Here is a 57406-nt window from a genome sequence, read left to right on the forward strand (position 1 = left end):
GCAAGCACGGCAACCTCGAATGGCTGCCGGGCAAGGGCGTCGGGCTGTCGGAAAACTGCTGGCCGGACGTGCTGCTGGGGCCGCTGCCGAATATCTATCCGTTCATCGTCAACGACCCGGGTGAGGGCGCCCAGGCCAAGCGTCGTACCCAGGCGGTAATCATCGACCACTTGATGCCGCCGCTGACCCGGGCCGAAACCTATGGGCCACTGCGTAACCTCGAGCTGCTGGCTGACGAGTACTACGAGGCGCAATTGCTCGATCCGCGCCGTGCCCGGGAGCTGCAACGGGACATCCTCAATCTGGTGCGCGAGACCCACATCGACCGCGAACTGCAACTCGATGCCGGGCTCGACAGCGATGCCGACGCGGCGATCTGGCTGCCACGCCTGGACACTTACCTGTGCGACTTGAAGGAGTCGCAGATCCGCGATGGCTTGCACATTTTTGGTGAGTCGCCCAGCGGACGGCTGCGCATCGACACCTTGCTGGCGTTGCTGCGCATTCCCCGGGGCGACGGCAAAGGCGCGCAGTCGAGCCTGTTGCGGGCGCTGGCCAAGGCGTTCGGGCTGGGTTTCGATCCACTGGATTGTGCCTTGGCCGAGCCCTGGACTGGCGAGTGTCCCGAGGCGTTGCGTCAGGTCAGCGCCGAGCCCTGGCGCACCACCGGCGATACCCGCGAGCGCCTGGAGCTGTTCGCTGTGCAGTTGATCGAGCAGGCGCTGGACGGTGCGGTGGAGCAGCTCGACGCGCCGGGTTGGGAGGTGGCGGGCAGCATCATTGAAAACCTGCGATCCGTCGTGGCCCCGCGCCTGGACGCTTGCGGCCCGGCGGAAATGCGCGGCCTGCTCGATGCCTTGAACGGGCGCTTCGTGCCGGCCGGCCCCAGCGGCGCGCCGAGCCGCGGGCGCCTCGATGTGTTGCCCACCGGGCGCAACTTCTTCTCGGTGGACGTGCGCAACCTGCCCACCACCACGGCGTGGCGCATCGGTTTCCAATCGGCGAACCTGATCCTTGAACGGCACTTGCAGGACCACGGCGATCACCTGCGTCAGCTCGGCCTGTCGGTGTGGGGCACCGCCACCATGCGTACCGGCGGCGATGACATCGCCCAGGCCATGGCGCTGATGGGCGTGCGTCCGGTGTGGGCCACGGGCAGCCAGCGGGTCGATGACTTCGAGATCCTGCCGCTGAGCCTGCTGGACCGGCCTCGGGTCGATGTCACGCTGCGCGTGTCCGGCTTCTTTCGTGACGCCTTTGCCAACCTGATCCGCTTGTTCGATGCCGCCGTGCAGGCCGTCGCCGCCCTCGATGAGCCGGACGACATGAACCCGTTGGCGGCCAAGGTGCGCGGCGAACGCGAAGCCTTGCTGGCATCGGGTCTTGAGCCGGAAGCCGCGGCGCGCCAGGCCGGCTGGCGGATCTTCGGCGCCAAGCCCGGTGCCTATGGCGCGGGCGTGCAGGGGGCGATTGACGGTCGCTTGTGGCAGAGCCGCGAGGATCTGGCCGAGGTGTACCTGAACTGGGGTGGTTACGCCTACGGCGCCAGCGATGAAGGCACTGCTGCCCGGGAGCAGTTCTCCCGGCGTTTGAGCCAGGTGCAGGCGGTGTTGCAGAACCAGGACAACCGCGAGCATGACCTGCTCGATTCCAACGATTACTACCAGTTCCAGGGCGGCATGCTGGCGGCTGTCGAGACCCTCAGTGGTGATGCGGCGGCCAGTTACCATGGCGATCACAGCCAGCCAGACTTGCCCAGGATCCGCACCCTGAAAGAAGAGCTCAACCGCGTCATCCGTTCCCGCGCAGCGAATCCGAAGTGGATCGACGGCGTGAAGCGTCACGGCTATAAAGGCGCGTTCGAACTGGCGGCGACGGTGGACAACCTGTTTGCCTTCGACGCCACCACTCGGTTGATCGACGATCACCAGTACGCCTTGCTGGCCGATGCCTACCTGCTCGACCCGGACACCCGGGATTTCGTCCGCCAGCACAACCCCGACGCTCTGCGGGACATGACCGAGCGCATGCTCGAAGCGCAGCAGCGGGGGATGTGGCAGGCGCCGGGCGAGTACCGCGAGGCGCTGGAGAATTTGTTGTTGGATATAGAAGAAGATGGCTGACGTGCCTACTCAGCAGGCGAGACACAACCCCTGTGATGGGTTGACCTGTGGCAAAGGGATTTATCTCCACCCTGTGGGAGCAAGGCTTGCCCGCGATGGTCGCGCCGCGGTTTAGCAGCTAAACCGCGTTTTCGTTCATCGCGGGCAAGCCTTGCTCCCACAAGTCCCCTTTTGACATTGACGTTACCGACCACCCTTGAGAATTAGATATGACCCACACCCCCCATTTCCCGCTCTGCGCCGTGGTCGGCGCCGATGATCTGAAACTGGCCCTGTGCCTGGCCGCGATCGATCCGAAAATCGGCGGTGTGCTGATCGAAGGGCCGCGGGGCATGGCCAAGTCCACACTGGCCCGGGGCCTGGCGGACCTGCTGGCCAGCGGTCAGTTCGTCACCTTGCCCCTCGGTGCTACCGAAGAACGGCTGGTGGGCACCCTGGACCTGGACGCGGCGCTGGGGGAAGGGCGCGCGCAGTTTTCTCCCGGCGTGTTGGCCAAGGCCGATGGTGGCGTGCTGTACGTCGATGAAGTGAACCTGCTGCCCGATCACCTGGTGGACTTGCTGCTCGATGTGGCCGCCAGCGGCACCAACCTCATCGAGCGCGACGGCATTTCCCATCGGCATCCGGCGCGCTTTGTGCTGATCGGCACCATGAATCCGGAAGAGGGCGAACTGCGCCCGCAGTTGCTCGACCGTTTTGGCCTGAACGTCGCCCTCGACGGTCACACCGCACCGACTGAGCGCGGCCAGATCATCCGACGGCGGCTGGATTTCGACAGCGATCCGCAGGCGTTCTGCGCGGCGTGGGAGACGACCCAGGCGCAGTTGCGCGAACGTTGCCAACAGGCACGCGACCGCTTGGCCGGGATCGCCCTGGATGACGCGGCGCTGGCGCAGATCACCGAGCGCTGCTTTGCCGCCGGGGTCGATGGCTTGCGCGCCGACCTGGTCTGGCTGCGGGCGGCCCGGGCCCATGCGGCTTGGCGCGGGGCTGCTGCAATTGCCGATGAAGACATCGATGCGGTCGCCGAGTTTGCCTTGCGGCACCGGCGGCGCGGGCATTCGGCACCGACACCGTCCCAGGCGCCGACCGGCGCGGAAAAAACCACTGAACCCAGCGAGGGCCAGGGCCAGTGGGGTGACCTGCCGGCCCGGGCATTGCCGACCGGTGCTCGGCGTGACGTGCCGAGCTGGCCAAAAAAGCCCTAGGCATTCGCCCCCGTTCGCCAGCGGGGGCGAATGCCAGACCCCGTGCCGGACGACTCGACCAGGGCCGCCAGGGCCGCAGCAAAGCGGCGGCCAGCGGTGCGGTGAACTGGCCGGGGACGTTGCTCAATGGCCGGCCACGTCTGCGTGAGGACCTGTGCTGGCACGCTCGCCAGCGCTCGCCCCATGAGCTGTGGCTGGTGATCGTCGATGCGTCGGCCTCGACCCGTCGTCATCGCGCCTTGAGTGACGGCAAGGGCCTGCTGGCGCAACTGTTCGACGACGCCTATCGCCAACGGGCCCGCCTGGGGCTGTTGACGGCCAGCGGTACGCAGCCGGACTGGCAGGTGCAAGGGCTCAAGGCCTCGGCCGGTCTGCGCGACTGGCTCGATGGGCTGGGCGCCGGTGGCGGAACGCCGTTGCTGGCGGCGCTGAACGAGGCCGGGCGCTGGCTGGAGGCCCGACGCAAGCGCTACCCGGCGGAGCAGCAACGGGTCTTGGTGATGACCGATGGGCGAGTCAAGGAGGGGCTTTCACTGCCGTTGCTCGATTGCCCGTGCCTGTTGATCGACATCGAAAGAGGCCCGATTCGCCTGGGCCGGGCCCGGCAGTTGGCGGGGCGGTTGGGGGCGGAGTATCGGCATATCGATGAAACCACTTGAAATGTTCTTTGACTGTGAAGGCCTCATCGCGAGCAAGCTCGCTCCCACATTTGGTTTCGCTGTGCACACATAACTGATGAACACCACTGCCCCCTGTGGGAGCGAGCTTGCTCGCGATCAGCATCACCTCGGTCCCTGATCTGACCATCTAACCTGTATCACTGCACTATGCTCAGGCAGCCCCCTCACAGGAGTGAACCATGCGCGTACTCGTCACCAACGCCCAGGACGATTTTCGGGTCAAGGCCTATGCCGGCACCAACGGCGTGCTGCTCGCCATGGACCTGGCGGAATCCCGACGCCAGGGGCTGCTGGGTTTTTCCATCGAGAAGCAGCAGGGGGACAAACCCTGGCTGTTCCTGTTCAACAGCCTGACCTTCCCCGACAAGGCCCACACCTTTCCTCAGTTCCACGCCACCCCCAGCGACAAGGCACCCTTGCAGAAATTTCGCTGGGCCGACTACGCGGTCAACCCCGGCGTGACCATGCACTACCGCGTGCACCTGGCCTACGGCAGCCCCGATGCACCGCAGTTGGGCGAATCCCTGGAGGTCACGGTCACCAGCGACGACGGGCAGCCGGCCAACCAGCGGGTCATCTTCAACCGTGCCGTGGCCGCCAGCCAGGCGTTCCAGCGCAAGTTTCCTGAAGTGGACGCGCTGATCGACGCCAACAAGCACCTGTCCATCGATGACTGGCCCGACGCCCCGCGTCGCTGGCTGGAGAATGGCCTGTTGGGACGCCTGATCGGTTTTATCGACCGGGCGCTGGATGCCAACTGGGCCCTGGATGTCGCCATTTATGAATACGAACTGCCGGTGATCGTCGACGCGGTGAATGCCGCCCATGCTCGCGGTGCGAAGGTGCGGGTGCTGTATCACGCCGAGCCGGGGGACGACACCACGGCGCGCAACGAAGCCAGCCTCGAGAAAATGCCAGCAGCCAACAAGCGCGGACGAGTTACCCATAACATTTTCCACGACAAGTTCATTGTGCTGAGCAAGGTGGACGGCAACGGCTCATTGCAACCGGAGGCGGTGCTGTGCGGCAGCACCAACTTCACCGCCAACGGTGTCTACCGCCAGGCCAACGTCGTTCATGTGCTGGACGACCCTCGGGTGAGCGGCAGCTACTTCCAGGTGTTCGAGCAAATCTGGGCCGAACCCCAGGACGTCGGTGCCACTCGCCAGTGGCTGACCGACAACAATGCCATGGCTCCACAAGAGGCGTTGTTCGCCGGGTTCTCGCCGCGCACCGGGGAGGGCGACCTGGATCGCTTCGTCGACATCATCAAGGGCGCGCGAAAGGACCTGCTGTTCGTCACCGCCTTTGTGTTGCCCGAGCGCATCCTCGACGCCGTGCTCGGCGCACCCAATGACGACGTGCTGCGCTACGGTCTGCAAAACTCCAAGAGCCGCATCACCGGCTTTCACGCCGACCGCACCGCCGAATTCGCCGCCACCGCGCTGCTCAACACCGGCCTGGAAGGCTGGCTGCGGGAAAACATGAAAGGCCAGAAGGGCAACCTGCTGGTGCACACCAAAGCCATCGTCACCGACTTCACCAGCGATACGCCGACCATCATCAGCGGCAGCCACAACCTGAGCGCCGCGGCGAGCAGCGGCAACGACGAGAATTACCTGATCATCCAGGGCAACACCGACCTGGCCGACCGCTACGGGCTGGAGTTGCTGCGTTTCTATGAACATTACCGCTTTCGCTACTTCGCAAAAAAACTCGCCCTCAAGCAGGTCAAGCCACTGGCGGTGGATGACAGTTGGAGTGATGACTATTACCGCGAGGGGGATTTGCGGATGTTGTCCAGGGTGAGGTTTTGCGGGCGCTGACAGTTTTAAGAGTTGTATTAGAACGCTATTGTTTAGCGCCATTCAGTACTCAAGGTCTCATTCCATGACTCGTATCGTGCTTTCTCGAGTTGTAGCCAGCATTTCTGAACTCAAGAAAAATCCGATGGGTACCGTTGCAGCGGGTGAGGGATTATCCGTAGCGATCCTGAATCGTAACGAGCCGGCTTTTTACTGCGTCCCAGCCAGAGAATACGAAGCCATGATGAATCGGCTTGAGGACATGGAGCTTGTCGCTCTGTGTCACGAGCGGGAGAACGATCCATCAATCAAGGTTGCGCTTGATGATTTATGAGCAGAAGTTCCTGTAGAAAACAGGGTTGTTCGAGTTGAGATCTTGCGGGCGTTAGCCGCAGTAGATGATCCAGTGCTAGCATAGGGCCATATATCAGCCTGGAAGCTGCCATGAGTCTCTGTCACGGAACGTCCGCTTTACTTCGCGCCTGTGTCGCGATTCTGTTGTTGACCCTGGGCACTTCGGCCCTTGCCGCCAATCAACCGTGTTCCGGGCGCAAGGGCGGTATTGCCGGGTGTGACGGCGATACCTTCCTGTGCAACGACGGCTCCATCAGTGCTTCGAAGAAGTCCTGTTCCGCTGTGCTGGGGCTTCGGAACGAGGCCCGGCCGCAGTCGTTGCTCAAGTCCGCCGACGGTTGCCAATGCGGCAGTGGCAATTACTGCGTCGGCCCCCGGGGCGGGGTCTATTGCCTTACGCCTGGCGGCAGCAAGAGCTACAAGCGCAAATAGCCCAGGCACACCGCCGAACCATTGTGGGAGCGAGCTTGCTCGCGATAGCGTCAGGTCAGTCGCCATCAATATTGACTGATACACCGCCATCGCGAGCAAGCTCGCTCCCACAGGGTATCCATTTACAAATTCCAGAGTGGCTCCGTTTCGGTGCACCGGGGGCGCCGAATACCCGGCTTGGGGCCTTGTTACCCGTGCGTCGTGGCCCACGGTAGCAACAGTGTTCGCACGCAGATGCCACTGTGCGGGCGCCTGTTTTTCCCATCCCCCTGATTTCCTTAACTTTCCATTTTCCTCACCCACGCGTCGCCAGCCTGTGGCACACTTTCTGCTGTCTATTCCGTTGTTACATACCACGTTCCGGTATAGCGGAATAAACTCATTCTGGAGTGCTTGCCATGCAACGCCGACCTTCCTTGTTCAAAGCGTGTGTTTTTCTCTTCGCGGCCACGACGGCTGCCATGGGGGTCGCTCAGGCGGCCGACAGCAAGCTGGACAGCGTGCTGCAGCGGGGGAAATTGATCGTGGGCACGGGCAGTACCAATGCGCCGTGGCACTTCCAGGGAGCGGATGGCAAGTTGCAGGGCTTTGATATCGATATTGCGCGGATGGTCGCCAAGGGGTTGTTCAACGACCCGGAGAAAGTCGAGTTCGTGGTGCAGTCTTCCGATGCGCGCATACCCAACCTGTTGACCGACAAGGTCGACATGAGCTGCCAGTTCATCACCGTCACCGCCAGCCGCGCCCAGCAAGTGGCGTTCACCCTGCCGTACTACCGCGAAGGCGTGGGCCTGCTGCTGCCGGCCAACAGCAAGTACAAGGAAATCGAAGACCTCAAGGCCGCCGGCGACGGCGTCACCGTGGCGGTGCTGCAGAATGTCTACGCCGAGGAGCTGGTGCACCAGGCGCTGCCCAAGGCCAAGGTCGACCAGTACGACAGCGTCGACCTGATGTACCAGGCAGTGAACTCCGGTCGCGCCGATGCCGCCGCCACCGACCAGTCCTCGGTCAAGTACCTGATGGTGCAGAACCCTGGCCGCTACCGCAGCCCGGCCTATGCCTGGAGCCCGCAAACCTACGCCTGTGCGGTCAAGCGCGGCGACCAGGACTGGCTGAACTTCGTCAACACCACCTTGCATGAAGCCATGACCGGCGTGGAATTCCCCACCTATGCGGCGTCCTTCAAGCAGTGGTTCGGTGTCGAGCTGCCGTCGCCAGCGATCGGTTTCCCCGTCGAATTCAAATGACCCTGTGAGCCCGGGGCGCCACTTGCGGGCGCTCCGTCGAAGGTACTGCCGACCATGAATTATCAGTTGAACTTTGCCGCCGTCTGGCGCGATTTCGACACCCTGCTGGCGGGGCTTGGCCTGGGGCTTTCCCTGGCACTGGTGTCGATCGCCATCGGTTGCGTGATCGGCCTGGCGATGGCGTTCGCGCTGCTGAGCAAACATCGGATCTTGCGAGTGCTGGCGTCGGTGTATGTGACGGTGATCCGCAATACGCCGATCCTGGTGCTGATCCTGCTGATCTACTTCGCCTTGCCGAGCCTGGGCATCCGCCTGGACAAGCTGCCGTCGTTCGTCATCACCCTCTCGCTGTACGCCGGGGCCTACCTGACCGAAGTGTTTCGCGGCGGACTGTTGAGCATTCACAAGGGACAGCGTGAAGCCGGGCTGGCCATCGGCCTGGGCGAGTGGCAGGTGAAGGCCTACATCACCGTACCGGTGATGCTGCGCAACGTGTTGCCGGCGTTGTCGAACAACTTCATTTCGCTGTTCAAGGACACCTCCCTGGCGGCGGCGATTGCCGTGCCGGAGCTGACCTATTACGCCCGCAAGATCAACGTGGAGAGCTACCGGGTGATCGAAACCTGGCTGGTGACCACGGCCCTGTATGTCGCGGCCTGTTACCTCATTGCCATGGTGCTGCGTTATTTCGAGCAGCGCCTGGCGATCCGCCGTTAGGAGTGTCCCATGTACGAATCACCCAGTTGGTTGCATGAGTTATGGGTTGCCCGGGACACCCTGTGGGCCGGCTTCCTGACCAGTGTGCAGTGTTCGCTGCTGGCGATTGTGTTGGGCACGTTGATCGGCCTGGTCGCCGGGCTGGTGCTGACCTATGGCCGGACCTGGATGCGCGCGCCGTTTCGCTTCTATGTCGACCTGATTCGCGGCACGCCGGTTTTCGTGCTGGTGCTGGCCTGCTTCTACATGGCTCCGGCCCTGGGCTGGCAGATCGGTGCGTTCCAGGCCGGCGTGCTGGGCTTGACGCTGTTCTGCGGCTCCCACGTGGCCGAGATCGTGCGTGGGGCCTTGCAGGCGTTGCCCCGTGGGCAGATGGAGGCGAGCCAGGCCATCGGCCTGACGTTCTACCAGTCGCTGGGCTATGTGCTGTTGCCCCAGGCGTTGCGGCAGATCTTGCCGACCTGGGTCAATTCCTCCACCGAGATCGTCAAGGCCTCGACCCTGCTGTCGGTGATCGGCGTTGCCGAACTGCTGCTCAGCACCCAGCAGATCATCGCCCGGACGTTCATGACCCTGGAGTTTTACCTGTTCGCCGGGTTTCTCTTTTTCATCATCAATTACGCCATTGAATTGCTCGGGCGGCACATTGAAAAGCGGGTGGCCTTGCCATGACTGACGTTTCGAATCTCTCCAACACGGAGCTTTCCAACACAGAGCTCTCCAACACCCAGCCGCTGCTGGACATTCGCGGCTTGCGCAAACAATACGGCCCGTTGGAAGTGCTCAAGGGCGTGGACCTGAGCATGCAGCGCGGCAACGTGGTCACGCTGATCGGTTCCAGCGGTTCGGGCAAGACCACGCTGCTGCGCTGCGTCAACATGCTGGAAGAGTTCCAGGGCGGGCAGATCATGCTCGACGGCGAATCCATCGGTTACGACGACATCGACGGCAAGCGTGTGCGCCACGCCGAAAAAGTCATCGCCCGGCACCGGGCCATGACCGGCATGGCTTTCCAGCAATTCAACCTGTTCCCGCATTTGACCGCGTTGCAGAACGTCACCCTGGGCCTGCTCAAAGTGAAAAAGCTGCCCAAGGACGAGGCCGTAGCCCTGGCCGAGAAATGGCTGGAGCGAGTGGGCCTGTTGGAGCGGCGCGATCACTTTCCCGGCCAGTTGTCCGGCGGCCAGCAGCAGCGCGTGGCAATCGCCCGGGCAATTGCCATGAACCCCAGCCTGATGCTGTTCGACGAAGTGACCTCGGCCCTGGACCCGGAACTGGTCGGCGAGGTGCTGAACGTGATCAAGGGCCTGGCCGAAGACGGCATGACCATGCTGCTGGTGACCCACGAAATGCGCTTTGCCTTCGAGGTCTCCGACAAGATCGTGTTCATGAACCAGGGCCGCATCGAAGAGCAGGGGCCGCCGAAGGAATTGTTCGAACGGCCACAGTCGCCACGGCTGGCAGAATTTCTCAAGAACACGCGTTTTTAATTTTCCATTCAATAAGGAGATAACCCATGAGCATTACGCGCTACGGCACCGGCAGCACCGCAGGTGGCGGTCAGCCTCGGCCATTCGCCCGCGCCGTGGAAGCCGATGGCTGGCTGCACGTGTCCGGCCAGGTGCCGGCGGTGAACGGCGAGATCATTGTCGGTGGGATCGTCGAACAGACCCACCAGACCATGAAGAACCTGGTCGCTATTCTCGAGGAGGCCGGATACGGCCTGGAAGATGTGGTGCGCTGCGGTGTGTGGCTGGAAGACCCGCGGGATTTCTGGAGTTTCAACAAGGTCTTCGGCGAGTACTTCAGCCCGGAACACGCCCCGGCCAGGGCCTGCGTGCAGGCGAGCATGATGGTCGATTGCAAGGTCGAGATCGATTGTGTGGCCTACAAGAAGAAGGCCTGAACCACGGGGGCCTCATCGCGGGCAAGCCTTGCTCCCACAAGGAAACGCATTCTTCCGTGGGAGCATGGCTTGCCCGCGATAGCGATCTATCAGGCGGCGCAGCAGTCTGGTTAAACTCCCGGCCAACTGAATGGGAACCAATGACATGACCGAAGACACCATCAAACGCCGGGCCCGGGGATTGGATCGGGCGTTCGATATCCTCGATTTCCTCAAGGAAATCGGCCAGCCGCTGCGCCCGAACGATATTGCCAGCGGCATCGGCAGCCCCAAGTCCACGGTCTATGAACTGGTGGCGTCGCTGCTGGAGCGGCGCATCCTCGAGACGGTGGGCAAGGACGGCCATGTCTACCTGGGCCGCCAGTTGTATTTTCTCGGGCAGGCACACCTGCGGCATTTCGACCTGAGCCGCGAGGCTGACCAGGCCTTGCAGGAGATCGTGCGCCAGACCCGGGAAACGGCGCAGATGTGCCTGCTCAACGGGCGCAAATACACCGTCGCGCTGATGAAGGAAGGCGAGCGGCATTTTCGCATTTCATCGGACATCGGGGAAAACGCGCCGATCCCGTGGACGGCGTCCGGGCGCCTGCTGCTGGCGCATTTGAGTGACCAGCAGATCGTTGACCTGATCGATCCCGACGACTTCATTTTGCCGGGCGGCGAGCGCCTGCCCCTGGAGCAGTTCCTCAAGGAAATCCGTCAGGCCGGCCTCGATGGGTTTTTCTCCTTCGACAGTGTCGCCGACACCTTCACCCACTGCTTCGCCGCACCGGTCAAAGACCCGAATGGCGTGGCCATCGCCACCCTGTGCATCGTCGCCCCTCGGGCCGACGCCAAGAACAATTACGCCGACTACCGCCGGGTGCTGATCGAAAGCGCCAACCACCTGGCCCGTCGTATCAATGAATAGACAGCAACGGCACTAGCGGCCGTGTGCGAGGAGTTCGAACATGCCTTCCGCCATCCTTAATGCCGGCGTCGAGAAGGGCGCCGCCATCGTCGGCGCCTACCTGCTACGGGACGTCAGCCTGCCGGCGCTGGTGCTGCATCGCGCGGCGCTGGAGCACAACATCCGCTGGATGCAAGATTTCGTCACTAGCAGCGGTGCCGAACTGGCGCCCCACGGCAAGACCAGCATGACCCCCGCGCTGTTTCGCCGGCAACTGGAGGCCGGCGCCTGGGGCCTGACCCTCGCCAGCGCCGTGCAGACCCGTGCCGCTTACGCCCATGGCGTGCGCCGGGTGTTGATGGCCAACCAATTGGTGGGCACGCCGAACATGGCGCTGATTGCCGATTTGCTCGCCGACCCGGCGTTCGAATTCCACTGCCTGGTCGATCATCCGGACAACGTCGCTGACCTGGGCGCTTACTTCGCCTCTCGCGGCGTACGGCTCAATGTGATGATCGAGTACGGCGTGGTCGGCGGCCGGTGTGGCTGCCGGACCGAAGCCGAGGTGTTGGCCCTGGCCGAGGCGATCCAGGCGCAACCGGCGTTGGCGTTGACCGGCATCGAAGGCTACGAAGGGGTGATCCATGGTGACCACGCCATCAGCGGCATTCGTGCGTTCGCGGCGTCCCTGGTGCGGTTGGCGGTGCAGTTGCAGGACAACGGCGCGTTCGCCATCGACAAACCGATCATCACCGCCTCGGGGTCGGCCTGGTACGACCTGATCGCCGAATCCTTCGAAGCCCAGAATGCCCACGGGCGTTTCCTCAGCGTGCTGCGTCCCGGCAGCTACGTGGCCCATGACCATGGCATCTACAAGGAAGCGCAGTGCTGCGTGCTGGAGCGTCGCAGCGATTTGCACGAAGGCCTGCGCCCGGCGCTGGAAGTCTGGGCCCATGTGCAATCGCTGCCGGAGCCGGGTTTCGCGGTGATCGCCCTGGGCAAGCGCGACGTGGCCTACGACGCTGGCTTGCCGGTGCCGCTCAAGCGCTACCAGCCCGGTTCGGACACGGTGGCGGGTGACGATGTGAGTGGCTGCAAGGTGACGGCGGTGATGGACCAGCATGCGTTCATGACCGTGGCGGCGGGGGTTGAGTTGCGTGTGGGCGACATCATTTCGTTTGGTACTTCACACCCGTGCCTGACGTTCGACAAGTGGCGGGTGGGGTGCCTGGTGGATGAGCAGTTGCGGGTGGTCGAGAGCATGGAGACGTGTTTCTAGCCTTTAGACCGAGTCGCGGCTATCGCGGGCAAGCCTTGCTCCCACACTGATCGACTGTGAACACAAAATGGGTGTTTACCCAAGATCCCCTGTGGGAGCAAGGCTTGCCCGCGATAGCGACCTTCCAGACACCGCTGAATTATCAGGATCATCCATGAGCAACCCCAAACCCCGCATCGCCCTGATCGGCGAATGCATGATCGAACTGCAACAACGCGCCGACGGCAGCCTGCTGCAAAGCTTCGGCGGCGACACCCTGAACACGGCGGTGTACCTGGCCCGCGCCTTGGGCGACAGGGGCGCGGTGGATTACGTCACCGCCTTGGGCGACGACAGTTTCAGCGATGCCATGTGTGAAAACTGGGCCGCCGAGAACATCGGGCTGCAACGGGTCCAGCGCTTGCCTGGACGTCTGCCGGGCTTGTATTGCATCCAGACCGATGCGGCAGGTGAGCGGCGATTCCTGTACTGGCGCAACGAGGCGGCGGTGCGCGATTGTTTTACCACCCCGGCCGCCGGGCCGATCCTGGCCGCGTTGCTGGATTACGATGTGCTGTATTTCAGCGGCGTCACCCTGGCGGTGCTCGGCGAGCAGGGGCGTGGCAAACTCATCGAAACCCTGGTCGAAGCGCGTCGGCGCGGGGCGCTGGTGGTGTTCGACAATAACTTCCGGCCCCGGCTCTGGGGCTCGATCGAGGCAGCACGGGCGGCGTATCGCAGCGTCTTGCCCTATGTGGAGTTGGCGCTGCTGACCGTAGAGGACGAGCAGGCATTGTTCGGTCATGCCGACAGCGAAGCGGTGTTCGCCGCCTATGCGCAGCTTGGCACGCCCGAGGTGGTGCTCAAGCGCGGTGCCGAGGCCTGCCTGATTCGTTGCGACGGCCAGTCTTATGAAGTACCTGCCCTGCGGGTCGAGCGCGTCGTCGACACCACGGCGGCGGGGGACTCCTTCAGCGCCGCGTACCTGGCGAATCGTTTGCTGGGCGGCAGCCCGGTGGAAGCGGCCGAGGCAGGCCACCTGTTGGCGAGCCGGGTGATCCAGGTGCCGGGGGCGTTGATGCCCAGATAGAGGAGACACAGAACCTGTGGGAGCGAGCTTGCTCGCGATAGCGTCGGATCAGCCGGCATCCCTGTCGACTGACACACTGCTATCGCGAGCAAGCTCGCTCCCACAGGGGGATTGGGCGATCGTTAGTCCCGGTAGAACACCTGCACCAGGTGATACCCGAACTTGCTCTTGATCGGCCCATGCACCACCCGCAGCGGCTTCTTGAAAATCACCGCATCGATCACGCCGACCATCTGCCCCGGCCTTACTTCACCCAAATCGCCGCCGCGTTTGCCTGAAGGGCAGGTGGAGTATTTCTTGGCCAGCACATCGAAGGCTTCGCCCTTGGCGATGCGTTGCTTGAGCTGTTCGGCTTCTTCGGCGGTTTTCACCAGGATATGGCGGGCTTGGGCTTTCATTGCTGCGGTGACCTGAACGGTGCGACGGGGCGGCGATTATGCCTCAAGTCAGCTGCCATGGTTGATCATCGTCCGAATCTTGTTGGCCAGCAGATCGAGGGAGAAGGGCTTGGCGACCATGTCCATGCCCTGGTCGAGGAACCCCTGGCGTTCGGCGGCTTTCTGCGCGTAACCGGTCATGAACAGCACTTTCAACCCAGGCCGGTGCTGGCGGGCGATTTCCGCCAGTTGCCGGCCATTCATGCCCGGCAGCCCGACATCGGTCACCAGCAGGTCGATGCGCTGGTCCGATTCCAGCACGGGAAGCGCGGTCACGGCGTCCCGGGCTTCTAGGGCGGTGTAGCCCAGGGCCTGCAACAGGTCGAGCACCAGCATACGCACGGCGGGCTCATCCTCCACCAGCAACACGGTTTCCCCGGCAATGGCCGGCGGTACGACGAACGCCTCTGGCGTTTCGGGTGGTTGGGTCGGCGAAACGTGCAAGCGCGGCAGGTACAACTGCACCCGCGTGCCCTGGCCCGGCACACTGTCGAGGTTGAGGTGCCCACCCGACTGCTGGGCAAAACCGTAGATCATCGACAAGCCCAGGCCGGTGCCCTGGCCGATGGGCTTGGTGGTGAAGAATGGATCGAAGGCCTTGGCCAGCACGGCGGGGGTCATGCCGCTGCCGTTGTCGCTGACGGCGATCATCACGTAGTCCCCGGCCTTGACCGGCTCCAGGGTGTTGATGTCAGTAGCGTCGAGATAGACGTTGGCGGTTTCGACGATCAGTTCACCGCCCTCGGGCATGGCATCGCGGGCGTTGATCACCAGGTTGAGCAGGGCGTTTTCCAACTGGCTGGCATCGGTGTTGACCGGCCACAGCTCGCTGGCCAGTTGCAGCCGCAGCACGATGTGATCGCCGGTGGTGCGGCTCAGTAGGTCTTCGAGCGAGTGCACCAGGTCATTGGCGTCCAGCGGTTTGCGGTCCAGGGACTGGCGCCGGGAAAAGGCCAGCAGCCGATGGGTCAAGGCCGCGGCGCGGTTGGCCGAGGACACCGCGGCTTCGGTGAAGCGCCCGATCTCGTCAGTGCGGCCAGCGGCGATGTAGCGTTGCATCAGGTCGAGGCTGCCGAGGATGCCGGTGAGCATGTTGTTGAAGTCATGGGCAATGCCGCCCGTGAGCTGGCCCACGGCTTCCATTTTCTGCGCATGGCGCAGGGCTTCTTCGGCGCGCTCGCGTTCGAACATCTCGCTTTGCAGCCGGTGATTGGCTTCGGCCAGTTGCTGGGTACGGGCGATGACCCGTTCTTCCAGTGTTTCGTTGAGGTTGCGCAGGGCCTCCTCGGTTTTCCGGCTCTCGGTCTCGTCGATCACGAAGATGTAGAAACCGTTCACCGCACCGTCCGCCCCATGGCGAGGCAGGTAGTTGATCAGCGAATGGCGCGGGCGCCCGTCGCGATGGTCCATCTGCACGGTGAAGCTGCACGGCTGGCCGGCCAGGGCGTCGGCGATCTGTTGGGCGCGGGCGGCGTAGGCCTCTTCGCCGAGCACTTCGCGGATGGTCTTGCCGTAGAGCTCCTGCGGGGTCAGGCCGTACCAGTCCAGGTAAGCGCTGTTGTTCAGCCGGAAACGCTCTTCGCGGTCCACGTAGCTGATGAGGATCGGCATGGCATTGATGATCAGCTGCAGCTCGGTCTGGCTCTGACGCAGGGCTTGCTCGGTGCGCTTGCGTTCGGTCAGGTCCAGCGCCGCGCCAAGAAAGCGCTTGGGTCGGCCGTGGCGATCCTTGTAGCAACGGCCGCGTACGTACACCCAGCGCAACTCATCGTCGGGCTGCAGCAGTCGGTACTCCTCGGCGTATTCGGTGCCGTGGGTGATGCAGTGCTTGATGCTGCGGGCAACCATCGCCCGGTCCTCGGGGTGCACGCCTTCAAGGTAGGCACTGATGGGCAACTGGCGTGACAGGCTGGGGTCGACGCCATGCAACAGGGCGAAGTGCGCATCGGCAATAAAGCGGTCTTCGCTGATGTCCCAGTCCCAGGTGCCCAGCGCGTCGGCGGCAGCCAGGGCCAGTTGCAGGCGCTCTTCGCTTTCGTGCTGGGCCTTGAGGCTGGCCTCGGAGCGGCGTTCGAACTCCATGGCCAGGCGGCGTCGTTCGCCGGTTTCGATGGCGGTGACCAGGATGCCGGCGACGTTGCCGCTTTCGTCACGCACCGGGCTGTAGGTCAGGTCCAGCCAGACATCACAGAGACGGCCGGCGAAGGGCACGCGCCATTGCTGGTCGCGGCAGGTGTGCGTCTGGCCTTGCAACACACGGTGATAAATCCCTTCGGTCGCACTCTTGAGTTCGGGCCATGCTGTATGGGTCGGCCGGCCGAATGCCCGGGGTGCTTGTCACCGGCCAGTCGGCCGAAGGCGTCGTTGTAGAGATGGGACAGCTGCGGTCCCCACAGCAAGGCCATCGCCATGGGCGAATGGAGCATGATGTCCACGGCGGTGCGCAGGCTTTGGGGCCAGTTCTGGGCAGTGCCCAGCGGAGTCAGGGCCCAGTCCATCTGGCTGATCAGGCGCTGTGTATCGCTGCCGGCGGGTGTCGCGTTCATCCCGCGATCCCTGGCTGTCGTGTCTGTGCCACGGCGTCGACTATCCTCAGAAGAGGGTACATGCGGGTGGGTCTGAAGGGTTTCATGTTCGGCTCAGCTTGTTTCATTGACGTCTCGCGGAAGTTTCAGTCCATGGAAATCGATCCGTTGTTGCGAATCCTGGCGAGCCAGAATGGTTCCGACCTTTACATGTCCACGGGTGCGCCACCGTGCGCGCGTTTCGAGGGCGTGATCAAGCCCTTGGGGAACGAGGCGTTCAAGGTCGGCGACATTGCCAGGCTCGCCGAGTCTCTCATGGACGCCGAACAGCGTCTTGAGTTCGATCGGGAGTTGGAAATGAACCTGGCGATCTCCCTGGCTGGCGTCGGGCGGTTCCGGGTCAATATCTTCAAGCAGCGCAATGACGTGTCCATGGTGATACGCAACGTCAAGCTGGACATTCCGCGCTTCGAAGACCTGAAACTGCCTCGGGTGCTTTTGGACACCATCATGCAGAAACAGGGGTTGATGCTGTTCGTCGGCGCCACAGGCTCGGGCAAGTCGACCTCCCTGGCGGCGCTGATCGATTACCGCAATCGCAACAGCAGCGGCCACATCATCACCATCGAGGACCCGGTGGAGTATATCCATCGGCACAAGAAATCCATCATCAATCAACGGGAAGTCGGTGTCGACACCCGCAGTTTCCATGCAGCCCTGAAAAACACCCTGCGCCAGGCGCCTGACGTGGTGCTGATCGGCGAAATTCGCGACCGGGAAACCATGGAACATGCCCTGGCGTTTGCCGACACCGGGCATCTGGTGATTTCCACCTTGCATGCCCATAACGCCAACCAGGCCCTGGACCGGGTGATCAATTTCTTTCCGGAAGAGCGTCGGCCGCAGTTGCTCAATGACCTGGGCAACAACCTCAAGGCGTTCGTCTCCCAGCGCCTGGTACGCACCCGCACCGGCCAGCGGCGAGCGGCGGTGGAGGTCATGCTGGGCTCGCCGACGGTGGCCGACCTGATCCGGCGTAACGAGCTCGGCGAGCTCAAGGGCATCATGGAAAAGTCAGAGGAACTGGGGATGCAAACCTTCGATCAGGCGCTGTTCAACCTGGTGGTCGAAGGCGCCATCGATGAGGAGGAAGCGCTGAAAAATGCCGACTCGGCGAACAACCTGCGGTTGCGTTTGAAGTTGCATAGCGAGTCGGGGGCGGCGGCGCCACCGGCCGATCCGGCGGCGGGAGAGTGGGGGCTGGTGGATTGAGTACTTCTGTGGGAACAACACTTGTGGAAGCAAAGCCTGTGATGAGCCTGTGGGAGCAAAGCTTGCTCGCGATGAACGATGACGCGGTAGGTCTGAAAAACCGCGTTGCCTGTATCGCGAGCAAGCTTTGCTCCCACAGACCTGGCTCCCACAAGTGTTTTTGCTCCCCACAGGTCTGAGGCCTGCTCAGTTCAAGTAGCCAGCTCCGGCCGATCCCGAAACTGCTCCAAAGCCCCGGGGTTGGCCAAGGCATCGGTGTTCTTCACCACCTCGCCATGCACCACATTGCGCACCGCCAGCTCCACCACCTTGCCGCTGATGGTTCGCGGAATATCACTGACCGCGAGGATCTTCGCCGGCACATGACGCGGGGTGGTGTTGGCCCGGATGACCTGGCGGATCCGTTGCTCCAGTGCTTCATCCAGTGTCACGCCATCGCGCAGGCGCACGAACAGCACCACCCGGACATCGCCCTGCCATTGCTGGCCGATGGCGACGCAGTCCAGCACTTGCTCGACTTTTTCCACCTGCCGATAGATTTCCGCCGTGCCGATGCGCACACCGCCGGGGTTGAGCACGGCGTCGGAGCGTCCGTGGATCAGGAAACCGCCGTGGGGCAGTTCTTCGGCGTAGTCACCTTGGGCCCACACGCCGGGAAACTGGGCGAAGTAGGAGGCGTGGAGTTTTTCCTGCCGAGGGTCGTTCCACAAGCCAATGGGCATCGCCGGGAAATGGCGGATGCACACCAACTCACCTTTTTCACCAATGACCGGGTTGCCGGTCTCGTTCCAGACCTGCACGGCCATGCCCAGGCTCTTGCCCTGCATCTCGCCCCGGCGCACCGGTGACAGTGGGTTGCCGTTGACGAAGCAGGACACAATGTCGGTGCCGCCGGACATCGAGGCCAGGCAGACATCGGCCTTGATGTCGCGGTACACGTAATCGTAGCTATGGGGCGCCAGTGCCGAACCGGTGGAGAGCAGGGTTTTCAGGCTGTCCAAACGGTGCGTCTGACGGGGCTTGAGGCCCTCGCTTTCCAGGGCGGCGAGGAATTTGGGGCTGGTGCCGAATACGCTGATGCGCTGCTGATCGATCAGGTCCAGCAAACGCTCGGGGCCGGGGTGAAACGGCGAACCATCGTAGAGCACCACCGTGCTGCCCACGGCGAGGGCCGACACCAGCCAGTTCCACATCATCCAACCGCAGGTCGTGTAGTAGAACAGCCGATCATCGGGCCCGAGGTCGACGTGCAGGCCATGTTCCTTGACGTGTTGCAGCAGCACGCCACCGGTGCCATGGACGATGCACTTCGGCACGCCGGTGGTGCCGCTGGAATACAGGATGTACAGCGGGTGATCGAAGGGCACGCTGACGAACGCCGGTTCGCCACCGCTTTGATAAAAGTCGTTCCACAGCGCGACAGCGGCCGTGGTCTTGAAGTCCTCGACGCGGGCGTCAGCCTGGGCATAAGGCAGTACGATCAATTGCTGCAATGACGGCAATCGTTCAAGGATTTCGTTGACCTTGGCTCGCTGGTCGATGATTTTCCCGGCATAGCGATAACCCGCGCAGGTGATCAACACTTTGGGCTCGATCTGGCCGAACCGGTCGATGACGCCCTGGGTGCCGAAGTCCGGTGACGAGCACGACCAGATAGCGCCCAGGCTGGTGGTGGCGAGCATGCCGACCAGGGTCTGCCAAGTGTTGGGCATGCAAGCGGCGACTCGATCGCCCTGGGTGACGCCGGCGGCTTTGAGGCTTGTTTGCAGGCCGGCGACATGGGCGGCGAGTTCGGCCCAGGTCAGTTGTTCCTGGCCGCCGTTTTCGTCGAGCGCCACCACCGCGACGGCGTCATCGCGGCGGCGCAGCAGGTGTTCGGCGAAGTTCAACGTGGCGCCAGGGAACCACTGGGCGCTGGGCATTTGCGAACCTTCCACCAATACCGCGTCGGGCGCTTGATGAAAGCGAATCTCGAAGAAATCGACAATGGCCTGCCAGAAGGCTTCGCGCTGGTCGATGCTCCAGGCGTGCAGGGTCGGGTAGTCGTGCAGTTGCAGGTGATGTCGCGCGTTGACGAACTGGCGAAAGGCGTTCATGCGCGACTGGGCGATGCGTTCGGGGCTGGGTTGCCAGAGGATGTCGGACATGGGGTGCCTCTTGTTCTTTTGTCGGGCCTGACGATCGTTCCTACGCTCTGCGTGGGAATGCCTCTGGGGACGCTCCGCGTTCCGTTCTTGGGACGCAGAGCGTCCCTGTCTGCATTCCCACGCAGAGCGTGGGAACGATCAGTATCCAGTAGAGAGGGTTATTGAGCCAACCACCCACCATCGATATTCCACGCCGCGCCGCGCACCTGGCTGCCGGCTTCGCTGCACAGGAACAGCACCAGCTCCCCCAGTTGCGGCGGGGTGACGAATTCCAGGGAGGGCTGTTTCTCGGCCAACAGATCGTGCTGTGCCTGTTGCGGATCGACGCCGGCGGCAATGCGATCATCGATCTGTTTTTGCACCAGCGGCGTCAGCACCCAGCCCGGGCAGATGGCGTTGCAGGTCACGTTGCTGGTGGCGGTTTCCAGGCCGACCACTTTGGTCAGGCCGATCACCCCATGCTTGGCCGCGACATACGCCGCCTTGCCCACCGAGCCGACCTGGCCATGCACCGAGGCGACGTTGATAATCCGCCCCCAGCCCTTGGCGCGCATGCCTGGCAGGCTCAGGCGGGTGGCGTGGAACACCGAGGACAGGTTGATGGCGATGATCGAGTCCCAGCGCTCCACCGGGAAATCCTCCACGGCGGCCACGTGCTGGATCCCGGCGTTGTTCACCAGGATGTCCGCGCCGCCGAACTCGCGTTCGGCGTAGGCGAGCATATCGGCGATCTGCGCCGGGTCGCTGACGTCGGCCGGATGATGACCGACCTGGCCGCCGAACTGTTTCACCTCGGCGATCACCGCCGAGGCGTCGCCAAAACCGTTGAGGATCAGGTTGGCCCCGGCCTTGGCCAGGCTCAAGGCGATGCCCAGGCCGATGCCGCTGGTAGAACCGGTGACCAGGGCCGTCTTGCCCGAAAGAGTGGTTGTCATGGGAACCTCACACAATGCCAGTGGCGTAGAACACACCGATCACCACGAAGACCGCGAGGGTCTTGATCAGCGTAATGCAGAAAATGTCTTTGTAGGCTTCGCGGTGGGTCAGCCCGGTTACCGCCAGCAGGGTAATCACCGCGCCGTTGTGGGGCAGGGTGTCCATGCCGCCGCTGGCCATGGCGGCTACCCGGTGTAGCACTTCCAGGGGAATGTTGGCGGCGTGTGCGGCGCTGATAAAGGTTTCGGACATCGCCGCCAAAGCGATGCTCATGCCTCCCGAGGCGGAGCCGGTGATGCCCGCCAGCAGCGTGACGGTCACCGCTTCGTTGACCAGTGGGTTGGGAATGCTCTTGAGCCAGTCGGCCAGTACCAGGAAGCCCGGCAAGGATGCGATGACCGCACCGAAGCCGTATTCCGAAGCGGTGTTCATCGCCGCCAATAAGGCGCCGCCCACGGCGCTCTTGCTGCCTTCGGCGAGTTTGCTGCGAATGGCGCGGAAACCGAACAGCAAGACCATGATGATGCCCACCAGCAACGCCGCCTGCACCGCCCAGATCGCGGTGAGCTTGGCGATGTCGCTGGTCACTGGCGTCGCCATGCCCGGCAGCGCCAGGCTGTGGGTCTTGCCATACCACTGGGGAATCCACTGGGTGAACAACAGGTTCATGAGCCCTACCGCCAACAGTGGCGAAACGGCGATCCAGGGGTTCGGCAGCTTGATGTCTTCGGCGGTTTCCGGCTCGTTGCGCAACTCGGTGCCGTAGCCTTCGCCCGTGCGCTGGGCCTTGTTACGCTGGCGTTGCAGGAACAGCATGCCGAGGCTGAACACGAAGAGCGTGCCGATCACGCCCAGCCACGGTGCGGCCCAGGCAGTGGTGTTGAAGAACGTGCTGGGGATGATGTTCTGGATCTGCGGCGTGCCGGGCAGGGCGTCCATGGTGAACGAGAACGCGCCGAGGGCGATGGTGGCCGGGATCAGGCGCTTGGGGATATTACTCTGGCGAAACATCTCGGCGGCGAACGGGTACACCGCGAACACCACGACGAACAGCGACACGCCGCCATAGGTCAGCAAGGCACAGACCAGCACGATTACCAGCATGGCCTGGCGCGTCCCCAGCAAGCGAATCGCCGCGGCGACGATGGAGCGGGAGAACCCCGACAGTTCGATCAGCTTGCCGAACACCGCGCCGAGCAGGAACACCGGGAAATACAGTTTGATGAAGCCGACCATTTTTTCCATGAACACCCCGGTGAAGGCGGGAGCGACGGCGGACGGGTCGGTGAGCAGGACGGCGCCGAGGGCGGCAATGGGGGCAAAGAGGATAACGCTGTAGCCACGGTAGGCGGCGACCATCAGCAGCGTGAGGGCTGCCAAGGCAATGATCACACTCATGGTGTGTCTCCTGGATTGTTATTGTTGTGGTGAAGCTGTGGGGAGGGCTTTAGCGAGTTTTGTGCCAGGTGTGTAACCGACTGAAATATAAGGAAATTGTTTGGGGTTGTAGGGCGGGAATGAGAGGTTTGTCTCTGTTTTGAGATTTGTGTGGGGTGTGCAGGCCTCATCGCGAGCAAGCTCGCTCCCACAGTTGGCCGCGTATTTCAGGAGAACCCAGTCCCCCTGTGGGAGCGAGCTTGCTCGCGATGAGCGCAAAGCGCTCCAAAACCATAGGTCTATATTTTGAGAATAAAGTCTCTTTATTGAGACTCTGCAATCCCCAACGCCACCATCTTCTTGTACAACGTCGACCTCCCCAGCCCCAACCGCTCGGCCGCTTCAACCACTTTGCCCCCGCATTGCGCGAGGGTGGTTTCGATCAACTGCCGGTCGAAGCGTGCCCGGGCCTGGCTGAAAGTTTCTTGCGGCAACGGTTCCAGGCTTGGGCTTGCCGTGTGGGTTACCGGTATGAACGTGCCGATGGCGGCGCGGATGTCCGCCGCCGTGAGCACCAGATCATCGCTGAGCAGCGCGGCCCGTTCCAGCACGTTGCGCAGTTCGCGGATGTTGCCCGGCCAGGCGTGTTGCCGCAGCAGGTCGAGGGCGGCGGGGTTCAGTTCGTGCTGGCTGCGCAGTTCTTCAAGGATCGCTTCGCTCAGGGCCGGCAAATCATCCAGGCGTTCGCGCAACGGCGGGACCTGGATCGGCAGCACGTTGAGGCGGTAGTACAGGTCGGCGCGAAACTCTCCGCGCTTGATCGCCGCTTCCAGGTCCATGGACGTGGCGGCGATGATTCGCACGTCGCTTTGCAGTACCTCATTGGAGCCCACCGGTTCGTATTCCTTTTCCTGGAGCACTCGCAGCAGTTTGCTTTGCAGCGGCAACGGCATGTCGCCGATCTCGTCGAGGAACAGCGTACCGCCTTGGGCGATCTGCAGTTTGCCGGCGCGGCCCTTGCGGTCGGCCCCGGTAAACGCCCCTGGCGCGGTGCCGAAGAATTCGGCTTCCAGCAGCGATTCAGGAATCGCCGCGCTGTTGATGCTGACGAACGCCTTGTGGGCGCGCGGCGAAGCACTGTGGATGGCCTGGGCCAGCAGTTCCTTGCCGGTGCCCGTTTCGCCGAGCAGCAGCACTGGCGAATCGGCGCTGGCGCTGCGCCGGGCACGGCGCTTGACCTCAAGGCCGGCGTTGCTGGTGCCAATGAAATGGGCAAAGTTGTACTTGGTCTGCCGCGCCCGCAGCAGCGAGCGGGTGGAGGCCAGTTCTTCCTGCATGCTCAGGTAGCGCTTGAGCATCGGGGACAGGCTGCGTAACTCATCGAACAAGGCAAAGCCGATGGCGCCGATCACCGCGCCCGCGCTGTCGTGGATCGGCAGGCGCATCACCACCAGGGGCTCCTTGGGCGTGTCCTGCATGTCCAGCAGGATCGGGCGCCCGGTGCGCACCACTTCACGCAACAGGCTGCCGGGAATCACGCTCTCGCACGCCCGGCCAATCGCCTCCTGCGCCGAGTTCAGGCCGAAGCGGCGGGCGTAGCGTTCGTTCATCCAGACGATGTTCGCGTCACGGTCGACAATCACCGTGCCTTCGCTGGACTGCTCGATGATCTCGAACAACGAACGGATCGCCAGCGTGCGCACGCGCTTGTAATCCTTGAGGCTTTCGGTGGGGTTCATGGTCGGGTCCGGATTGTGTGTTGCCTGTCAGGTCCTCATCGCGAGCAAGCTCGCTCCCACAGTTGATCTTCAGTGCGACGCAGACCACTGTGGGAGCGAGCTTGCTCGCGATGAGGGCGACACGAAGCTACGTCATGCGCCGCATTATGCCCACCCCGTATGCGCCGCCGCCAACAACTCCTTGGTATAGGGATGCTGGGGCGAGTCGAACACGTCATGACTGGCGCCTTGCTCGACCACTTTACCGTCCTTGATCACGATCATGTCATGGGCCAAGGCACGGATCACCGCCAGGTCGTGGCTGATGAACAGGTAGGTCAAGTCGTACTTCTCCTGGAGCTGACGGAGCAGGGCGACGACTTGTTTCTGCACGGTGCGGTCCAGTGCCGAGGTGGGTTCGTCCAGCAAAATCAACGCTGGCTTGAGCACCAGGGCCCGGGCAATGGCGATGCGCTGGCGCTGGCCGCCGGAGAACTCGTGGGGGTAGCGATGACGGGTCGAAGGGTCGAGGCCGACCTCCTTGAGGGCCTGGATCACCCGGGCTTCACACTGTTCTGGGCTGGAGGGCTGGTGGACCTCCAGGCCTTCGCTGATGATCTGCTGCACCGACATGCGCGGGCTGAGGCTGCCGAACGGATCCTGGAACACCACCTGCATCTGCTTGCGCCACGGCCGCAATGCTTTTTGCGAGAGCTGATCGAGGGCCTGGCCCTGGAAGTGAATGCTGCCTTCGGATTCGATCAACCTCAGGATCGCCTGGCCGAGCGTGGACTTGCCGGAACCGGATTCGCCGACGATGCCCAGGGTCTTGCCCCGTTGGATGGACAGGCTGATGCCGTCCACGGCGCGCAAGTATTCCTTGCGCCGGAACAGGCCGCCGCCCAGGGGGAAACTGACGTGCAGGTCCTGTACCTGCAGCACCTCTTCGCGCTCGTCCCGGGGCAGGGCTTGGCCTTCCGGTTCGGCGTGCAGCAACTCACAGCTGTAGGGGTGTTTCGGCGCGTTGAAGAGGGTTTCGCAGGGCGCCTGTTCGACGATTTCTCCATCCTTCATCACGCACACCCGTTGGGCGATGCTGCGCACCAGGTTCAGGTCGTGGCTGATCAATAGCATGGACATGCCAAGCCGTTGCTGCAGCGACTTGAGCAGCAGCAGAATCTTGCGCTGCACGGTCACGTCCAATGCAGTGGTCGGTTCGTCGGCAATCAACAGTTCCGGCTCGCAGGCCAGGGCCATGGCGATGATGACCCGCTGCCGCTGGCCGCCGGACAGTTGATGGGGATAGGCCTTGAGTCGCTCGACGGGGTTTTGAATGCCAACCAGGGCCAGCAGCTCCAGAATGCGCTGGCGCGCGGCTTTGCCTCCCAGGCCCTTGTGCAGCATCAGCGTTTCACCGATCTGCTTCTCGACGCTGTGCAGCGGGTTCAGCGAAGTCATCGGCTCCTGGAAGATCATGGCGATCCGGTTGCCGCGCAGCTCCCGCAGGGCCGTGGTATCGGCGCTCACCAGTTCCTGGCCGCGATAGCGAATGCTGCCGGTGGTGCGGGCTTCTGTCTCGGGCAGCAATTGCAGGATCGAGTGGGCCGTCACTGACTTGCCGGAGCCGGACTCGCCAACCAGGGCCAGGCATTCGCCGGGGCGGATGTCCAGGCACAGGTTGCGCACCACCGTCTGCTCGTTGAAGGCCACGCTCAGGTCGCGGATTTCGATCAGGTTGTCGCTCATCTCAAGGTTCCGCTTCATGGCCGTTTCACGATCGAGGGTCGAACGCGTCTCGCAACGCTTCGCCGATAAACACCAGTAGAGAAAGAATCAGCGCGAGGGTGAAAAACGCCGTCAGCCCCAGCCATGGCGCTTGCAGGTTCTGCTTGCCCTGGGCAATCAATTCGCCCAGGGAGGCGCTGCCGGCCGGCATGCCGAAACCGAGGAAGTCCAGGGCGGTGAGGGTGGAGATCGCCCCGGTGAGGATGAAGGGCAGGTAGCTCAGGGTGGCGTTCATCGCGTTGGGCAGGATATGTCGCACGATCACCTTGCGGTCCGACAAACCCAGGGCTCGGGCGGCTTTCACGTATTCCAGGTTGCGCCCGCGCAGGAACTCGGCGCGGACCACGTCCACCAGGGCCAGCCAGGAAAACAGTGCCATGATACCCAGCAGCCACCAGAAGTTCGGCTCCACGAAGCCGGACAGGATGATCAGCAAGTAGAGCACCGGCAGCCCGGACCAGACTTCCAGCAAGCGTTGCCCGAGCAAATCCACCCAGCCACCGTAATAGCCTTGCAACGCACCGGCGGCGATGCCGATCAGCGCGCTGATGGCAGTCAGGGCCAGGGCGAACAGGATCGACACTCGCGCGCCGAAGATCACCCGGGCCAGCACGTCCCGGGACTGGTCATCGGTGCCCAGCCAGTTCACGGTCGAGGGTGGGCTCGGGGCCGGCTGGTTGAGGTCGTAATTGGGGGTGTCGTCGCTGAACGGGATCGGTGGAAACCACAGCCAGCCGCCGTCCTTGTGGATCAGGTTCTGCACGTAGCTGCTGCGGTAGTCGGCCTGGAACGGCAGTTGGCCACCGAATTCCTGTTCGGTATGGCGCTTGAACACCGGGAAATACAGCGAGCCCTGGTAACTGACCACCAGCGGCTTGTCATTGGCGATCAACTCGCCGCCCAGGCTCAGGATGAACAGGCCGATGAACAGCCACAGCGACCACCAGCCCCGACGGTTTTTCTTGAAGCGTTCGAAGCGCCGACGGCCCAAGGGGGAAAACTTGAACATCAGGCGTTCCTCGCGGCGAAGTCGATGCGCGGGTCCACCAGGGTGTAGCAGAGGTCGCCGATGAGTTTGATCAGCAGACCGAACAACGTGAAGATGAACAGCGAACCGAACACCACCGGATAATCCCGGGACACCGCGGCCTCGTAGCTCATGCGTCCCAGGCCGTCGAGGGAAAAAATCACCTCGATCAGCAAGGAACCGGCGAAGAACACGCTGATGAACGCCTGGGGAATACCCGATACCACCAGCAGCATCGCGTTGCGGAACACGTGGCCGTACAGCACCCGGCGTTCGCTCATGCCCTTGGCACGCGCGGTGACCACGTACTGGCGGGTGATTTCATTGAGGAACGAGTTCTTGGTCAGGATCGTCAGGGTGGCGAAGCCGCCGATCACCAGTGACGTGACCGGCAGCACCAGGTGCCAGAAGTAATCGGCGATCTTGCCCAGCGTCGACAACGACTCGAAGTTGTCCGATACCAGCCCGCGCACCGGAAACCAGTTCAGCGAGGTGCCGCCGGCGAACACCACGATCAGGAACATCGCGAAGAGGAACGCCGGCATGGCATAGCCAATGATGATCGCCGTGCTGCTCCACACATCGAACGCGGAACCGTGACGCACGGCCTTGCGAATGCCCAGGGGAATCGACACCAGGTAGGTGAGCAGCGTCGCCCAGAGACCGAGGGAAATGGTCACCGGCATTTTTTCCAGGATCAGGTCGGTGACCGTGGCACCGCGGAAGAAGCTCTTGCCGAAGTCCAGGCGAGCGTAGCTGCTGAGCATCAGCCACAGGCGTTCGTGGGCCGGTTTGTCGAAGCCGTATTGTTTCTCGATGTCCTTGATCAACTGTGGATCGAGCCCCCGGCTGGCGCGGGAACTGCCGGTCATGGTGTTGCCCGAACTGCCAATGCTGGCGCCGCCGATGCCTTGCAGGTGAGCGATGGCCTGTTCCACCGGCCCGCCCGGCGCGGCCTGTACGATGACGAAGTTCACCAGCAGGATGATCACCAGGGTCGGAATGATCAGCAGCAGGCGTCTTGCGATATAAGCCCACATCAATGCCGCCCTCCGGGTGTGCCGCGCCTGATGAGTTCGGCACGCATCTGCTCGTTGGTCAACGGTGTGCTGCTCACTTCCCACCAGCTCTCGATGGCTTCGTCATTGCTGGCCTGTACCTTCGGGATGCCGAAGCGGTTCCACCACACGGTCGAGCTGCCCGGCGGGTAATAGTTGGGGATCCAGTAGTAATTCCATTGCAGCACCCGGTCCAGTGCACGGGCGTGGTGGAGCATGTCGGCTTTGGTCGTGGCCTTGACCAGGCCGTCGATCAGGGCATCCACCGCCGGGTTCTGCAGGGCCATGTAGTTGTTGGCCCCCGGGTCGTTGGCCGCCGCCGAGCCAAAGTAGTTGTAGAGTTCCAGACCCGGCGAGGTGCTGACCGGGTAGCCGGTGATGATCATGTCGTAGTCACGGCTCATCAGGCGATTGACGTATTGGGACGCGTCGATGCGCCGGATGCTCATGTCGATGCCAATCTGCGCCAGGGTGCGCTTGTAGGGCAGCAACAGGCGATCCATACCGTTCTGGCTGTTCAGGAACGTGAAGCTCAGCGGCTCGCCCTCGGCATTCACCAGGCGGTCGCCGTCCGGTTTCCAGCCGGCCTGTTCCAGCAACGCCAGGGCTTGCAGTTGTTTGTCGCGGATCACGCCACTGCCGTCGGTTTTCGGAGCCTGGAAGACTTGAGTGAAGACTTCGTCGGGAATCTGTCCGCGCAACGGCTCGAGGATCGCCCGTTCGCCGGTATCGGGCAGTTCTCGAGCGGCGAGTTCAGTGTTGGAAAAGTAACTCTGCTGACGCACATAGACATTGCGCATCATCTGGCGATTGCTCCATTCGAAATCCCAGAGCATCGCCAGGGCCTGGCGCACACGACGATCCTGGAACTGCGGTTTCTGCAGGTTGAAGACGAAACCCTGGGCGGTCTGGGGAGCCTCGGTGGCCAGGTGGGCCTTTTGCAGGCGACCGTCGTGCAGGGCCGGGCTGTCATAGCCGATGGCATAGCCGGTGGCGGAGAACTCGCGATTGTAGTCATAGGCGCCGCCGCGCAGCACCTGGCGGGCCACATCGGTGTCGCCAAAATACTCGATGCTGAAGTGGTCGAAGTTGTAGAGGCCGCGACTGACTGGCAGGTCCTTGCCCCACCAATCGGCATTGCGCTCGAAGGTAATGCTGCGCCCGGAATCGACCTTGCTCACCCTATATGGACCGCTGCCCAGTGGCGCCTCGTAGCCACCGCCGTTGGCGAAATCGCGGGTCTTCCACCAATGTTCGGGAAGGACCGGCAAGGTGGCGATGTCCAGGGGCAGGGTGCGGCTTTCATTGTTCTTGAAGTTGAAGCGCACGGTGCGCTCGTCCTCGACCACGACGTCCTTGACCGCCGCGAACTGGGTGCGATAGCGCAGGCTGCCCTGGGTCATCAACAGCTCGAAGCTGTAGCGCACGTCCTCGGCGGTGATGGGCTTGCCATCGGCGAAGCGCGCCTTGGGGTTCAGGTAGAAGCGCAGGGACAGGCCATCGTCGGCCCGCTCCATCTTCTGCGCTACCAGGCCATAGACGGTATAGGGTTCATCCAGCGAGCGCTGGGCCAGGGGCGAATACAGCATCCCGTCGATCTGGCTGACGCCGATGCCTTTGTCGATGTAGGGCAGGATGTGGTCGAAGTGGCCGATCTCGACGGCCGAGCGGCGCAGGGTCCCGCCTTTGGGGGCCTGGGGATTGGTGTAGGCGAAGTGGCCGAAGCCTTCGGCATATTTGGCCGGTTCGCCATAGACGGTCAGGGCATGTTGCGGTGCTGCATCGACGCCGACGGCGCCTGTCAGCAGGACCACGGCAGTCAATAGCAGGGAAGGGAACGCCAGTCGCATTGTCAGCCTTAAAGCCGGGTGATCGATGACACGATTTGTACGCGAGCGGCGCGTGGATCGCCAGTCCTTATGGCGAAGGGATTTATCTGTGGGGGCAAGGCCTGTGGGAGCTAGGCTTGCCCGCGATGGCCGCGCCGCGGTCCAACAGCTAAACCGCGTTATCGTTCATCGCGGGCAAGCCTTGCTCCCACAAGGAGCCATCAGTCCTGACGGCTGGTCACTTCCAGCAGGTGGTAACCGAACTGAGTCTTGACCGGACCCTGGACCACATTGATCGGTGCGCTGAACACCACGGTATCGAACTCCTTGACCATCTGGCCCGGGCCGAACGAACCCAGGTCGCCACCCTGACGGCTGGATGGGCAGGAGGAGTTGGCCTTGGCAACTTCGGCAAAATCGGCGCCGGCTTCGATCTGGGCCTTGAGTTCGTTGCACTTGTCTTCGGTGGAAACCAGGATGTGGCGGGCAGTGGCTTTGGCCATGGGGGAAATTCCTTTCGCTGTATTTAAAGGTGTTGAGCCTACCGGATTCATTGACGGGTTGTTGTCAAAATTGCGTCAAAACCTTGGGGCCGGCGATCAAAGGCCGGCTTTGCGCAGGCGCTCGGCGTGGCGCAGGTAAAGCTCTGTGGGGTCTGTACCCTTGCGTAATGTGCCGACTCCTGGATTGATGGCCTCCATGTGGTCCATTGGATAGTCGGAGCGAATGACTTTGCCCAGATGCGAACTGAAGCGTCCGACCAGGCCGTCGTTCTGCTCGGCTTCGGTGATGAAGTAGTCGGAAAAGGCGCGGCAGAAACCCTGCAAAGGCTCCGATGCTTCCCCTGTAGCCTCGGGCAACGTACCGCTCCATGAGTAGTAGCGCACGCCATTGACTCGGTCCGGGCCGTTCCCACCCCAGTGCTTCGGCAGGCCCTGGGGGTATTTGTCGTTGAAGGCGCCCACGCCCTCAGTGGTCAACGTCGCCAGCGCGGCGACGGCGGTGGGCGATAGCTGCGCCTGCCCGTCAAGCAGCGAGATGAAATCGGCGAACAGCGTGGCGACGTCTCGTGCCACATGCCCTGGCAACCGTCCGGGGGTAAGGGCCTTGCGCAGGAAATCGGCCAGTTCGGAACCATGGTTGGGGCCGCTGACCGACGTGACCGAGGCAACTTTGTCGGGTGCCAGCGCGGCAGCATATCGAACGGCCAGCGCACCCTGGCTGTGGCCGATCAGGTTGACCCGGGCCGCACCGGTGCCGGCCAGGACCCGATCGATTTGCGCCAGTAGTTGTTCGCCTCTGGCCTCGTTGCAATGGGTGGCCGACAGGTACGGGATGAACACCCGGGCACCGCCTGCGCGCAGGGCTTGTTTGATGCCATGGAAAAGTTCGAAACCGCCGATCCTGTCAAACCCGAACAACCCATGGACCAACAGGATGGGAAATTGAGTGGTTGCATTCCGTTGCATGTTCGTACCTTTTTCGAAGAGGTTCACGGTGAATTTGCGACCTCACTCTAATCCAGACCCGTAATGGACGGTGTAGGAAAAAACCGCGCTGAACCGGGGAAACCGGAATAGAAAAAGTGGGAAGAATGGGAAATCCCCCGACGGTGGCTACATGTGTAGGAGCTCTCCTATAACCCGAGTCGTTTGCAGCTACAGCTTTGAACGCCAGGGACCACCGCCGTTGTTGTCTTGTCTGGCTGTGGGTTTGCCGCGAGCAGGTTTTAATGGCCCCATCGAGCGCCGTTATGCAAACGGTGCCTTCATCCAAGGACTGGAGCCTGTACATGATCACTTACCCCTCTCTTCAACGATCCCGTTCAACTTCAGGGACAAGGCTGCCGCCACCGATCCTGGCAGCGGCCCGGGACGGGGTGATCGACCCCGCTTGGCGCAAGGCCGTCGTTACCATCAAACCTTATCCACTGATGACGTGCGGGGATGAGGTGCTGCTGCGTTGGCATGGGCTCAACAACGAGGGTGAGTCTTACCGACATGAAGTGGTCGGGTTCGTCACGGAGCGGCAAGTAGGGCGAGACGTCGTGTTCGTCGTGCGCGAACCGCATATTGCCGAGTTGGACGGTGGCTCGCTGGAGCTTTCCTACCAGGTGACGGGCAAACAGTTGCCGGCCACCCTGGTTTCGCAACACCTGCAACTGGATATCGGCGATGTATCACCGCAACTGCTGCCTGCCGTTGCCAACGACGCGGTCGGAGGCAGCCTTGATCCGAGTCGGGTGCCCGACGGAACGTGGCTGACCATTCGGCCCTACGCCAGGATGGCGGTTGGCGATCGGTTGATCTTGACGGCCAGCAAGGGTTCCAACGCGCTTTGGCGCGATGTGCTGGAAATAGAAACCCATGCGGTTGGTCGTGAGGTGTCGCTCTGGATCGATCATTCGCTGATTGCTCCCCATGTGGGACACAACCTGGCCTTGGCCTATGTCGTCAGGCGTGGACATTCGGTGCGCCGCGCCGAGCCCTTGTCATTGCGCATCGGTCCGCTACAGCGTCCTGCGTTGAAGGCGCCCAGGATTCGGGAGATGAACGACGGGTGGCTGAATGTCGACGATTTGCAAGAGGGGGTGACGATTGTCATCGATGATCCCGGGCTTGAGGCGGGCGAGCTGGTCTGGTTGCAATGCAACGGGAACTCGTCTTATGTCCGTGAACGCGAAATCACCGAGGCCACGGCAGGCCAACCGCTCGTTTTTGTGATTCCTGCGGCGTATTGGCAGGATCAAGGTGACAGGTCGGTGGGCGTGTTCTATCAGGTTGAGCGCCTGGATGACGTCAGCCAGCGTTCCGAGTGGGTGACGGTCCAGGTTCGTTCCAGTGCGCCAGGCTAAGCGAAGCCCGGCACAACCTCTGTGGGAGCGAGCTTGCTCGCGATGACAGTGTTTCAGGCAACATTAATGCTGGCTGAACTGACGCTATCGCGAGCAAGCTCGCTCCCACAAAGGGGCCCACGCCGCCCCCTGGTTCCAGGGGAAGGTGGGTTCGGGACCTCAGGCTGGCAATTGCAGCTTGCGATGGGCTTCGCGCAACAACTGCTCGGTAGACTCCCAGCCCAGGCAACCATCGGTGACCGAGACGCCGTAGCGCATCGACGGGCCCAACGGCTGGCAGCCTTCGAACAGGTGGCTTTCGAGCATCATGCCGATCAGGGAGCGGTTTCCTTGCAGCCGTTGCTCCAGCACGTCATTGAACACCTGCGGTTGGCGCAGCGGGTCTTTGCCGCTGTTGGCGTGGCTGCAGTCCACCATGATCCGGGCCGGTATCTTGAGGCGGGTCAGGTCATGGTGTATCTGCGTGACGCTCTGCTGGTCGTAGTTCGGCCCGCGATGACCGCCGCGCAGCACCAGGTGGGTGTCGGGGTTGCCCGGCGTCTGGATGATCGCCGGATGCCCCTGGCTGTCCACGCCGAAATGCCGATGGGGGTGGGCGGCAGAGCGCATGGCGTCGCAGGCAATGCCGACCCCGCCGTCGGTGCCGTTCTTGAACCCCACGGGCATGCCCAGGCCGCTGGCCATTTCCCGGTGGATCTGCGATTCAGTGGTGCGCGCACCAATGGCCACCCAACTGAGCAGGTCGTCGAAGTAGCTGGCGGCCATGGGTTGCAGCAGTTCGGTGGCGACAGGCAAGCCAAGCTGCAATATCTCGCGCATCAGTTCCCGGGACAAGGTCAGGCCGGCGGCCATGTCGTCGCTGCCATCCAGGCCAGGATCGTAGGCCAGGCCTTTCCAGCCTACGGTCGTGCGGGGCTTTTCCACGTAGGCGCGCATGACCAGCAGCATGCTGTCGCGCACTTCATGAGCCACGCGAGCCAGGTTGGCGGCGTATTCGAGGGCGGATTTCGGGTCGTGGATCGAGCAGGGACCGACGATGACCAGCAGGCGGGAGTCCTCACCGTCGAGGATCGCGCGGATGGCCTGGCGATGAGCGCTCACTTGATGGCTCAACGCGGTGCTGAGCGGCAATTGGTGCTTGAGTTGCAACGAGCTCGGCAGACGCAGGGTCAGGGCTTCGTTGGCAGGGTTGAGCGTGGACAGCGGCAAAGCGGAGACGGACGAATTCATGATCTGGCTTCCTGGACGGGCAGCGGGTTCATTCCCGCGCGCCGGTCCTAGTGGGGTGTTCGACAATTGGCCGGATTGGCCCGCAATTGAGGCTTGCCACCGGTAGGTGACCGATCGGAGGCGGCAGGCTGTCCCGAGCGGTGGCTGGTAAATCGCCAGGCGGAAAAACTGTCGTAACGGTAATAAGTGGCGTAGTTCATGGCTCAATCCTCAAGTTGTCTGGTGTTGCAAATGTGTGGGGCCTGAAAAAACAAAACCCCCGGTCGGGAGGCCGACCGGGGGTTTGGAAAACTCTGGAAGGCGACCCGTTTAAAATGGGCGCCGGTTGGGTATCAGGCGCGCCAGTGGCTAAACCAATACCCAAAATAAAAGCTGACCGGAGTTTGCACGCTGTTCGCCCAGGCAGCCGCAACCAAGCGCGGGGCGCTGGCGGTTTGAAGCGGTGAGAGGGCGTTGAACATGGTCTGTCTCCGATGAATGGCCCTGAGCTTACTTGAGGACGGGGCGCCGGTTCAATCAGAAAATTCTATCGAGGGCATGCAATTGTTCGCCCCGGCTTGAGTCCGCTGGGCTTTGTGACAAACTTCAGGTTTGCAGCGCCTCCCAAGGATGACCCATGACCGCTCCAGCCTTCGCCGCCGCCCAGTCGATCTCCATCGCGGGGGACGTTCGTGCCAACCTCGTGCGCCATCAGTATTTCATGCAGGCGGCCGCTGAACAGGGCGTGCAGTTGCTCGTGTTTCCTGAGCTGTCGCTCACCGGCTACGAACGTGGCTTGGCGGCGGACCTGGCCATCCTGCCGGAGGATGGCGTATTGCAACCGCTGCGCGACCTGGCCCGCGAGCTCGGCCTGACGACGGTGGTGGGCCTGCCGATTCGCCTGTCGGCGGCCGCCCCGGTGTTGATCGGCGCGTTGGTCCTCGGCGCTGATGGTTCCCTCGGGGTGTACAGCAAGCAGCATCTGCACCCTGGGGAAGAAGTCGCCTTCGCCCCGGGGCATGGCGGCTCGATACTGGCGATGGGGCAGGATTGCATCGCCCTGGCGATATGCGCCGATTTTTCCCACGCCAGCCATGCTGCCGCGGCAGCCGGGCAGGGCGCTACGCTATATGCGGCGGGGGTGTTGATCACCGAGGGTGGCTACGTGCCCGATACGACATTGCTGCAAGGATATGCCCGGCAGCATGCCATGACCGTGCTGATGGCCAATCATGGTGGCGCCACCGGAGGCTGGGAGTCTGCCGGTCGCAGTGCTATCTGGGGCCCGGACGGTTCGTTGCTCGCGGCAGCGCCCGGCACGGGCGAGCTGTTGGTGATCGCCCGCCGCGACGTCAACGGTTGGGTAGGGCAAGTCGTGCCGGTGGCCGTGCTTGGATGAGGTGTTCATGAGTTTCGAGTGGCGTGCCGCAACGGCTGGGGACATCGACTTCGCCCGGCAGCTGACCTGCGACAACATGCTTGCCTATTACCTCAAGCATGATTTGCTCTGGCAGGACGAAGCGTTCGACTTGGCCTGGATTATTCGCCAGAACTGGATAATCAGTCGTGCCGGCCAGGCACTGGGCTTTGTCAGCCTCAGCCGCGATGCCCGGGCGTTGTACATCCGGGAACTGCAGGTTGATAAAGCGTTTCGTGGGCAGGGCGCCGGTACCTGGGTGATCGGACAGGTTTGGGATCTGGTGGGCCTGGAGCGTCGGCCGGCGCTGCGCCTGACGGTGTTCAAGGATAATCCGGCCAGGGCGTTGTACGAACGCATGGGCCTGCGTGTCGTGGGCGAGGATGAGTGTTTCCTGAGGATGCAGCGAGACGCCGGTGCTTGAAGCCTCGGACGTTATGCCAATAAAGATGCGTTGTAACTTTTATCTGTCCCTTTGCGCTAGGTCTGCCGGACGCTTTTTGCTAAGGTGTTGTGCAACCCAAATAAGACCAAATCGTGAGGTGTCTGCTTGATTAGGGTGTTAGTGGTCGATGACCATGATCTCGTCCGTACGGGCATTACACGAATGCTGGCTGACATCGACGGCCTGCAGGTAGTTGGCCAGGCTGAATCCGGGGAAGAATCCCTGATCAAAGCGCGCGAATTGAAGCCCGACGTGGTGTTGATGGACGTCAAGATGCCTGGCATCGGCGGCCTTGAGGCCACGCGCAAGCTGCTGCGCAGTCACCCGGACATCAAGGTGGTCGCGGTGACCGTGTGTGAAGAGGATCCGTTTCCCACCCGGCTGTTGCAGGCGGGCGCGGCGGGTTACCTCACCAAGGGTGCTGGGTTGAACGAGATGGTCCAGGCCATTCGTCTGGTTTTTGCCGGGCAACGCTACATCAGCCCGCAAATCGCCCAGCAATTGGCGATCAAGTCGTTCCAGCCAACCAACGATTCTCCCTTCGATGCACTGTCGGAGCGGGAAATCCAGATTGCGCTGATGATTGTCGGTTGCCAGAAGGTGCAGATCATCTCCGACAAGCTGTGCCTGTCGCCAAAAACCGTCAACACTTACCGCTACCGTATCTTCGAGAAGCTTTCGATCAGCAGTGACGTCGAATTGACACTGTTGGCGGTGCGCCACGGCATGGTCGATGCCAGCGCCTGAAAATGACTGAATTGTTTGATCCAAGTGCGTTCCTCTCCACTTGCAGCGGCCGCCCCGGCGTGTACCGCATGTTCGACGGCGACGCACGCCTGCTTTATGTCGGCAAGGCCAAGAATCTCAAGAAGCGCCTGGCCAGTTACTTTCGCAAGACCGGCCTCGCCCCGAAGACCTCTGCCCTGGTGGGGCGCATCGCGCAAATCGAAACGACGATCACCGCCAATGAAACCGAGGCGCTGCTGCTCGAGCAGACGCTGATCAAGGAATGGCGCCCGCCGTACAACATCCTGCTGCGCGACGACAAATCCTACCCCTACGTGTTTCTGTCCGACGGGGCCTTTCCGCGCCTGAGCATTCATCGGGGCGCCAAAAAGGCCAAGGGTCGGTATTTCGGTCCTTACCCCAGCGCCGGGGCGATTCGTGAAAGCCTCAGCCTGCTGCAGAAGACCTTTTTCGTTCGCCAGTGTGAAGACAGCTACTACAAGAATCGCACCCGGCCCTGCCTGCAATACCAGATCAAGCGCTGCAAGGCGCCTTGCGTGGGGTTTGTCGAGCCGCAGGTCTACGCTGAAGACGTACGTCACTCGGTGATGTTCCTGGAGGGCCGCAGCAATGCGCTTACCGATGAACTGTCGGCAGCCATGGAAGACGCGGCGGTCAACCTTGAGTTCGAACGGGCTGCCGAGCTGCGTGACCAGATTGGCCTGCTGCGCCGCGTTCAGGACCAGCAGAGCATGGAAGGTGGCAGCGGTGATGTCGATGTGATCGCCGCGTTCATCAACCCGGGCGGCGCTTGCGTGCATTTGATCAGCGTACGCGGCGGGCGCGTGCTGGGCAGCAAGAACTTCTTTCCCCAAGTGGGTATCGAGGAGGACGTGGCTGAGGTCATGGCGGCGTTTCTGGGCCAGTACTACGTCAGCAGCCCGGAACGCGACTTGCCTGCCGAGTTGATCGTCAACGTGGTCCACGAGGATTTCCCGGCCCTGATCGAAGCCATCGACAAGCTTCGCGGTCGTGAACTGACCATCAGCCACCGCGTTCGCGGTACCCGTGCCCGTTGGCAGCAACTGGCCGTGACCAACGCCGAACAGGCCCTGGGCGCGCGCCTGGCCAACCGTCAACACGTGGCGGCGCGATTCGATGCCCTGGCCGATGTCCTCAACCTGGACGAGCCGCCGCAGCGGCTGGAGTGCTACGACATCAGCCACTCCAGTGGCGAGGCAACCGTGGCGTCCTGCGTGGTGTTCGGTCCGGAAGGCCCGATCAAGTCCGATTACCGCCGTTACAACATCGAAGGCGTCACGCCCGGCGATGACTACGCGGCGATGCATCAGGCATTGATGCGCCGGTTCGGCAAGCTCAAGGACGGGGAGGGCAAGTTGCCAGACATCCTCCTTGTCGACGGCGGCAAGGGCCAGTTGTCCATGGCCCGCGATGTGCTCAATGAACTGATGGTGCCCGACCTGATCCTGCTGGGGGTGGCCAAGGGCGCGACGCGCAAGGCCGGTTTCGAAACCTTGTACCTGAACGACGCCGCCCATGAGTTCACCCTCAAGGGCGATTCGCCGGCGCTGCACCTGATCCAGCAGATCCGCGACGAAGCCCACCGCTTTGCCATCACCGGACACCGTGCCCGCCGTGGCAAGACGCGCCGGACGTCTACACTGGAAGGTGTGGCAGGCGTCGGCCCGACGCGCCGCCGCGACTTGTTGAAACATTTTGGTGGATTGCAGGAACTGTCTCGTGCCAGCATCGAGGAGATAGCCAAAGCACCCGGTATCAGTAAAAAGCTCGCTGAGTCGATTTATGCAAACCTGCACAGCGAGTAGAATGCCCGTCAACCTCGCAGCCAGTTGTGCCGATGAATATCCCAAATCTGATTACCGTCCTACGCGTCCTGCTCATTCCGATCTTCATTTTGCTGTTCTATTTGCCGTACCACTGGAGCTACATGGCCTCCGCCTCGGTCTTTGCCTTCGCCGCCGCGACGGACTGGCTGGATGGTTACCTGGCTCGACGCCTGGAGCAGAGCACGCCGTTCGGCGCGTTCCTCGACCCGGTGGCCGACAAGCTGATGGTCGCGGTGGCCCTGGTGCTGCTGGTACAGGAACACGGCAACCTCTGGCTGACCTTGCCGGCGGCGGTGATCATCGGCCGCGAAATCGTCGTCTCGGCGCTGCGTGAGTGGATGGCCGAGCTGGGCGCCCGCGCCCAGGTCGCCGTGTCGAACCTCGGCAAATGGAAAACCGCCGCGCAGATGCTGGCGCTGGTGATCCTGCTGGCCAACCCTTCGGACTTCAGCTTCTGGGTGCTGTTGGGCTATGCGCTGTTGCTGGTTTCCGCTGGGCTGACGCTGTGGTCGATGGTCCAATACTTGCGCGCCGCCTGGCCGCATCTGCGGACGGATGTAGAGCCGAAATAAAACTTTTTTGAATCAAGGGGTTGACGGCGTAATTTGAATCTATAGAATGCGCCACACCAAGACGCGGGAATAGCTCAGTTGGTAGAGCACGACCTTGCCAAGGTCGGGGTCGCGAGTTCGAGTCTCGTTTCCCGCTCCAAATATTGCGCTACAGAGTTCCACTGAATTCTGTAAGTGATTGAAATAAGGGCCTTTAGGCCCTTTTTTCGTTCCAGCGGGAACCACTGAAATCCAGCACTATCCGGTGCGTTTAAGTCCAGAATTGAGTCCAGGATTCTGACGAGCACTGAATCGGTTTAATGCTGGAGCAGATTGTGTAGCGAGATGAGCATCTGGCCCTGACTCTGTTCAGGAGCTCGCGATGGCACTCTCAGAAATGGCAGTTCGGCATGCCCGAATCACCGGTAATGACTACACCCTCGGTGACAGTGATGGTCTCACTCTCAATGTGACGGCCAGAGGCGGAAAAGTCTGGCTCTTCCGTTATTACTGGGCGGGCAAGCAGAAGCGCATGTCCTTGGGTTGTTACCCGCAAATCAGCCTCAAAGAGGCGCGCACGCGACGTGACGAGGCGCGCGCCTTGGTTGCCCAGGGCATCAACCCCTACGAGCATCGTAAACAACAGCGACTAGCTGTTCATGCTGCGAAGGAGCACACCTTCGAAGCGGTGTTTAATCAGTGGGTGGAGTTCCGCAGGCTAAGCCTGAAGGAAGGACGCCAGAGCACGCTCTCGCAGATCTTGAGAATCTTCAGTAAAGACGTCTTGCCCATGCTGGGCGGGCGGTCCATTTACGATATCAATCGTCACGATCTGCTGGATTTGCTGAGCAGGATTGAGCAACGCAAGGCCTTAACGACCGCCGAAAAATGCCGGACCTGGTTCAACCAGTTGTTCCGCTATGCGTTGGTGAAGATCGAGGGGCTGGAACACAACCCAGCTTCAGATCTTGATGTGGTCGCACTTCCCAAGCCTCCAGTGACGCACAATCCGTTTCTCCGAATGGACGAGCTTCCGGCATTGATGGCTGCTCTTCGAAACTACGGTGGCGCCAACCAAACTCGGCTTGGCCTTCGGTTGTTGTTGCTGACCGGTGTCCGCACGGGCGAATTGCGGTTGGCGACACCCGACCAGTTCGATCTGGAGAAGCGCTTGTGGGTCATACCGGCGGAAGTGGTGAAACAACTCCAGCTAGCGATGCGGAAGCCAGGTAAGCAGACTCAAAATGTACCGCCTTATATAGTGCCGCTGTCGGTTCAGGCGCTGGAGATCGTGCGTCACTTGCTGGACCAGGTTGTCCCCGCACAGCGCTACTTGTTTGCGCATCGAAGCGATCTGAGCAAGCGCATCAGCGAGAACACGCTGAATGGCGCGTTGCGTCGGATGGGGTATGCCGATCAACTCACCGGTCATGGGATGAGGGCGACGATCTCGACGGCGCTGAACGAGATCGGGTATCCAAAGGTTTGGGTGGATGCTCAGCTTTCTCATGCTGATCCGGACAAGGTGAGCGCGGCCTACAATCACGCGGAATACGTGGAGCAGCGCCGGACCATGATGCAGGACTGGGCGAACCGTCTTGATCTTTGGGGGCAGGGCCAGCTGAAAGCGGCTAGCTCTCCGCTTACCATCCGGTTGGAGGGTGCTGCTTCGCTGCCGTCGCTGGAAAGCGCGAGCGCAAACTCCATTCAGTTCAACGGCACCTTTCCAATGACAACCGTCTCGGTGCCCAAGGCTTCGGTTAGCGGCGAACCAGCTCTTATCGTGCCGCACCAGTCGCCTGTCGTACCTCTTTCGGTCCCGACTGAAATGCCGCATAAATCTCACGTGTCTGACATCCAGCGCGAACGCGCCGAGATGCTTGCCATCTATGAGGCCGCTAGTAATTTACCGTTACTTGTTTTCGCTAAATTGGCTGGTAAATCCCGAGATCAGATCAATCGTGATATTAAGGCTCGGCGTCTGCTGTCCCTCAGCCTGGGGAATCGTGGTCAGCGCATTCCGGATTGGCAGCTTGATCCACTGCGGCACAAGTTGGTACTTGCTGCGTTAGCGAGGTTTCCGGGTACCGGTGCGTGGAGGCTTTATCGGGCGGTCTGTGAGCCTCATGAGCGACTTAAGAGGCGTGCGCCAATCGATGTGCTGACTCCGGAGAATTTCGACGCGACTGTGCGGATCGTTTGCAGCGCCCTGAGCCCAAGCTGAGTTGCTGTCCTAGCGCGGTGACAAATGGGCGTCACCCCTTGCTTGAGTACTGCTTGGCACGGAACTGTAGTCGAGGCCTGCCGACGGTGTTATGCGTCTAGTCGACCTGATTCCGCTGCAATACCGCGTGTTGGTCGCCGGCCTTCTACCGTGCGTTTTAGTCGCCGCTTCGGCGGCCATCGCCTGGACGGTCCAAGGCTGGCAATACGGTCAGCAGCTGGAAAAAAAAGCCCGGCAAGGCATAGCTCAGCGGTGTACTGGTGATAATGAACTGGGAAACCGGAAGCACTAGGAAGGTTGTTTTGATGGGAGATGCTCCTCAGCAACGGCTCATTTCCTGATCGCCCGGGCTGACCCGCTCAAGTCTAGGGGAGCAGACTGTCAGCTCCCCGGTTTGAAATCAAAAAAAGAAGCCTGGGCAACCAATGCCCCATCGTTCCAGCAGCTCAGAGATCCTGATAAGCAATACAACAGTCGCCGTCAATAAAATAACTATGTTCATTTCTTCTTCTCGCAAAGAAACTCGCCACGCTGATAAGCGCGGTGTTTGTGGACGTTGGGTAGGGCTGTTAATAAACTAAATGTTTATCGGCTCGGTCGTCAACGGATGTTTTAAGAAATAATTAAATGAGGCGACGACATACACCTTAAGCCCTCCTAAAGCAGGGCGGCTGTGCTGGTGTGAGGGTATATACGCCTTTAGCCCTAGGGGCAAAGATGTCCGGTGGTAGAGGAGATTCAATAGTGTAGTTTCATAAGCTGTTAACAACACTTTACGTGTAGATCTCCTGCTCTATTTTTCGCTTAAGATTTCGTACTATGTTGTTCCACGAAATTATAATTTTGTTGAAGTGCCCGATTTTATTGGGTGCGGTAGCCTATGTGTAGGAATAAGTTTCGCAGGGCAGGTGTTACACGAAAAGTGTAAATAACACTATTTCTGTGGATCGAATAAGGAAACCGATTGGATCAGGGCTGCCCCCTGATTGCGAACATTCCCCACGGCCTGGTCAACCCCGAACCACTCGAAGACCTCGCTAGGTTCGCCCTGCAGCAGCACAATTTGTTCGGGGCGCTCTGTGGGTGTGGCGGGGTCGATCCATTCCCGCGCCAGTTCCGCATTCAGCGCCACAGGGCAGCGATCATGGATTTTCACGATGCCTCCCTGGCTGTCAGCGGTGATGATCACGAAGCCGTCATGCTCCAGCGGCTCCCAGGCTCCCGTCGGGTACTGACCGATGGCAGCGCACAAAATCGGCGCTAGGTCCTTTCGGCGGATCAAATACGGCTGCTTTTTTGGCCCGCCTTCATCCACCCATTCCAACCAACTGTTGATTGGAGCCAGTGCTCGGTGCGGCCAGATCGACTTGTAGTAAGGACCGTGCGCAACTTTCTCGACCCTAGCATTCACCGGGGTTCTATCCTTCGCCCAATGCAGCTTCGAGCCCCAACGCACCATATCGGCGTGTAGAACGTCACCCCCCTGATGGAAGAGTGCGAACTGATTCGAGGGTGCGCCGTTATAGCGTCCCAAGGGCTGATCGCCCACGGTACTGACCATGGCGTTCGGCATGCTCAGCACGCGGGTGAGCTCAAGGCTTCCGGTGTACTGGGAGAGTCGTCCGCCCTGTTCAGCCCTCTGGTTAACGTCAGCGTAGTCCAGCGGGCGATCCGTCTACGAAGCACAGGTGAGCGGCGCACGACCGTGACCTGTATCAGCGTGGGCCTGCTCAGCCATCTGTCCGAATATTCTTACAAGAAATTGACCGCAAAACTTGTACAACGTTAACTGTATATATGTACAGGTTTCTGGAAGTGATCCGTCATGAGCTTTTCGATTTTGGGCCCTATTGCTGAGGGTGGCTTGAAGCTGCCCCTGTGTTCGTTTCGTGTGCCCGCCGGGTTTCCATCCCCGGCGGCGGACCACATCGAAGCGCACATCTCATTGGACGAGGTTCTGAATATTCGCGCCCCGCATGTCTACTTGGTATCAATCGCAGGGGAGAGCATGCAAGGCGCTGGGATCTTTGAAGGGGACCTAGCCGTTGTGGATCGTGCGATGGAACCTGCGCATGGTCACGTCGTCGTGGCGCTGCTGAACAACGAACCCGTGTGCAAACGCCTTTGCAGGCGTGGTGGGGAGGTGATTCTCCTGTCGGAGAACCCAAAGTACCCACCGAGGTACGTGCTCGAAGGCGACGAGCTGATCATCTGGGGCGTCATCACCTGCAGCGTGCGCAGCCATGTCTAAACCCCAGCCAGTTTTCGCCCTGATCGACTGCAATAGCTTCTATGCCAGTTGCGAGCGCGTATTTCGACCCGACCTGGCCCGCGTGCCCATCGTGGTGCTGAGCAACAATGACGGCTGCGTGATCGCCCGCAGCTACGACGCCAAGCCCTATGTGAAGATGGGCGAGCCGTATTTCCAGATCAAGCACAAGCTGCATAAGCACGGCATCGTCCCGTTCTCGTCGAACTACGCGCTCTACGGCGACATGAGTGAGCGGGTCATGACACTCATTGAATCAATGGTGCCCGCCGTCGAGGTCTACAGCATTGACGAAGCCTTTGCCGACATGACCGGCATTGATGGCCGGGATGCGCTTGGCAGGAAGATCCGCAGCCAGGTGCTTCGCTGCACAGGCATCCCGGTTGGGGTGGGGATCGCCCACACCAAAACCCTGGCAAAGCTGGCAAACCACACCGCCAAACGGCTCCAGGTGGAAACCGGCGGTGTGGTCGATATCTGCGACCCGTTCAAGCGTGACTGGGTTCTGCGCAACACCGACGTGTCCGAGGTCTGGGGCGTCGGTCGCAAGATGAAACTTCACTTGGACGCCCTGGGCATCAAGACCGCAATGGACCTGGCGAAGGCCGACCCGTGGACGCTACGCAAGAAGTTCAGCATGGTGATCGAGAAGACCGCCCGGGAGCTGGCCGGCACGCCGTGCCTGGAGCTGGACGAGCCGGACCCACCGAAGCAGGAAATCTGCTGCAGTCGGATGTTCGGGAAGCGGCTCACGGACCTGGCACCCATCAAGGAAGCGGTGGCTACCTACATGATGCGTGCTTCGGAAAAGCTCAGGGCGCAGCAGTCGCTGTGCAAGAAGATCCGCGTCAGCATCCGCACCGGCATGTTCAACCCGGAGGAGGCGAAGTACGCCAACGGTGTGCTGATCGACATGCCGTACCCCACTGATGATGTGCGGCTGCTGATCAAGGCAGCAGTAGACGCGCTCGACCGCGTGTTTCGGCCGGGCTTCAAGTACAGCAAGGCTGAGGTGCTGTTGATGAACCTATGTCAGCAGGGGGAGTACACCGACGACCTGTTTGCCACCTCCCAACCAGCCGACGCCACGAAGTTGATGGCGGTGCTGGACCAGATCAACGGGCGATGGGGTAGAGGGACACTCCGATCAGCCAGCGTGCCCGTTAACCCTGACTGGGGCATGCGGCGGGAGATGATGAGCCAGAGCTACACGACCAGACTGGACCAGCTGTGGCAGGTGCACTGTCGATGACCTGCTAACCCCATGAGCCGCCCGCCGAGGCGGCTTTTTTTCGCCCCCCAAGAAATCGCACCGAAATGGGGCGCTATCGGCGGCAGTGGCGTGCTTCACACCTGGCGCGCGCCGTCGTCCCCCCGCCTCGCCTGCGGACTAAATAGGTCTTTTTTTCTGCACCCCTGCATCTTCCTTTCAATCAAGCCAGCCGGGGCCGTCGGAGCGAATTCAGGCTATCGAAAACCTGCGAAACCCTGCGAAGGCGGGTGCCTTTTCGCAATGCTCCCACGTAAGCACAGGCGGTCGAATTCCGAAGGTGTCTCGGGAAAAGGGTTAGGTTTTTTTTGAGTGGAGTGTGATGAGATGGAGCGCCCGTATTTGCTGGGTTTGAGGCCTAACTTTGATGGGTTAGGTTGGGTTAGGTCAAAGGTTAGGATTTAATAACTTACTGTTTTTAAAAGACTTTATAAATCGAGTATTTAACATCAATAAAGGTTAGGAAATTACCAAAACTAACCACAAGCTAACCTTGGTATTTCTTCGCAAAGCCTTACCAGACAAGGCTTTCAGGGCAGCGAGGAAAAAACTAACCCTTCTAACCATTTTCCTATGGGTCAACATAAAAAAGCTGAAAGCATGAGGGAAACGCGTAGGCATGGCGCACCGTTAGTTGTCCGCACAGGCCGGAGCACTAACGCTTCTAGGATTAGTACGTTCCATCTCTCTATGACCAGCTTGAAGGAATGTCACTCCGGTACCGCTGGGAGCTTTGAAAAAATGTTGAGCAGGAGAAGGGCGTCCTTTAGGGCTTTGGTAGGCGCATGAGGGGCGTTAGAAAAAAGGATGGAATGTTTAAAAAATGATCAGGAAAACAGCTCTGGGAATTGTGCTGGCTTATTGCTATCTTCTGGCGACTATTTGGCAAGCAAGGAGCAAATATGGCCGCCGTAAGTAATTCAGTTGTTCATTTGACGATGCGATTTGGAAGAACGAATCTTGCCATCGGCACGGGTATGGTTTACGAGCGCGAGGGGAAATTTTATGTGGTGACCGCTTGGCATAACCTGACAGGCCGTCATCCTGATAATTTAAGATTTCAGAGCGAACAGAACGCAGTACCAAACAACGTTGTTGTTAACCTTGCTGTTAGCTATGGTGGTTTTGGTGCGTCACGGATGTCAGTTGTTCTTCCGTTGATGGATGAGGAGAAAGCCCTTTTCCTTATTCATCCGTCAGGATGGCCAAGGGTGGATGTAGTAGCTATCCCCTTTGATCCAACGGGGAATCTAAAGATGGAGCTTCATCGTTTTGGTGAAGAGGTTGAAGAGGTATTGATTGCTCTCCTGGATAGTAGTATCAGCAATATTCCCGCTGATCTTTGTCCTATACAACGCTACCTAGTACCGGATCCAGCTATCAGGGAATCATGGTTGAAAAATGTAGAGGTGACTGAGGAGCTTTTCATCCCGGGCTATCCACATAACCTTCAAGACTACTATTCCCAGCCCGTCTGGAAACGCGCAACAATCGCCTCGTCAGTACAAAGTGGATGGGATGGCCAAGCCAAATACCTTGTTGACTCTGCGTCGAAGAGTGGTATGTCTGGTTCACCTGTCCTTTACTACAGTCCAAAAGGTGCTGTTCAAGTAGGTGGTATCTCTTATCGATTCCAAACCGATGTTGCAATACTTGCGGGTATCTACGTCGGGCGGGAGGGAGTAACTGAAAAAGCAGATCCACAAGTTGGTATCGTATGGCATCAGTCCGTAATAGATGAGATCATTGATGGTGGGATCTTCGAGAAACTTCCCTTTGAGATTGAAATCAATCCAAGCGCTCTTGATGTGGCAGTTAATGAAGAGCTAAAAACCTGTTCGCGAATAGGTTTGAACAACATCTTAAATCCCAAAATGCCTTCTAGGTATCTAGTCCGGGAGAGCGTTCTCAAGAATATACAGGGGAGAGCGATGCCGGAACAGGCTTTAGAAGCAGTGATTCGGTTAGCGGCGATTTACGACGGGCCGCTTGTCCCGGACGAGGAGGACTAGCGAAAAGTCCAAATGAATAAATATGGAGTGCATAAAGCACTCCCTTTGTAGGGCCACTTTCGGGCGTGCCGTGCATAACATTTACACTTTTCAGTCGACGCCCCCTCACTTAGACACTATTTCAGTCAGGTGGGATCTATCCCGTTCAATCGAGCTAAACCTTGTTTGATATGACCTGCATTCTCGGCGAGTGTGAAAAGCGCCCCTCGAACGTTTTCACCTAAGATCCCCGCGTCTTGCTGCTCAGCCCATAGAGTCAGCTCCATCAGCGCAGCTTCCAAGGCCAACTGATTTTGATAGATCCGTTCGAGAACGTCGGTCAGTGAATATTCGCTTGCCATGGCTTTCGACTCGCTTTTGAGAGAATGCAAGCATAGCAGTGACGATAAGGTAAATTTTCCGATGGCGAAAAAAGATTGGCTGGGTCAGTTCGCTGGAGTGGCGCTGGTACAAAAGTGGTACGGGTTCTCGCCGTTAGCGCTAGAGGCCCCTTGCTAAAAGGTCTGTAAAATTAATAGTTTCAATCCATCACCGATAAGGCTCGTAATTTCGCGTACGGTTGGCAGATATCATCCAATAGCGGCCTAACGAATATTTCTACGAGTATGGGTGCAATTCAAGCTGCGGTTTATAACTGGTCCCGTTTACAAGGCTCACATGAGAACGAGATTGTAATATCGATTCGGAAGCCCGGTTTGCTCCACTCAGTTGCTAGGTGGGAGCGGTTCACCAAGCACGCTTGGGTCTGTGTGAACTACCCAAGAATCTCCCGCTTGCAGTTGTGTCGTAATGGTTGATTTATCAGTCGTATAAAACCTTATCTTGGGGGTCTCGCGGGCATCCAGATCACTGAACAATGAGAACTTTACATCGGTATAAATCGTCTCGACACGTGGAGCCGTAATTGCCTGTCCAAACAATTCAAAGGTCATAGTGTCCTTCTGAGCAAGCTTGATTATAGGATCGGAGGCAGTTGACACGAAACTTGGAAGCTCGCACACATCGTGAGAGGTGAACGAACCGCCGCAAAACCATCCCGGTTTGCGGGTAGTTACCACTGGCCCAGCGAGCAATTTGACGTACTTTCGAAGAACCGTATAAACCTCGTGGTCAAAGTCGATAGACTTCAGGATGACATGATCACTGCATTGCTCTGCCACCTTGCGAGCATAATCCAGATACTCGATCAACCAACGCAACTGAGCATGATATTCCTCATTGATCGGGCTGGATTTAGTGTCAAAGGAAGCGACGTTGTTTCCGACCTCAATTTCAACAACTAGACGCCCCTTTTCGAGGTTTTGTGTAGCCTTCGATAGTCTGGCAAAACCTGGCAGATCGAGGATGTTCTTGCCGAGCCAAGCCTCGGCACTGAAGGTAAGATCGAACTTCGTATCCCGCCCGTCATGGGCGCATGAAGCTTTAACAGAAAGGAAGCCTCCCAACGCCATCCCGTTGAAAACCGTGCGCACGCTACCCGAGGTGTAGTAGCACGTGAAAGTATCAATTGCGCGCTCATGCCCTTCCGGGGTACGGAAGTAAAGATTGGCGGTCATCGCTCGCTTCGGCGCCCCCATTGTAAGCAAGCCCGGGCCTGGTCGATGAGCCCGCTGATGGATAGCATCGAACAGTTTCGAGCCTTCAAGCTTAAAATGCGCTTCGGGGATCTGCAGCTCCCGCCCTTCTTCAAACAATGCTCTTTCCGCCTCCCAGTAGCCCTCCAGCTGATCTAGACCTTGGAGGATGAGCTGTAGGCTGACCGTATCCTGTGCGGCGCTGATGATATGATTGAAGCTACCGCCGACCTTGTCGACCTGTACCTTGAATCGCGGGTCGAGCGCTTCCAGTCCGGACTCATACCCCTGCATAATTTCGGCTAAGGGGGTATTGAAGGGGTCGCTAGACTTGTTCACCCAGCGCTGCAACATTGAAACAGTACCCTCTTCAACAGCAGCTTTGACTTCACCTTCAGTGAAGCTCTTCTGGTTGATAAGGTGATTGGATCGCGCCTCCGCCTTTTGCTTCCATTCGAGCAAAGTTGCAACGCTGTAAGCCGAGTCGTCAGCGTCGACAAGCTTTGAATGCGTCTGACACATCCAGATTCCATTGTTTATGTGACGACGCTCGTTCTTGGTCTGTTCGAAATCGTAGCGTGGACCACCTGGCGCAGCCGCTTTGATATGGCATGCCACCCCGACTCCCACAGCCTTATCACCAGTGAACGCCGCGCCGTGCGTATGCACATGGCAATCGGGAAACGAACAGACATTTCCCGCGCAATCCCGCAAGCGTCGAACGGTTGACTGGAGAAAATCATGACGTTCATGGGTGACCTGTTTCGATGCCTCGGCAGGCTTCTTTCCTTTGGATTTCATGCCACTCATAAACGCCCTCATGATGTCCTTCCGTGGCCTTGCTTGGTATGCGTAGTAGAACGCTCCGGAGCCTCGAGATTTAATCGGCTAAGTATAGTGGTTTATTGGTTTTCCTTGGACGAAAATGACCATGAGATCGCGACCGGATACTCTGATACGGCACTAATTTGAGACGCAGCTTTGGGCCGATTGCCGCCTGGCGTGCGGGGCCGGGCATCAATGTGTGGAAGTAAAGTTGGTACAAAAGTGGTACGCAGCTTCTAGGTCTGCTCTGTAGGGCAGGGAATGCAAGGCCTACAGGATTAGCAGTTCCAATCCATCATTGGACGCAAAGCCCGCTAGGACGGATAATGGGGCGATCAAGCAGCGAGGGTTCTCCAGGGGCCAACTCTGCGTTTCGAACCCATCAATGGGCAGGATGTTCAGTTTTTTTCGATTTTAAGGAAGGGATTGTCGGGCGGAATTAATTCAAAAAGTAGCTTCGGTTCCTCAATCAGATATCCCTTGAGGACGGTTTTCTTCCTTGGACCTTGCACGTGGCATGTCCAGATGTTCAGACCATTGTCTCGCTTCCTATGAACCCTCAGCTTCTCGAACTGCTTTTGCACCCAGCGCCATGCCTCAATCTCCTGATCTGAACCCTGCGAAACGCCTGGAAACTCCTGCGCATAGCGTTGGAAGAGACCAGGCGTGACCAGAAATACGCTGCCATCCACCGTGTGGATTTTGGCCTTGCTGTCGTTGATGATCAGTTTGTAGCTCAGAATGCTTTCCTTGACCCAATTCAGGAATGCCTGGCCTGGGTTATCCGATTGAAGCGTTGAAATTTCGATAGCACTTTCTGACAGTGCGTCACTGGCCTCAGGCTTTTCCAACTCGAACATGTCCAGCAGCGTGCCGAGGTAATCGCCATCCTTTAGTACCATGGGATCCGGCTGCGGTTGGCTTTGAGCTGATCCTGCACTGGCTGTCTCAGGCGCTGGTGTTGGTATCTGGGTGTCAGTTGAGTGGTCATGGGCTGCAATGCTCACCGTTCCGCTGAAAGCCTCGGGCCGGTCTTCGTTCCCCCAAATCAGCGCCGGTTGAAGGCGCAGAAAGGTGAAACTCTGCTGCCAATTTCCCTGTGCCACAAGCGCGGTCCAGATGGCTTTGCCTTCCGGTGTGGACTCCACCAATCCATGCGATTGCAGCTCGTCAAACACCGCGAGATTGGACGAGGGAATGCCTTCAATCGATTGCGACAGCAGATAGGCTCGTAGCCTGTCCGTGACCGTCTTACTGACGAGCCAGAGTGCGTCCTGGGTCAGCCATCCCGCGGCACCTGGCTGGTTGAGTTTCAGCTCGTTCAGAACCAGATGACGCAGTCCGCTGATCAAGTGATGTTGCAGCGAAGGAATGGGCGCTTGTAATGCCTTGCTTGGGTTGCCACCGATGTTCTGCGCAGTGGAAACGCGGTCGGCCTGAGTCACCAATTCGCCCAGCACGCCGGCACGTTCGTACTGACCCGCCAGGACATACAGCAGGTTGGCCCAGAGCGATGGGAACCCACTGAGCCAATCGAAGATCGGGCGGTCGAGAATCTGCGTGTAGAGCAAGCCTGCGGCCGCGCCGTGCAGGTGGTAGTCGCGCCCCTTGAGGTAGCGAAAACGGTAGGGCTGATCTAGGGATCCCTGCCAAGGATGCCAGACACGGCCATCCTGGCGTTCGACCAGCAGGTCCACGGCGATTTTGCCGATGTCATGCAGCAGGGCTCCATAAGCGATGCCGGCGGACCAGGCATCTGTCTGTGCGGCTTGGTCTTCGGGTGCGGCACCGGTGGGAAGCAGATACGACTGACGCAGTTTCAAACTACAAGCGACCAGCTCCAACCCATGATCGAGCATGCCGCCAAGATAAGCATGGTGGTGCGTCTCGCTGGCTGGAAGCTGCTGGACCAGCTCGGCGTATCGATGGATCGGATTTAAATAGAGCTGGCTGAATTGCGGATGGGAGAGGGCGGTGTACTGCCAAATGCGATCAAGCAACTGGCGGCGATGCTCGGCTGCTAACAAGCTCTGGGACGATTCGATGGACAGGTACCCATCGGCGACGTTTACGGTTGGTGGCGGAGGAGGCTTTTGCCTTTTGTGCCGAAACAGACTGAGCATCATGGTCCTCCCGGGAACTGGCAGAGTCAGTGGCCTTTTAGCCTTTTCGGATAGGGCTCTTACCCTTGACTCCCCATTCCCTTCCCACCCTTACCGGTCCTTTTGACGCGTTTCCCTTTGTGCGGCAATCGGAATATCGATTTGTCCTGGTGCCGTTTTGTTGGATGCGCATGCTGGTGCGTAAAAGGAAAGTGTCGGTACACTGCGGTGCGAATTTTATTGGGTCTTGCCATGAACCTCACTGACGCCACGCTCGTGCTGCTGCTCGCGGCACGTATCCATGGAACAGACGAAGCCGTCAGGGCCTCGGCGAAGAGCGTGGTCAAGAAGCTACCGCGCAGCAAACGTGATCTGATCTACAAGGTGATCTACAAGGTGATCGACAGCCGAAGTCCACTCGAGCTGGTGGATTACCTGGCGGAGAATCTGGATACGTAACGGCGTGCTGCTGCTATGGGATTACCTCATATTCTTTGCGTCAGAGTTCCGCGGTGTAGGGATTTTTCTGGGCATAGAAAAAGGGTCCAACTCGTGTTGGACCCTATGAAGCGTTTGCAGCGGTGAGGTGACGATCAAGCTCCATCGTTCATGCATCGCGAGTCATCCATTACCGTCTGCTTCCGATGCTGCTCCAGGTTGAGCACATACTCCGACGCGCATCGGGCCTGGCCACTGGCACGGAAGATGGCGCGGTTGTCAGCCTTGAGCAGGCCGAGCCAGGAGTCGATATAGCCCTCGTGCCGAAGCTCTCCCCGTATACCGGCGTAGGCACATAAAAAAGCGGCGCCCATTTCGGCGATCAACTCTTCAAATGCATAGCCTGGCGAGCCAAATGGACACGGAGAGATCACGCCTTCGCGCTGCAATCGAGAGTGGTGTCCGGTCCAGTGCGTCAGCTCGTGAAGTGCAGTGGCGTAGTATCCACATTGATCGTGGAATTGCGATTTTGTTGGCAGTTGGATGAGATCCCTGATCGGGTGGTAAAAGGCTTCGTCGGCAAATCGATGAATGATATTTGCGCCCGAACTTAGCAGCAGATCTTCCGCAGCGCTGTTGGGGAAGAAGGGATCGCTCGGTTCTGTTTCGAGCACGGTTTCGTTGAGTGTTTCGAGCCCCTCCGTTTGCTCGATGTTGAACAGAAAATGCGTCCTGAGAATCCCGAAATGAGCAACCTTGGGCTGACCGTTTTCATCGAGTACGGGTTGGCCTGATTCGGTCTGTTCCTCGCGCTCCATCGGCTTGTAGAGCACTGCCAGAGTGCTGTGCTCACTCTTACGGATGTACCCGCCGGCTTTTTTGGCTTGGTTGAAGGTCAGCCAGCGATCTTGAGTGAACCCCTGCAACCTGGCCTCGGCCCAGAGCAACGGTAAATTGATGCCCGAATAAGGACGCTGCGTGACGGCGTTGATGGGATAGGGTTGATGATGACCGACGTCAGTTGAGCCACTTGAGGACCAGGGCTTGATCCAGGGGGCTACGCCTTGGCCTAACGCGGCAACAATTTTGTCAGTCACGTCTTGGTAGATATTGCGCATGGCACTTTCCTCGGAGAAAACGAGGAACGCCTTGCCCGTCGGGGAAGGGTTCCCCGGTGGGTGTTGGTTTGGATTGATGCAGGACTGCGCGCAGTCTGAGTGTGTATGCGTTCAGCGTTGATGCTCTTCTGCAAGCGCTATCAATAAGGCGTCAGGCTGGTCCGGTGCCTGAAGTAGGCTGAGGCTCAGTTGCAGCAACGGTTCATGATTTGCTTCACGTGTTGAGGCAACTTTGACTACCTTGAACGCCACGTAGGGTGCGTTTGGATCGGCCAGGTGAGCTTTAAAGGCTGCGCGTACGACGTTGCTCAGCCTATCGAGCTGCAGTTTTTCAGGATGATTTAAACCGTCGAGCAATACCGCGTGTTGCCACGCGTCTGGAGTGAACACAACGGGCAAGCGCAGAGTGTTCAGTGCTTCGCTTGTGAGTGAGTCGGACATGGTGTGCCTCCGTTGAAAGCGCGAAGAAACCTGTCCCATAGGGGAAAGAATTTCCCCGCGGCGGGTTGAAGAAAAGCAAGAGGGTTGGGACGAGCCGAGCTCGAAAGACGCTCGGGAGAGCAGTAGGCGTTCATCACCGTGAAACGTGACCGTGCGAGCCACCGAACGCTAATCGCACTTGGGGGGAACCATCACCGGAGTGACGTAGCTTTGAAGGCTCTGGCTACCTGGGAAGGTGCTGTCGATAACAGCGATCCGTATCCTCTATGTAGCTGGATGATATGGATGGGTCAACGGCCATAGAAGCGCTGGTGCACGAGCTGCGTCTTCTGTCTTCCAGTAAAGAGTTTTTCGACCGAGCAAGCTGATAAACGGTTAAGCGTGGGCGATTTTCAGTAGTAGGCTGTAATCTCGATTTCCACAGGAACACGTTCAGAAGAGGGCGCAATCATGCCGGCTCAGCAGCCACTTCAAATCTCCCGCGCACACCGCTGGGCCTATGCATGCGGTATGTCGGTAAAACGTGTTTATCGCAGGTTGAAAGGATTTGAATCTCGTGTGGCTAAACGTGCGGCGGCGACAGGTATGCCTGCGGGGGGCTATTGGTTCGTGGGAGCTTTCTAGTTACGAAGCTGGCACTCATCCTTGGGTTGCTCTTTATTGGTTTCTGGTTGGTAGCTTCTGTCGTAACGATGATTGCTGTGATTGGTCTCCTATTGTCCAGGGCTGCCATTGATGGGGATCTTGAAGGCAATGATCCAGGTCCAGACTTTTTAGGGGTCAACTCCTATCTAGGCAATTACGACGATAACGGCCATTACATCGGCCATTCCAAATCATCGAGTAGTGACGTCAGATGATCCTTTTCGTAGCTCCCATCAACTGATCTGTGCCTTTGCTTGCCGCGCCATGCGCTGCCTTGCTCGCACTTCCTAACATTCCTTCAAGGCTGCTGCCAATTGAGTAGCCTGCCCAACTCATAGCAACCAGAAATAGACCTGGCAGAACCAAGAACATCGCCCCCATCACATACTCAATCACCTGCGCCGTGACGGTTCCGTCCATAAAGCCGGATGTGGGCAGCGACAACAGCACCTGATTGGACGCCGACACTTGGTTGTACAAGGTATCGAGCATGCTGGAGTCGACCCAACGGGCCAACTCCCACCAGAAGGTCAGCATGTGCAGCGTGAACAGCGCGAACGTCACCGTCATGACGGTCTTTAGCTGGTAGGTACTGACCAGCAGAATCAGCGGCACGCTGATGATGACGCCCATGATCAGGAAAGCCTGCACCATCGGCAGGGCAGCGCGTAGTGCATTCATTGCCGGGAAGTTGCTGAACGAGCCAAGGGCCAGCCCAGTGTTGGTGGCCAGGTTATTGAGCCCCTGATTGATCGATCCACCGCGAGCACTGGAGCCATAGTCCTGGTACACCTGTCCGGGCGACATGGACATCGATTGTTGGCGTGGGCTGACCAATTCGCGCAGTGTGGCATCCTCGATCTCGTTGCTTGAGCGACCAGTCAACCAGCCTTTCAGCTGAGTCAGTAGCGAAGGGTCAACTTGCTCGACCAATCGTGCTCGCAACCCGATACCGCTGTCACTCCACCATTGTTTGCAAGTGGGGTAGCCTGCGCCATTCTCCAGCCGTGGCAAGGAAATATCGCGGGTTTCATCGTAGGGCCAACTGACTCGCGGCGTCCGTGAGCGATCAGTGTCGTAGTATCCCGGAGTGTCGAGAAAATAGCGTGAGCCGATCCAGGACGCATCATGACTTTGTGCCTTGTCCAGCTGCGGACGATTGGTGAACAGCCGAGAGCGGGAATAGCCGTAGCAGTCGCGAGTGAAGTCGGCGACTTCCTGTTGCAATACCTGGTTATCGATGCGAGAACTGTCGATCTCCATGCGCATCTGACGGATGTCCGGTGCGCAGGGGATGGACGCGCTGGCCGCTGCGGTCACTCCTTTGCTCAAGGCATGCACCAGGAACCACCAGATCGGCACGTTGGCAGAGCGTTCGCCGATGGTGTTGAACGTGGTGCCCCAAGCGGTTTCCGCTGGCTTGGCCACACTGACACCGCACCGTTGGCTCGCAGCATCATCGAACGCCATTGACGTGAGGCTCAATGGAAAGACCGGCGCGCAGCCGAACAAGACAACGATGTAGGCCAACCAAAGCCGGTTCTCGATTCGAGGCACCGAGAGCAATCCCTTGTTGCCTTCATCCGCGCCTTGCTGGCGGGCAGACAACCACTCTTGCAAGATGATCGCGCCGAAGGGCGCGGCGAACAATCCAGTATCGGACAGGACGTTCCAGATACCGTTGTTGATGATCCATGCCAGCAGGGAGAGGTAAAACTCCAGGTAGCTGTTGGTGCTCATGAGCATGGTGGTGACCTCACAATCGAGTGAGCTCGACGCAGGTAAAGAGCAAGAGCCCTAATGTCCCGGCGCGTTTCACGCGCAGTCGGTCCTGTGGTCGATGTCGGTAGCGCCTCAGCAGGTCCCACCAGAGCGCAAAGAGGACGCCGTAGAGCAGGGCGCGCCACCACCGCAGATAAGGCCGTATCGACTCCAAGGTTTGCTGCCAGACCTCGAAACTGCCCAGCGCAGTGCGGCCGATCCAGGCGACCAGTGCGGCGGCGAGGATCATCACTGCTGCAACCCGGAGACTTGAAAGCAAAGTGAATAGCCGTGAGCGTTTCATGGCTCACTTGCGCCTGGCGTTAGCGTCGTTGAGTCGGCCAGGTTCAGGGTCGCCTTGCTCGACGGTACGCGAAGCATCGGCGCCGCCGGCATGCCGATCGAGCACGAGGCTGGCGGTATTGGTGGCCAATATTTGCCGTACCTGCAGCTCGGTCTGCAGCAGGCGTATTTCACGCTCCAACGTGTCGATGTTTTTCATCAAGGCCGTTTGGGCCGGCTCGGCTGAAGCGATGTTCGGTTCGTGACTGCCTGCCAGCAGGGTGCGCAGTAGCAGGAGCGCCTTATTGAGTACGCTGGACAGGGCCGTCTCACTGGCCAGGCGCCGCGCCAGGAGTTCCTGATCAGGATCGTCGCGCAGGGCTTCGATCACACCACGGGTCACCGGCAGCATCGGGCTGGAGGCTTTGCTCAGATTGTCAGGGTTCGGCGGCAGAGATCCGGACAGTAAGCCTTGCAGGGTTTTGAGGTGTTCACTGTAGGCCTCCTGGATCAGCGGCGTCAGTCCGCTGCCTGCGGTAGCCCGCATAGTTTCGCAGGTGTCGCAGGTCGCGACTTCGGTCTCACCCAACACTCGAACAGCCCATTCGGATTCCTCTTGCGGCGAGGTCCACGCTTGGCAAATAGCGCCGCCCAGGCAATCACTGCTACTGATCGAGGCGCTGTCATCCACCGACCGGTTATGCAGCAGGTTGTAGCCCGCGCGCACCACATCGGAGGTTGCCCGGATGGGTGTTTGTCCGCTACCTCCAGCTTTCTGCCCACCGACCCATGACACCCCATTATTGCCGTTACGGGCTTCGGTGTTTTTCACTGCGGCCACCGCATCACCGCCGGTTTGTTCGAGGTTGCCCTGCATCTCCTGGTTCTTGGCCAATGCGCCCCAGCCGGCTTGGCCGACCTTGTCAGCCATCTTCTCGGCCATGGCCTGGCAGGTCAGTTTGGAGCGGTCGAAGTCGATACGCCCCTGCATCACCCCGTTACTGAGCAACTCATAGAGACCGGGATTGGCGCGCTGAATAATCAGCGCGGGCAGCGACATGACTGCTTGGGTCGCGTTCTGCACGATGCTGCCCATGATCTGCTGGAAACCTTCGGTGACGCCGTTCAACTGGTTTTGCAAGGTGTTGGTGAGGCTCATGTTTCCGCACATCATGTTCGCCTGCCAGGATCCGCCGACACCGAGCCCGTTGGGGCGATAGAGCGAGCTCGGCGAGCCCGCTGCCGAGCCGCCACCGATGGTGTACATCACCTTGTCGTCGAGCACTTCGCCTTGAGTGCCTAGACGGTAATCGTCCTCGGCGGTGTGGGCATGCGTGGCCACGGCGAGCAGTCCGCAGAGCAAAAAACTCCTCGGGCCCAACCATGGTCCTGCAAGAAGCCCACTCATAAAGCACCGCCTTCGAAGTCGATGCTAAACAGGAAGGTCTGTCCCTCACGCTTACAGCAGCTATAGGGGCGCCACAGCGACCAGGCGTAGCCGCCATCCGCGCTCTGCACCGAATTGCTGGGGAAAATGGCACATGTGGGTTGAACC

Annotated in this window: 49 protein-coding genes, 1 tRNA gene and 1 pseudogene (2 of these 51 cut by a window edge); 27 read left to right on the forward strand and 24 right to left on the reverse strand. The window is 60.1% G+C overall.

The annotated features are described in order from the left end of the window. From cobN to KI235_RS10670, 14 genes are all read left to right on the forward strand, one after another. Positions 1-2123: the 3' portion of a cobaltochelatase subunit CobN gene (gene cobN / locus KI235_RS10605; RefSeq protein WP_039011195.1), read on the forward strand. 1651 nt of this gene lie to the left of the window's left edge; 2123 of the gene's 3774 nt are visible here — the last part of the coding sequence; the start codon falls outside the window, past its left edge; its stop codon occupies positions 2121-2123. Positions 2124-2332: 209 nt separating this feature from the next. Beyond that, positions 2333-3331, forward strand: coding sequence for an ATP-binding protein (locus KI235_RS10610; RefSeq protein ID WP_027912553.1), 999 nt, complete (start codon positions 2333-2335; stop codon positions 3329-3331). Positions 3332-3432: 101 nt separating this feature from the next. Then, a complete protein-coding gene (locus KI235_RS10615) occupies positions 3433-3990 on the forward strand; it encodes a VWA domain-containing protein (RefSeq protein ID WP_081042411.1) in 558 nt (185 codons plus the stop codon). Positions 3991-4190: 200 nt separating this feature from the next. Continuing rightward, entirely contained in the window at positions 4191-5837 is a 1647-nt protein-coding gene (locus tag KI235_RS10620; RefSeq protein WP_212795674.1) for a phospholipase D-like domain-containing protein, read from the forward strand. 64 nt (positions 5838-5901) lie between these two features. Next, positions 5902-6150, forward strand: a complete 249-nt coding sequence (locus KI235_RS10625) for a type II toxin-antitoxin system Phd/YefM family antitoxin (RefSeq protein WP_013692712.1) — start codon at positions 5902-5904, stop codon at positions 6148-6150. A gap of 110 nt (positions 6151-6260) precedes the next feature. Next, positions 6261-6602, forward strand: a complete 342-nt coding sequence (locus KI235_RS10630) for a hypothetical protein (protein ID WP_212795675.1) — start codon at positions 6261-6263, stop codon at positions 6600-6602. A gap of 398 nt (positions 6603-7000) precedes the next feature. Beyond that, complete coding sequence (locus tag KI235_RS10635; RefSeq protein ID WP_003200222.1) at positions 7001-7849, forward strand: transporter substrate-binding domain-containing protein; 849 nt, start codon at positions 7001-7003, stop codon at positions 7847-7849. Between the two features lie 54 nt (positions 7850-7903). Then, the gene (locus KI235_RS10640; protein ID WP_003200225.1) at positions 7904-8566 is read left to right on the forward strand and encodes an amino acid ABC transporter permease; all 663 of its coding nucleotides are present in this window, start codon (positions 7904-7906) and stop codon (positions 8564-8566) included. 9 nt (positions 8567-8575) lie between these two features. Next, positions 8576-9238: an amino acid ABC transporter permease gene (locus tag KI235_RS10645; protein WP_028236639.1), complete on the forward strand. Its 663-nt coding sequence runs from the start codon at positions 8576-8578 to the stop codon at positions 9236-9238. Further along, positions 9235-10056: an amino acid ABC transporter ATP-binding protein gene (locus tag KI235_RS10650; protein ID WP_028236638.1), complete on the forward strand. Its 822-nt coding sequence runs from the start codon at positions 9235-9237 to the stop codon at positions 10054-10056. Before KI235_RS10645 ends, KI235_RS10650 begins: the two co-directional genes overlap by 4 nt. 26 nt (positions 10057-10082) lie before the next feature. Beyond that, on the forward strand, positions 10083-10472 hold the full coding sequence (locus KI235_RS10655; protein WP_013692714.1) for a RidA family protein: 390 nt from the start codon (positions 10083-10085) through the stop codon (positions 10470-10472). Positions 10473-10617: 145 nt separating this feature from the next. Continuing rightward, positions 10618-11382 carry an IclR family transcriptional regulator gene (locus KI235_RS10660; protein WP_028236637.1) on the forward strand — a complete coding sequence of 255 codons (765 nt, stop codon included), beginning with the start codon at positions 10618-10620 and terminating at the stop codon, positions 11380-11382. A gap of 40 nt (positions 11383-11422) precedes the next feature. Beyond that, on the forward strand, positions 11423-12640 hold the full coding sequence (locus tag KI235_RS10665; RefSeq protein ID WP_060613701.1) for an amino acid deaminase: 1218 nt from the start codon (positions 11423-11425) through the stop codon (positions 12638-12640). A 154-nt stretch (positions 12641-12794) separates the two neighbouring features. Continuing rightward, positions 12795-13709, forward strand: a complete 915-nt coding sequence (locus KI235_RS10670; protein ID WP_003200238.1) for a sugar kinase — start codon at positions 12795-12797, stop codon at positions 13707-13709. 122 nt (positions 13710-13831) lie between these two features. Here the strand turns inward: KI235_RS10670 and KI235_RS10675 are convergent, their stop codons facing one another. Together KI235_RS10675 and KI235_RS10680 are read right to left on the reverse strand one after the other, a co-directional pair. Further along, on the reverse strand, positions 13832-14107 hold the full coding sequence (locus tag KI235_RS10675) for a peptidylprolyl isomerase (RefSeq protein WP_003182808.1): 276 nt from the start codon (positions 14105-14107) through the stop codon (positions 13832-13834). 48 nt (positions 14108-14155) lie between these two features. After that, a pseudogene (locus KI235_RS10680) lies at positions 14156-16692 on the reverse strand (PAS domain-containing protein). Between the two features lie 132 nt (positions 16693-16824). Between KI235_RS10680 and KI235_RS10685 the strand changes: the two are divergent. Beyond that, entirely contained in the window at positions 16825-17943 is a 1119-nt protein-coding gene (locus KI235_RS10685) for a PilT/PilU family type 4a pilus ATPase (RefSeq protein ID WP_003200243.1), read from the forward strand. Positions 17944-18134: 191 nt separating this feature from the next. On the opposite strand, the gene KI235_RS10690 is transcribed toward KI235_RS10685, so the two are convergent. The 10 genes from KI235_RS10690 to KI235_RS10735 form a co-directional block, all read right to left on the reverse strand. Further along, positions 18135-20090 (reverse strand): acetoacetate--CoA ligase, encoded by a 1956-nt coding sequence (locus KI235_RS10690; protein ID WP_212795676.1) that lies wholly within the window; start codon positions 20088-20090, stop codon positions 18135-18137. Between the two features lie 158 nt (positions 20091-20248). Further along, positions 20249-21025 carry a 3-hydroxybutyrate dehydrogenase gene (locus tag KI235_RS10695; RefSeq protein WP_013692718.1) on the reverse strand — a complete coding sequence of 259 codons (777 nt, stop codon included), beginning with the start codon at positions 21023-21025 and terminating at the stop codon, positions 20249-20251. Between the two features lie 7 nt (positions 21026-21032). Next, complete coding sequence (locus KI235_RS10700) at positions 21033-22424, reverse strand: GntP family permease (RefSeq protein ID WP_003200250.1); 1392 nt, start codon at positions 22422-22424, stop codon at positions 21033-21035. Positions 22425-22726: 302 nt separating this feature from the next. After that, entirely contained in the window at positions 22727-24142 is a 1416-nt protein-coding gene (locus tag KI235_RS10705) for a sigma-54-dependent Fis family transcriptional regulator (protein WP_003200252.1), read from the reverse strand. Positions 24143-24286: 144 nt separating this feature from the next. Beyond that, a complete protein-coding gene (locus tag KI235_RS10710) occupies positions 24287-25867 on the reverse strand; it encodes an ABC transporter ATP-binding protein (RefSeq protein WP_212795861.1) in 1581 nt (526 codons plus the stop codon). Between the two features lie 25 nt (positions 25868-25892). Continuing rightward, positions 25893-26915: an ABC transporter permease gene (locus tag KI235_RS10715; RefSeq protein WP_018608049.1), complete on the reverse strand. Its 1023-nt coding sequence runs from the start codon at positions 26913-26915 to the stop codon at positions 25893-25895. Next, positions 26915-27973, reverse strand: coding sequence for a microcin C ABC transporter permease YejB (locus tag KI235_RS10720; RefSeq protein WP_003200258.1), 1059 nt, complete (start codon positions 27971-27973; stop codon positions 26915-26917). The genes KI235_RS10715 and KI235_RS10720 overlap by 1 nt, the downstream gene beginning before the upstream one ends. Continuing rightward, positions 27973-29841 carry an extracellular solute-binding protein gene (locus KI235_RS10725; protein WP_003200260.1) on the reverse strand — a complete coding sequence of 623 codons (1869 nt, stop codon included), beginning with the start codon at positions 29839-29841 and terminating at the stop codon, positions 27973-27975. Before KI235_RS10725 ends, KI235_RS10720 begins: the two co-directional genes overlap by 1 nt. Before the next feature lie 200 nt (positions 29842-30041). Further along, positions 30042-30323: a peptidylprolyl isomerase gene (locus KI235_RS10730; protein WP_003200262.1), complete on the reverse strand. Its 282-nt coding sequence runs from the start codon at positions 30321-30323 to the stop codon at positions 30042-30044. 96 nt (positions 30324-30419) lie between these two features. After that, on the reverse strand, positions 30420-31289 hold the full coding sequence (locus KI235_RS10735) for a triacylglycerol lipase (RefSeq protein ID WP_028236632.1): 870 nt from the start codon (positions 31287-31289) through the stop codon (positions 30420-30422). A 323-nt stretch (positions 31290-31612) separates the two neighbouring features. Between KI235_RS10735 and KI235_RS10740 the strand changes: the two genes are divergently transcribed. Further along, positions 31613-32674 carry a hypothetical protein gene (locus tag KI235_RS10740; RefSeq protein ID WP_069971609.1) on the forward strand — a complete coding sequence of 354 codons (1062 nt, stop codon included), beginning with the start codon at positions 31613-31615 and terminating at the stop codon, positions 32672-32674. Between the two features lie 159 nt (positions 32675-32833). On the opposite strand, the gene KI235_RS10745 is transcribed toward KI235_RS10740, so the two are convergent. Both KI235_RS10745 and KI235_RS10750 read right to left on the reverse strand, forming a co-directional pair. Then, positions 32834-33904: a 3-deoxy-7-phosphoheptulonate synthase gene (locus KI235_RS10745; RefSeq protein WP_013692722.1), complete on the reverse strand. Its 1071-nt coding sequence runs from the start codon at positions 33902-33904 to the stop codon at positions 32834-32836. A gap of 47 nt (positions 33905-33951) precedes the next feature. Then, positions 33952-34104, reverse strand: a complete 153-nt coding sequence (locus KI235_RS10750) for a hypothetical protein (protein ID WP_003200270.1) — start codon at positions 34102-34104, stop codon at positions 33952-33954. A 416-nt stretch (positions 34105-34520) separates the two neighbouring features. On the opposite strand from KI235_RS10750, the gene KI235_RS10755 reads away from it, so the two are divergent. From KI235_RS10755 to KI235_RS10785, 7 genes are all read left to right on the forward strand, one after another. Further along, positions 34521-35282, forward strand: coding sequence for a carbon-nitrogen hydrolase family protein (locus KI235_RS10755; protein WP_027912545.1), 762 nt, complete (start codon positions 34521-34523; stop codon positions 35280-35282). A gap of 7 nt (positions 35283-35289) precedes the next feature. After that, positions 35290-35724, forward strand: coding sequence for a GNAT family N-acetyltransferase (locus KI235_RS10760; protein WP_013692724.1), 435 nt, complete (start codon positions 35290-35292; stop codon positions 35722-35724). Positions 35725-35850: 126 nt separating this feature from the next. Continuing rightward, a complete protein-coding gene (uvrY, locus tag KI235_RS10765; protein WP_003200277.1) occupies positions 35851-36492 on the forward strand; it encodes a UvrY/SirA/GacA family response regulator transcription factor in 642 nt (213 codons plus the stop codon). Between the two features lie 2 nt (positions 36493-36494). After that, complete coding sequence (gene uvrC / locus KI235_RS10770; protein WP_212795677.1) at positions 36495-38318, forward strand: excinuclease ABC subunit UvrC; 1824 nt, start codon at positions 36495-36497, stop codon at positions 38316-38318. Between the two features lie 32 nt (positions 38319-38350). Continuing rightward, complete coding sequence (gene pgsA / locus KI235_RS10775) at positions 38351-38911, forward strand: CDP-diacylglycerol--glycerol-3-phosphate 3-phosphatidyltransferase (RefSeq protein ID WP_003200282.1); 561 nt, start codon at positions 38351-38353, stop codon at positions 38909-38911. 63 nt (positions 38912-38974) lie between these two features. Next, a tRNA-Gly gene (locus KI235_RS10780) sits at positions 38975-39050 on the forward strand. A gap of 222 nt (positions 39051-39272) precedes the next feature. Further along, entirely contained in the window at positions 39273-41114 is a 1842-nt protein-coding gene (locus KI235_RS10785; RefSeq protein ID WP_212795678.1) for an integrase arm-type DNA-binding domain-containing protein, read from the forward strand. A gap of 934 nt (positions 41115-42048) precedes the next feature. Here KI235_RS10785 and KI235_RS10790 read toward each other — a convergent pair. Further along, a complete protein-coding gene (locus KI235_RS10790; protein WP_212795679.1) occupies positions 42049-42687 on the reverse strand; it encodes an SOS response-associated peptidase family protein in 639 nt (212 codons plus the stop codon). Between the two features lie 252 nt (positions 42688-42939). Here KI235_RS10790 and KI235_RS10795 point away from each other — a divergent pair, with 252 nt between their 5' ends. The 3 genes from KI235_RS10795 to KI235_RS10805 all read left to right on the forward strand — a co-directional run bounded on the left by KI235_RS10795 (position 42940) and on the right by KI235_RS10805 (position 46665). Then, positions 42940-43365, forward strand: coding sequence for a S24 family peptidase (locus tag KI235_RS10795; protein WP_212795680.1), 426 nt, complete (start codon positions 42940-42942; stop codon positions 43363-43365). Further along, positions 43358-44635: a translesion error-prone DNA polymerase V subunit UmuC gene (gene umuC / locus KI235_RS10800; RefSeq protein WP_212795681.1), complete on the forward strand. Its 1278-nt coding sequence runs from the start codon at positions 43358-43360 to the stop codon at positions 44633-44635. The genes KI235_RS10795 and umuC overlap by 8 nt, the downstream gene beginning before the upstream one ends. A gap of 920 nt (positions 44636-45555) precedes the next feature. Then, on the forward strand, positions 45556-46665 hold the full coding sequence (locus KI235_RS10805; protein ID WP_212795682.1) for a hypothetical protein: 1110 nt from the start codon (positions 45556-45558) through the stop codon (positions 46663-46665). Between the two features lie 125 nt (positions 46666-46790). Here the strand turns inward: KI235_RS10805 and KI235_RS10810 are convergent, their stop codons facing one another. The 3 genes from KI235_RS10810 to mobH all read right to left on the reverse strand — a co-directional run bounded on the left by KI235_RS10810 (position 46791) and on the right by mobH (position 51187). Next, a complete protein-coding gene (locus KI235_RS10810) occupies positions 46791-47006 on the reverse strand; it encodes a hypothetical protein (protein WP_212795683.1) in 216 nt (71 codons plus the stop codon). Positions 47007-47369: 363 nt separating this feature from the next. Further along, positions 47370-49049 carry a hypothetical protein gene (locus KI235_RS10815; protein WP_212795684.1) on the reverse strand — a complete coding sequence of 560 codons (1680 nt, stop codon included), beginning with the start codon at positions 49047-49049 and terminating at the stop codon, positions 47370-47372. 413 nt (positions 49050-49462) lie between these two features. Continuing rightward, positions 49463-51187 carry a MobH family relaxase gene (gene mobH / locus KI235_RS10820; protein ID WP_212795862.1) on the reverse strand — a complete coding sequence of 575 codons (1725 nt, stop codon included), beginning with the start codon at positions 51185-51187 and terminating at the stop codon, positions 49463-49465. Between the two features lie 231 nt (positions 51188-51418). On the opposite strand from mobH, the gene KI235_RS10825 reads away from it, so the two are divergent. Beyond that, the gene (locus tag KI235_RS10825) at positions 51419-51625 is read left to right on the forward strand and encodes a hypothetical protein (RefSeq protein WP_212795685.1); all 207 of its coding nucleotides are present in this window, start codon (positions 51419-51421) and stop codon (positions 51623-51625) included. A gap of 134 nt (positions 51626-51759) precedes the next feature. Here the strand turns inward: KI235_RS10825 and KI235_RS10830 are convergent, their stop codons facing one another. The 6 genes from KI235_RS10830 to KI235_RS10855 form a co-directional block, all read right to left on the reverse strand. Then, positions 51760-52722: a zincin-like metallopeptidase domain-containing protein gene (locus KI235_RS10830; RefSeq protein ID WP_212795686.1), complete on the reverse strand. Its 963-nt coding sequence runs from the start codon at positions 52720-52722 to the stop codon at positions 51760-51762. Between the two features lie 111 nt (positions 52723-52833). After that, a complete protein-coding gene (locus KI235_RS10835) occupies positions 52834-53163 on the reverse strand; it encodes a hypothetical protein (protein WP_212795687.1) in 330 nt (109 codons plus the stop codon). A gap of 852 nt (positions 53164-54015) precedes the next feature. Further along, positions 54016-55554 carry a conjugal transfer protein TraG N-terminal domain-containing protein gene (locus tag KI235_RS10840; RefSeq protein WP_212795688.1) on the reverse strand — a complete coding sequence of 513 codons (1539 nt, stop codon included), beginning with the start codon at positions 55552-55554 and terminating at the stop codon, positions 54016-54018. Between the two features lie 10 nt (positions 55555-55564). Next, complete coding sequence (locus KI235_RS10845; protein ID WP_212795689.1) at positions 55565-55873, reverse strand: hypothetical protein; 309 nt, start codon at positions 55871-55873, stop codon at positions 55565-55567. A gap of 3 nt (positions 55874-55876) precedes the next feature. Further along, positions 55877-57259, reverse strand: a complete 1383-nt coding sequence (locus tag KI235_RS10850; RefSeq protein WP_212795690.1) for an integrating conjugative element protein — start codon at positions 57257-57259, stop codon at positions 55877-55879. Beyond that, positions 57256-57406: the end of a TIGR03756 family integrating conjugative element protein gene (locus tag KI235_RS10855; protein WP_212795691.1), read on the reverse strand. Its footprint extends 806 nt past the window's final position; 151 of the gene's 957 nt are visible here — the last part of the coding sequence; its start codon lies beyond the right edge, outside the window — the gene reads right to left on this strand; its stop codon occupies positions 57256-57258. Before KI235_RS10855 ends, KI235_RS10850 begins: the two co-directional genes overlap by 4 nt.

The sequence above is a fragment of the Pseudomonas sp. St386 genome (assembly GCF_018325865.1).
In the GTDB taxonomy this organism is placed as follows: Bacteria; Pseudomonadota; Gammaproteobacteria; order Pseudomonadales; family Pseudomonadaceae; genus Aquipseudomonas; species Aquipseudomonas brassicacearum.

What these genes read in the sequence shown, in the direction of transcription:
- KI235_RS10755 (WP_027912545.1), top strand. Translation starts at nt 34,521, where the DNA reads ATGACCGCTCCAGCCTTCGCCGCCGCCCAGTCGATCTCCATCGCGGGG.
- KI235_RS10730 (WP_003200262.1), bottom strand. Translation starts at nt 30,323, where the DNA reads ATGGCCAAAGCCACTGCCCGCCACATCCTGGTTTCCACCGAAGACAAG.
- KI235_RS10645 (WP_028236639.1), top strand. Translation starts at nt 8,576, where the DNA reads ATGTACGAATCACCCAGTTGGTTGCATGAGTTATGGGTTGCCCGGGAC.
- KI235_RS10685 (WP_003200243.1), top strand. Translation starts at nt 16,825, where the DNA reads ATGGAAATCGATCCGTTGTTGCGAATCCTGGCGAGCCAGAATGGTTCC.
- mobH (WP_212795862.1), bottom strand. Translation starts at nt 51,187, where the DNA reads ATGCTCAGTCTGTTTCGGCACAAAAGGCAAAAGCCTCCTCCGCCACCA.
- KI235_RS10795 (WP_212795680.1), top strand. Translation starts at nt 42,940, where the DNA reads ATGAGCTTTTCGATTTTGGGCCCTATTGCTGAGGGTGGCTTGAAGCTG.
- pgsA (WP_003200282.1), top strand. Translation starts at nt 38,351, where the DNA reads ATGAATATCCCAAATCTGATTACCGTCCTACGCGTCCTGCTCATTCCG.
- KI235_RS10750 (WP_003200270.1), bottom strand. Translation starts at nt 34,104, where the DNA reads ATGAACTACGCCACTTATTACCGTTACGACAGTTTTTCCGCCTGGCGA.
- KI235_RS10715 (WP_018608049.1), bottom strand. Translation starts at nt 26,915, where the DNA reads ATGTTCAAGTTTTCCCCCTTGGGCCGTCGGCGCTTCGAACGCTTCAAG.
- KI235_RS10650 (WP_028236638.1), top strand. Translation starts at nt 9,235, where the DNA reads ATGACTGACGTTTCGAATCTCTCCAACACGGAGCTTTCCAACACAGAG.
- KI235_RS10840 (WP_212795688.1), bottom strand. Translation starts at nt 55,554, where the DNA reads ATGCTCATGAGCACCAACAGCTACCTGGAGTTTTACCTCTCCCTGCTG.
- KI235_RS10700 (WP_003200250.1), bottom strand. Translation starts at nt 22,424, where the DNA reads ATGAGTGTGATCATTGCCTTGGCAGCCCTCACGCTGCTGATGGTCGCC.
- KI235_RS10705 (WP_003200252.1), bottom strand. Translation starts at nt 24,142, where the DNA reads ATGAACCCCACCGAAAGCCTCAAGGATTACAAGCGCGTGCGCACGCTG.
- KI235_RS10845 (WP_212795689.1), bottom strand. Translation starts at nt 55,873, where the DNA reads ATGAAACGCTCACGGCTATTCACTTTGCTTTCAAGTCTCCGGGTTGCA.
- KI235_RS10830 (WP_212795686.1), bottom strand. Translation starts at nt 52,722, where the DNA reads ATGCGCAATATCTACCAAGACGTGACTGACAAAATTGTTGCCGCGTTA.
- KI235_RS10815 (WP_212795684.1), bottom strand. Translation starts at nt 49,049, where the DNA reads ATGAGTGGCATGAAATCCAAAGGAAAGAAGCCTGCCGAGGCATCGAAA.
- KI235_RS10695 (WP_013692718.1), bottom strand. Translation starts at nt 21,025, where the DNA reads ATGACAACCACTCTTTCGGGCAAGACGGCCCTGGTCACCGGTTCTACC.
- KI235_RS10805 (WP_212795682.1), top strand. Translation starts at nt 45,556, where the DNA reads ATGGCCGCCGTAAGTAATTCAGTTGTTCATTTGACGATGCGATTTGGA.
- KI235_RS10670 (WP_003200238.1), top strand. Translation starts at nt 12,795, where the DNA reads ATGAGCAACCCCAAACCCCGCATCGCCCTGATCGGCGAATGCATGATC.
- KI235_RS10640 (WP_003200225.1), top strand. Translation starts at nt 7,904, where the DNA reads ATGAATTATCAGTTGAACTTTGCCGCCGTCTGGCGCGATTTCGACACC.
- KI235_RS10720 (WP_003200258.1), bottom strand. Translation starts at nt 27,973, where the DNA reads ATGTGGGCTTATATCGCAAGACGCCTGCTGCTGATCATTCCGACCCTG.
- KI235_RS10850 (WP_212795690.1), bottom strand. Translation starts at nt 57,259, where the DNA reads ATGAGTGGGCTTCTTGCAGGACCATGGTTGGGCCCGAGGAGTTTTTTG.
- KI235_RS10655 (WP_013692714.1), top strand. Translation starts at nt 10,083, where the DNA reads ATGAGCATTACGCGCTACGGCACCGGCAGCACCGCAGGTGGCGGTCAG.
- KI235_RS10810 (WP_212795683.1), bottom strand. Translation starts at nt 47,006, where the DNA reads ATGGCAAGCGAATATTCACTGACCGACGTTCTCGAACGGATCTATCAA.
- uvrC (WP_212795677.1), top strand. Translation starts at nt 36,495, where the DNA reads ATGACTGAATTGTTTGATCCAAGTGCGTTCCTCTCCACTTGCAGCGGC.
- KI235_RS10825 (WP_212795685.1), top strand. Translation starts at nt 51,419, where the DNA reads ATGAACCTCACTGACGCCACGCTCGTGCTGCTGCTCGCGGCACGTATC.
- KI235_RS10835 (WP_212795687.1), bottom strand. Translation starts at nt 53,163, where the DNA reads ATGTCCGACTCACTCACAAGCGAAGCACTGAACACTCTGCGCTTGCCC.
- KI235_RS10625 (WP_013692712.1), top strand. Translation starts at nt 5,902, where the DNA reads ATGACTCGTATCGTGCTTTCTCGAGTTGTAGCCAGCATTTCTGAACTC.
- KI235_RS10635 (WP_003200222.1), top strand. Translation starts at nt 7,001, where the DNA reads ATGCAACGCCGACCTTCCTTGTTCAAAGCGTGTGTTTTTCTCTTCGCG.
- KI235_RS10760 (WP_013692724.1), top strand. Translation starts at nt 35,290, where the DNA reads ATGAGTTTCGAGTGGCGTGCCGCAACGGCTGGGGACATCGACTTCGCC.
- KI235_RS10745 (WP_013692722.1), bottom strand. Translation starts at nt 33,904, where the DNA reads ATGAATTCGTCCGTCTCCGCTTTGCCGCTGTCCACGCTCAACCCTGCC.
- KI235_RS10725 (WP_003200260.1), bottom strand. Translation starts at nt 29,841, where the DNA reads ATGCGACTGGCGTTCCCTTCCCTGCTATTGACTGCCGTGGTCCTGCTG.
- umuC (WP_212795681.1), top strand. Translation starts at nt 43,358, where the DNA reads ATGTCTAAACCCCAGCCAGTTTTCGCCCTGATCGACTGCAATAGCTTC.
- KI235_RS10630 (WP_212795675.1), top strand. Translation starts at nt 6,261, where the DNA reads ATGAGTCTCTGTCACGGAACGTCCGCTTTACTTCGCGCCTGTGTCGCG.
- KI235_RS10740 (WP_069971609.1), top strand. Translation starts at nt 31,613, where the DNA reads ATGATCACTTACCCCTCTCTTCAACGATCCCGTTCAACTTCAGGGACA.
- KI235_RS10735 (WP_028236632.1), bottom strand. Translation starts at nt 31,289, where the DNA reads ATGCAACGGAATGCAACCACTCAATTTCCCATCCTGTTGGTCCATGGG.
- KI235_RS10790 (WP_212795679.1), bottom strand. Translation starts at nt 42,687, where the DNA reads ATGCCGAACGCCATGGTCAGTACCGTGGGCGATCAGCCCTTGGGACGC.
- KI235_RS10620 (WP_212795674.1), top strand. Translation starts at nt 4,191, where the DNA reads ATGCGCGTACTCGTCACCAACGCCCAGGACGATTTTCGGGTCAAGGCC.
- KI235_RS10675 (WP_003182808.1), bottom strand. Translation starts at nt 14,107, where the DNA reads ATGAAAGCCCAAGCCCGCCATATCCTGGTGAAAACCGCCGAAGAAGCC.
- KI235_RS10665 (WP_060613701.1), top strand. Translation starts at nt 11,423, where the DNA reads ATGCCTTCCGCCATCCTTAATGCCGGCGTCGAGAAGGGCGCCGCCATC.
- KI235_RS10690 (WP_212795676.1), bottom strand. Translation starts at nt 20,090, where the DNA reads ATGTCCGACATCCTCTGGCAACCCAGCCCCGAACGCATCGCCCAGTCG.
- KI235_RS10785 (WP_212795678.1), top strand. Translation starts at nt 39,273, where the DNA reads ATGGCACTCTCAGAAATGGCAGTTCGGCATGCCCGAATCACCGGTAAT.
- KI235_RS10660 (WP_028236637.1), top strand. Translation starts at nt 10,618, where the DNA reads ATGACCGAAGACACCATCAAACGCCGGGCCCGGGGATTGGATCGGGCG.
- KI235_RS10710 (WP_212795861.1), bottom strand. Translation starts at nt 25,867, where the DNA reads ATGAGCGACAACCTGATCGAAATCCGCGACCTGAGCGTGGCCTTCAAC.
- KI235_RS10610 (WP_027912553.1), top strand. Translation starts at nt 2,333, where the DNA reads ATGACCCACACCCCCCATTTCCCGCTCTGCGCCGTGGTCGGCGCCGAT.